The sequence below is a fragment of the Streptomyces sp. NPDC045998 genome, assembly GCF_056430285.1.
Genome location: NZ_JBWKLJ010000002.1, coordinates 847426 through 905096 on the forward strand (window position 1 = coordinate 847426; position 57671 = coordinate 905096).

Sequence of the window (57671 nt, forward strand, 5' to 3'; positions counted from 1 at the left end):
AGCGCGGTCACCACCGCCCCCACCTCGTCGTCGCCGCCCACCGAACGCAGCAGGGTCGCCAGCGACCGGCCCGTCCCCGCGTGTTCGCCCTCGGAGGTGGGATGCAGCAGGCTCCGCAACACGACCTCGACCAACCGCTCCGGCGGCGTGCTGCGCAGCTGCTCGTGCCCGCCCTGCGCGACCACCTCACCGAAGAGGGCCTGCTTCGAGCCGAAATGGCGGAACAGCAGCGCCTGGTTGACCCCCGCGCGGGCGGCGATGTCCCGTACCGTCGCCCGGTCGTAACCCCGCTCGGCGAACAGGGCCGACGCGGCCGCCAGCAACCGTTCCCGGGTCGTCGTGCCCGTCTGCGCGGGCTCCGCGCCCGTCCCGTCGACGGCCGGCCCGGCCTCCGCCGCAGGCTTCGTCCCCATCCCGCCCGCCGGCCCGGCTTCCGCCGCAGGCTCCGCCCCCGCCCCGTCGACGGCCGGCCCGGCCTCCGCCGCAGGCTTACCCACCGCCTCCCCCACGGCCTTCGCAACCGCCATTTTCCGCCACCCCTCCCTCGTCCGGCGCATCGTCCAAGGGCCTTCGCCCCGGCCGCCGTTGACTGTCCACCCGCCCCACCCTAGGTTCGTAAGCAGCTGCTTACACCAGGGAGGTCACCCCCGATGACGACCACTGACGAGCAGGCCCCGCTCGTCTACCCGTTCAACGAGCCCGAAGGGCTCGGCCTGGCCGAGGCGTACACCGAGGCGCTCGAACGCCCCGGCCTGTTACGCGTACGGATGGCCTACGGCGAGCCCGCCTGGCTGGCCACCCGGTACGCCGACGCCCGCCTGGTCCTCGGCGACCGGCGCTTCAGCCGGGCGGACGCACTGCAGCACGACGAGCCCCGCCAGTCCGAGGGGCGGCAGGACGCCGGCATCCTCAGCATGGACCCGCCCGAGCACACCCGGCTGCGCACGCTGGTGGCGAAGGCCTTCACGGTCCACCAGGTGGAGAAGCTGCGCCCGCAGGTACGGGACCTGGCGCACGGCTTCCTCGACGAGATGGAGGCCGCCGGACCGCCCGCCGACCTCGTCGAGTCGTACGCGCTGCCCATCCCGGTCGCCGTGATCTGCCGGATGCTGGGCGTCCCGGAGGAGGACCGGCCCAAGTTCCGGGTGTGGAGCGACGCCGCCCTGTCCACGAGCTCGCTGACCGCCGAGGAGTTCCTGCGCCACCGCGAGGACCTGCGCGCCTACATGGCGGCGTTGATCGAGGACCACCGCGTCAGCCCCCGCCCCGACCTGATGACGGGGCTGATCGAGGCCCGCGACACCGGGGACCGGCTCACCGAGCTGGAACTGGTCGACCTGTGCGTCGGCATCCTGGTGGCCGGCCACGAGACCACGGCCAGCCAGATCCCGAACTTCCTCTACGCGCTCCTCGAACACCCCGACCAGCTCCAGTTGCTCCGCGAGCGGCCGGAGCTCATCGCGGGCGCGGTCGAGGAACTGCTCCGCTTCGTCCCCCTCGGCAGCGCGGCGGCGTTCCCCCGCTACGCCAAGGAGGACATCGAGGTGGGCGGCACCCTGGTACGCGCGGGGGAGCCGGTGCTGGTGGCGGTCGGCGCGGCCAACCGCGACGCGCTCAAGTTCGACGCGCCGGGCCGGCTGGACGTCACCCGCACCGGGGTGCAGCACCTCGGCTTCGGCCACGGCGTCCACCACTGCCTGGGCGCGCCGCTGGCCCGCCTCGAACTCCAGGAGGCGCTCCAGGCGCTGATCACCCGCTTTCCCCGGATCCACCTCGCGGGTGACGTCGCCTGGAAGAACGAGATGCTGGTCCGCGGGCCGCGTGTGATGCCGGTGGGGTGGTGACCGCGGTGACCTGGACCCTGGAGGTGGCCCAGGACCAGTGCATGGGCTCCGGCATGTGCGCGGGCCTGGCCCCGGACCTGTTCCGCCTGGAGGGCGAGTGGGCGGAGCCGGTCCGCGAGGAGCTCGCTCCCGACGAACGCGCCCTGGACGCGGCCGACTCCTGCCCGGCACTGGCCATCGTCGTGCGCGACGGCCACCGCACCGTCGGCCCGCGCCCCTGACACGCGCGCCGCGTCCCGGTCGCCGGCGGGGCGACCGGGGCACGGCGGGGACCCCGTCGGGATCAGTCGAGGTCGGTGCTGCCGTGCACGACCGTGCCGCCGACCATGGTCAGCAGCACCTTCGTCTGGGCGATCTCCTCGTCGGGGACCTTCATGACGTTGCGGTCCAGCACGATCAGGTCGGCGAGCTTGCCGGTCTCCAGCGAGCCGGTGTGCTTCTCCTGCCGGAGCTGGTACGCGCCGTTGACGGTGGCCGCGCGCAGGGCGGCCGCACGGCTCAGGCGCTGGTGCGGCGTCATCGGGCCCTGCTTGGCGTAGGGGCTGTCGGGGGCGGCGGTGCGGGTGATGACCGTCTTGATGGCGGTCCACTCGTCGAGCGGGTCGACCGGCCAGTCGCTGCCCAGCGAGATGCGGCCGCCGCTCTGGAAGATGTCCCCTTCCGGCTCGTACAGCGCCCAGCGTTTGGTCCCGAGGTACGGCTTGACCGACTCGACGGAGTCGGGGGCGGGCTTGGCCCAGTGGAACCCCATGGCGGCGACGACGTCCAGCCTGCCGAACCGCTTGATGTCGGCGGGGTCGACCAGTTCGGCGTGGGCGACGGTGAGCCGGCTCGTGCGGTCGCCCTGCTCGCGGACGCGGGCGAAGGAGTTGAGGGCGGTACGGACCGACCGGTCGCCGATGGCGTGGATGTGCGGGTCGAGCCCGGCTTTCGTCAGCTCGAGGACGATGTCGTCGAGCTGCTCCTGCTTCCAGTACTGGGCGCCGGTCTTCGTCCCGGGGCGGCACGCGCCGTGGCCGCATTCCAGGTAGGGCTCGATCAGCCCGGCGGTCTGGGCCGGGTACTGCAGTACGCCGTCGAGGAACAGCTTCGTGTTGCGTACCGCGACCGCCGGTTTGGCGGCGATCGCGCCCCCGTCGTAGCGGTCGCGCAGCGCGGTGACCTTCTCGACCGGACGCTCGTCGCCCACGTTCACCAGCGGGGCGAAGTGGGCCCGTGCGGTGAGCTCGCCCTCCTTGGCGAGGGAGGAGAAGGAGCCGATGGCCTCCTCGGACGCCATGGCGTCCATGAAGGTGGTCACCCCCTGCTCGGCGAGCGCGGCCAAGGCGGTGCGGGCGATCTTCAGGTTCTCCGCGGCGGTCGGCCGGGGGATCTTCGCCGTGACGAGATCGCCCGCACCGTCCTCCAGGATGCCGGTCGGCTCGCCCTTCGCGTCCCGCGCGATGGTGCCGTTGGACGGGTCCTTGGTCGCGGCGGTGATCCCGGCGATCTCCAGGGCCCGGCTATTCACCAGCACGGTGTGTCCGTCCGTGGACTTGACGACGATGGGCCGTTCGGTGTCCAGCACGTCCAGGTCGACCTTGGTCACCTTGGTCCCCGACGGGCGCATGGCCTGGGCGTACCAGTGCTCCACCTGGACCCAGCTGTCGGGCTTCTCGCCCTTGGTCTTCTCCAGATACGCCCGGATCCGGCCCTGGAACTCCTCGACCGTGAGCGGTGCGTACGCGAGGTCGCAGCCGAGCAGCCCCTGCCCGCCGGACATCGGGTGGAGGTGCCCGTCGTGCAGACCCGGCATGACCATCCTGCCGCGCAGGTCGACCACCTCGGTGCCCTTGCCGATGTGGCGGGAGGCCCCCTTGTCGGTGCCGACGTAGACGATGCGCCCGCCGGAGACCGCCAGCGCCTGGTGCACGCTGTCCTCGGCGTCGACGGTGTAGACGTAACCGCCGGTGAGCACGAGATCGGCACCGCGCTCGGGCTTCTCGTCACCCGGTGCGCAACCGTCGAGAAGGACCGCCGTCGCGGCGACCGCGCCGGTGGCCAGAACCGTCCGGCGTCGTGGAGTACCGCTCATCATCTTCGACCTCGTGCTCTGTGGGTCCTGCGTCACATGGAGGACCGTAGAGCCTGCGGTTTCCGTGCCCGGGTGATCACGGCGAGGGAGTAACTGCCTCTATTTCCAAGGTGCGTAGCCCTATCCCGCCCGGGAAGCGAAGAGGTAGCCGCGGGTGCCACTGCGGAAACGTGCGCCCATGGCGCGCACTTCCGCAAGCTGGAAACCGCAGCTGCGCCCGATTCGTCCCTTTCCAAATTTTCCTTTCCTTCTACAGGTATCCCGGTGGGGGAGCCGTCGACGGCCCTCCCGCCCGCTTCGGGAGACGTCCGGATGTGACACAAGCTCGTCATTGCGGCCGTACCGGCCGCGGACCGACGATGTGGACATGCCCAAGATCAGTCACCGCGTCGTGATCGCGGTCTTCCCCGACGTCGACCTGCTCGACGTCACCGGGCCGGCCGAGGTCTTCACGCTGGCCAACCGGGAGTCGCGCGGCCGCGCTCGCTACCAGGTGCGCCTGGCCGGGCCCGGCCAGGCCGGGGAGGCGGTCGCCACTTCGGCGGGCGTACGCCTCGTCACCGACATCGGCTTCGCCGACGTCGGCGCCGCGGTGGACACGCTCCTCGTCCCCGGCGCGGTGGAGGCGCACGCCGACGGCCCCCGGCCCCGGATCGACCGCCACGTCGTGGACTGGATCAGGGACACCGCTCCCCACGCGCGGCGGATCGCCTCCGTGTGCGTGGGTGCGCACCTGCTGGCGGCGGCCGGTCTGCTGGACGGCAAGGCCGCGACCACCCACTGGTCCACGGCCGACCGGCTCGCCGCCGACCACCCGCGGGTCACCGTCGACCCCGACCCGATCTTCATCCGCTCCGGCCGGGTGTGGACCGGGGCGGGCATCAGCGCCTGCCTGGACCTGGCCCTCGCCCTGGTCGCGGAGGACCACGGCGAGGACCTCGCGCTCGCGGTCGCCCGCCACCTGGTGGTGTACCTCAAACGGCAGGGCGGCCAAAGCCAGTTCAGCGTGCCGATCAGCCGGCCGCCGACGTCCCGCAGGGACATCGACGAACTGCGCCTGTATGTCGCCGACCACCTCACCGCGGACCTGTCGGCGGCCGCGCTGGCGGCCCGCATGTGCCTGAGCGAGCGACACTTCGCCCGCGTCTTCACCCAGGAGACCGGGACGACCCCCGCCGCGTACGTCGAGGCGCTGCGGGTAGAGGCCGCCCGCCGCCTGCTGGAAACCACCGACCAGCCCCTGGAGGAGATCGCCCGGGCCACCGGGCTCCGCTCGGTGGAGACCCTCCACCGCGCCTTCCGGCGGCAGATCGCCACGAGCCCCGCCGCGTACCGGCGCCGGTTCCGTACGACCACGGCCTGACCGGCCGACAGCCCGGCCCGGACCAACACCGGCCCGGCTTCACCCCCCTTCGAGAGGAAGACCACCATGTCCACGCCCATATCCATGTCTGCGTCCACGCCCACGCCCGTGTCCGCGACCCTGCGCGAGGTGATCGGTCTGCACAACGAGCTGCCGAACCTCGCCGACGCCACCCTCGTCATGATCGACTTCCAGAACACCTACCGCACCGGCGTCATGGCCCTGGAGGGAGCCGAGGAAGCTCTGGCCGCCGCCGCGCGGCTGCTGTCCGCCGCCCGGGCGCAGGGCGCGCGCGTGGTGCACGTCGTCAACGACGGCGGCGAGGGCACCCCGTACGACATCCGCGCCGAGATCGGCGCCATCAGCCCCGAAGTCGCCCCGGTCGAGGGGGAGCCGGTGGTGGTCAAGCGGGTTCCGAACGCCTTCCACGACACCGAGCTGCAGAAGACGTTGGGCGAGCTGGGCGCGGGTCCGGAACTGGTGCTGGCCGGATTCATGACCCACATGTGCGTCACCTTCACCGCACAGGGCGCCTTCAACCTCGGCTACCGTCCCACCGTCGTCGCCGAGGCCAGCGCCACCCGCGCGTTGCCCGCCCCCGACGGCACCGCCCTGCCCGCCGAGGTCCTGCACAATGCCGCCCTGGCCACCATCGCCGACTTGTTCGGCCCGATAGCGCGCCGGGTGCGGGACCTCACGGCCTGACGGCTGGGGGAGGGATCGGAGGACGGCTCGGGGGAGGGCTCGGAGAGGGGCGAAGACCTTTCGGGTGAACAACGGCAGGGGGCGCAGGACCCGCCCGCGGCAGACGGGGATACGGACCCTGTGCCTCCGCCCCTCTCGGGCGACGCCGTGACACGAAGGAACCCGCCATGACCGTGCCCTCCACCATCGACCACCACGCCAGGGGCTACAGCGTCCAGCTCGCCTACTGGATGGCCCAGGCGGCCGACCTGGCGTACAAGGACGAGGCGACCATCGCGCGCAAGGCCCGCGAGTGGGGCTTCGACGAGGTACGCCACCACCACACCCGGTTCACGCCGCCGTTCCCCCTCCAGGACACCCAGGCGTACACGATGGCCAGCGACCACATGATCATCACCGGGTTCCGGGGCACCGAGCCCGCGCAGATCCGCGACTGGCTCTCCGACGCCACCACCCCGCCCTGGCCCGGCCCCGCCGGCACCGGCTACATCCACTACGGCTTCGGCGAGGCCCTCGACTCCGTCTTCCCCGCCGTCAGGGACGCCCTCGCCGAACTCCGCGACGGCGACCAGACCGTCTGGTTCACCGGGCACAGCCTCGGCGGCGCCCTCGCGATGCTCGCCGGCTGCCGCATGTACCTGGAGGAGCCACGCCTCCAGGCCGACGGCATCTACACCTACGGCCAGCCCCGCACCTGCGACCGGCTGCTCGCGGCCGCCTGCAACAAGGGCTTCAAGGACCGGCTGCACCGTTTCGTCAACAACAACGACATCGTCCCGCAGCTGCCCCCGGAGCCCGCGTACACCCACGTCGACACGTTGCGCTACATCGACTCCCACGGCAGGATCCGCAGCTCGATGCCGGTGCTCGGCATCCTGACCGACCGCGTCAAGGGCGCGACCGCCGACCTCCTCGCCCCGGCGAGCGACGGAGTGCGGGACCACTTCATGCACCGGTACGTCTCCGCCCTGGAGAAGAACCTGCACTGATCGCCACTTCGCCCCCGGGCCGGCGGGAGACCTCACCGCACGGCCGCCGGCCGCCAGGGCAGGGGCGATGGGAGCCGGCGGCCGTACACGGCGCCTACCCCACCGACCGCGCCGGTCCTCCCGGGCCTCTCGGCCCGCGCCCCTGCCGGCCAGGGACGTGCCGGCCCCCGAACGCCTCCGGCGACATCCCGACCGCCCTCGGCACCGCGGTCCGGCCCCAGGGCCGTTCGGACGCCCGGGTGGCGGCCTCGCGGCCGGCGTCGTAGACCTGAGTGCATGGGCGAGGAGAAGACGTCGTGGCACCCCGGCGAGATCGTGCCGGCCAGCGGGATCTACGAGTGCGACTGCGGCGGCGAGCACCACTGGAGCACGGACGTGAAGGGCCACCGCTTCCCGCCGCTGCCGACCGGCTGCTCGGGCGAGTACTGGACGCTGAAGACCCAGGCGCACCCTGAGGACCAGCTCGGCTGACCCGCACCGGCGGGCCGCCGGCCCGGTCACGAGCGGGGGGCGCCGATCTGGTGATCGACCGCGTCCCGCCAGTACTCGGCGACGGTCGGCGACGAGCCGCCACCCGCTCCCCGCACGGGCGCGCCGAGGTCGGCTGCCGGGGCGGGGCGGGCGTTCGCCAGCACGGCGTGTTCGTCGCTCGCGTCGTGCCACGACGCGGTGGCGAAGACGTACTTCCCGCCGATGGCCAGGCGTGGCTTGTCCGCGGGCTGTGTCAGCGTGATCGTGCCGCGCACTCCGCCCTTGAAGACGTGCCCGACGCGCACCTCGTACAGGTCAGAGGGGATCTCGGCGATGGTACGCCGCCCGGCGTGGCGCATGACGGTGCCGTGGAAGACGTCATCGGCGCTGCCGACGATCCTCCGGGCGCTTTCGGGGGCGTGGACGGTGACGGTCGCGCTCCGCGCGGAGGGAGCGGTGACGTGGCGGTGGGTGAAGTAGCCGGCGACGGCCAGAATCGCGAGGGCGGCTGCGGCGAGGGCGACGGCGACATGCTTCTTCATGGTCTTCCCAACGGGGAGGCGGCGGTGTGCTTCATCACGCCTTCGTAGAAGGGCGGGCTTCCGCACCGCAGCACAACGGCCCGCGTGTCACCCGCTCGCGCGTACAAGTCGTATCGGAGGGACGGCCGCCGACACGCGCGGCGGATACGCGGAGCCCGCGTGGTGACGCGCGACCCTCGGCGCGGGGTGCAGGCCTCGGAAGGCGGCGAACGTACAGACGTACGCGACAGGCAGGCGTACGTGACCGGGGGCCGTCCGCGCTCAAGAGCGGTCAACGGCCGGCCGATGAGGCCGGTATGACGACGCGTGGTCTGTTCGCCGCACACGGCCCCCTGTCCCACCGCCTGCTCGTGGCAGCCGCCGCCCTGTTCGCCGTCTCGTACGGCGCCGCCCCGCCAGCCCCGGCTTCGGCAGCGGACGCGCTTGCCCGGACGGGGCCTCCCCGCCTCGCGGCGGCCGTGGACGACGACGAGGAGGAGGGTCTGCGGTCCTTGTTCGGTTCGGAGAACCGCGTGATCCGCACCTGCGAGAGGGTCGTCGCGGTGACGTTCAACGCGGCGTGGAACGACGCCGGCCTGGGCCGCGTCCTCGACGAGCTGGCCCGCCGCCGGACGCCTGCCGCGTTCTTCCTCACGGGCGAGTTCGCCGACCGCAACCCCCAGGTGGTCCGGAGGATCGCGGCAGCCGGGCACGGCCTGGGCAACCACTCTTACAGCCACCCCCAATTCAAGGACCTGACGCCGGCCGGCAGAGTCCGCGAGGTCCTCGCGGCGGACCGGGCCCTGCGCGCGGCCGGCGCGGGAGCGGCCCGCACGCCGTTCTTCCGCTTCCCCTACAGCGAGACCAGCCCCGCTCACATCGACGAGGTCAACGCACTCGGGCTCGCGGACGTGGAGTTCACCACCGACACCAACGGATGGAAGGGAACCGAGGGCGGCATGACCGTGGACCGCGCGGTGCGCAGAGCGCTGGACGCCCTGCGCCCGGGAGCCATCGTGCAGATGCACGTCGGCGCCCGCGACGGCGGCGGCGAGGTGATCGACGCCCAGGCCCTGCCGCTCATCCTCGACGCGTTCACCGCCCGGGGATACCGCGTCATCGACCTCCGTACCGTTCTCCGTGGAGGCGGCGGCGCACAGCGCGCGCCGGGGGTATGCCGCCACAGCGGCCGGTGAGCAAAGCGGCTGGTCCCGCGGCGGATTCGGCCAGGCAGGGGACGGCATAGCACGCTCGGCGCTGCGCCGGCGCCGTGCATGCCGTGGCCTCCGACTACGACACCGGTCTCCAGCTCCACGCCTTCCCGCTCGGCGGCGCTTCCCCCGTACGCGGCGGCCAGGTCGTGATCTCACCGGAGTCCGCGGCCCCGGCCCGGCTCACCTCGGTGTCCTCGGAGGTACAGGCGGCCGGACGGCTCGTCGTGTCGTACGAGGCGGGGCGTGGCGGCCGGGCCTGACGGGCGCGGCCGATGCGCGGGTCCCGGGTCAGTCCAGGCAGAACTCGTTGCCCTCGGGGTCGGTCATCACGATGAACCCCGCGCTCATCGGGGGAGCGGGCTCGAAGCGACGTACCCGCGTCGCTCCGAGCGCGACGAGCCGGTCGCATTCGGCCTCCAGTGCCGCCATCCGCTCCTCCCCCTGCAGTCCCGGAGCCGCACGGACGTCGAGATGCACGCGGTTCTTGGCGACCTTGCCCTCGGGGACCTGCTGGAAGAACAGTCGCGGGCCGTGCCCGTCCGGGTCCTCGAGGGCCGACCGGGTGCTGCGCTCCTCCTCCGGTACGCCGATCCGCGCGAGGAAGTCGTCCCACGCGGCCAGCGGGTCGGCGCCCTCGGGCAGGTCGACCCCGGGCGGACCCGGGTGGACGTAGCCCAGCGCGTCGCGCCAGAAGGACGACAGTGCCCGCGGGTCGTGGGCGTCGAACGTGATCTGGATGTGGCGGCTCATCGGGGTCGCTCCGTTCGTCATTGCTTCGTCTCGACGGCTTGTCTCGGTACCGAGGGCCACCCTGACACCTGTGGCGGACAGAACCGGTCCGCTTCGCTCAGCTGCCGCTGAAGGGCCAGGAGTCGACGTCGCGGTACTGGATCGGGCCCGGGCCGCGGCCGTAGTTGCTGCCGACCAGGTGCAGCCGCTCGGCCGGCCATGTACGGCCGGTGAACGCGGAAAGTCCCTCGGCGGCCTGCACCACGCTGGAGGTGTCGTCGCGGCGGGCCCGGGCGAGGGTCAGGTGCGGGTTCAGCGGCCGGTCGGCGAAGGCGACACCGTGCTCCTTGACCAGCGTCCGCACCTCGCCGGCGAGCAGCCGCAGACCTTCGAGGTCGCCGCCGATCCCGCTCCACAGCACACGCTCGTCGAAGTGTCCGCTACCGCGCAGGGCCAGGTGCAGGGGCTGGTGCCGGGCCGCCAGTTCCGCGAGGGGCGGCTGCAGGAGCGAGACGGCGGACCTCGGCAGCTCACCGAGGAACGCCAGGGTGATGTGCCAGTCCTCGATGCGGTTCCACCGCAGGCGCGGATAGGCGTCGTAGGCGGGTCGCAGCGCCTGCGCCAGTTCCTCCTTGGCGTCGTCGGGCGGTGCGAGGGCTATGAAGACGCGGATGGTCGCGGCCGGAATCTGTTCGTTCACGAAGGACTTCGTACACCACCGGCGCCCGACGTCGACGGCGGGACAGTCCGACGGCCGGTGCGGCCACCCGGTGAGGAACGGGCGGAGAAGTGGGCGACCGTACGATGACCGGGCCCTCGTCGCCCGTCGGCGCCCCGGGGACTCGCACGCGCGGAGGGTCCTGCACCACCGGAGTGCGGACAGCGTGAATCCTTCCGCGCCCGCCGCGCCTCTCATACGTGTGCGGACAACCGTGTCCGCCGCGCACCCCTACCGGGAGGACCCCATGACCACCGCCGTCATCGCCGCCGCGGCCGCCGTGCTGCTGCTGTGCGCGTGCACCGCCACACTGCTGCGCCGCCGGAGGCGTCAGCGTGGCTGACCCCACCTGGCCCGGCGCGACCCTGGTCGCCGCGGCGCAACGCGGCGACGCCGAGGCGCTCACCGCGCTGGTGTACGGCTCCCACCCGCATGTGCACCGGTTCGCGCACTCACTGTGCGCCACACCCCAAGACGCCGAGGACGCCGCCCAGGAAGCGCTGATCATCCTCTACCGCAAGATCGGCATGCTGCGCGCCTCCGGGGCGCTGGCATCGTGGATGTTCCGGATCGTCCGCAACGAGTGCCTGCGGCGTACCCGTAGCCTGCTCCACCGCAAAGGGACCGACGTGCCGGGCGGGCTCGACACGCCCGGCCGGTCCGATGCGTCCGGCGGCACCGCACGCTCCGCCGAGGAGGACGTCCTGCTGCGTCTGGAGGCCGAACGCGTCGCCGCCGCCGTGGCGGCCCTGCCCGACGACCAGCGGCAGGTGCTGGTCATGCGGGACATCCAGGGGCTGCCCGGCCGCACCGTCGCCGACCGGCTCGGGCTGAGCACCGCCGCGATGAAGTCCCGCCTCCACCGGGCCCGTTCGGCGGTACGGGAAGCACTGCGCGACGAACCGGCCGGAACGAAGGGCACCGACGATGACACCTGAACCGACCACGACGACACCTCACGCCGCCCCCGGCGCCGCCGGCGCGCGTGGCGCACCGGCGCCCCGGGGCTTCGCGAGCGCCACCGTTCCGCGCCATCTAGCCCGCGGCGCACTCGGCTTCGGCGCGCTCGTCGCGTCCCTGGCCCTGCTGCCGGTCACCGGCCCGGCGAGCCTCCTGCTCGCCCCGGCCGGCCTGGTCGCGCTGCGGGGCTGCCCGATGTGCTGGGCGATCGGCCTCGCGGAGACGGTCTCGGCCGGCCGGCTACGCCGGTCCTGCGCGGAGGGGAGGTGCGAACTGACCCGCGCCGGAAGCTAGTGCTGCCGGTCAACAGACCGTGGCGCGGAAGACGACGAGCAGCGGTTCGGCGTCCCCGGCGCCGATGGAATGTGAGGAGGGCGGGCCGGCAGGGCGGGGCCTGTGTATGAGCCCAAGGAACAGGGCGCCCCAGGCCACAGTCGGGGAAGGGGAAGGGGAAGCGTGGCGCCGGCAGCGCGGCAGCGCGGCATCGACGCACCCGACTGGCCCGGCACCACACCACCCAGCCCCCGCCGCCTCCACCCCGACGACCACCGATCCCCTGCCCGACTCCGACTTCCGCTCTGACTCGGCCGCGTCGGCGGATTCCGGACGCAGCCGCGGGGGAGCGGCGTTCGGGCGCGGCGACCCCCTCGGCATCGGCTGGTTGTCCGCCGACAACGCCCTCGGCCCCGGCACGCTGGTTGAGCGGTGAGCCGGGATCGTCGGTGAGTTCGACGGTGGTCGGCACCCACCCGGCATAAACCGCCCGCGCACCGCGAACGGCAGCCCGCTCGGGCGGACCGGCGCGGCTCCGCGATATCAGTTCATGAGCAACAGCCGCGTATTCGGCACAAGCTTCCGATTCACGCTCGTGCTCTGCACGAATATCGTGAAGTCGTCGTTGTGGTCCGGCTTGATGCGCACTTCCATGTCCGGCAGGCCGAGCAGGGCTCGCGCCTCCGGCCCCGTGTACACGCGGTCCGTCTTCTTCTCCAGCACCGCGATCTGCTTCCGGGCCTGGATCTTTTCCGACTTGCTCAGCTGGTAGAAACAACCTCCGGTGCGGTAAGTGTGCCCGTTCTCGGTCACCCACTCCCGAATGGCCGCCGCGCGAGTCACCGGAATGAGCTGGTACTGGGACGGATCCACCGGCGCGAGACCGGCTGCCTTGATGGTGTCCTTGTTGACCGCGTCCGCACCGGTGGAGAACACCGCCCGCGATCCCCGGATGCCCTTGGTGCGGCCCACCATGAACTTCTCGGTGGCCTCCTGGATGACCTGCCCGGCCTCCTCCAGACCCTGTGTGCTCGTGGCGTCCCAGATGGCGATGTTGTCCTTGGGGAACCCGTACTGCATGGCCTCGCGCTTGCCCATCTGGTCCGGCACGAGCACGGCGAGCGTCCAGTTGTCCTCCTGGGTGTCGATCATCTTGGCCACGGCCTGCACCAACTCCCGCTGATCGCGGGAAGGGGCGTCCGGGCACCGATGACTCGCGTTCTCCTGACCGTCGGTCAGGACGAACGTCAGGAAGCTGTGGTCCCCGTACAGCTGAGCCGTCTGCGCGAGTTCACTCTGTGACTTCAGCGTGGCCGCCAGCAGCGCCGTCATTCCACCGACCCGGTACAACTGCTTCAAGGACGGCATCCGCAGCACGTCCTTGTCGTATATGACGCACTCCACCTGTCCCGCGAATACGTACACGGTGACGCGGGTTTCCTGGTCCAGTTCCTCCGACCGGCGGGCCAGATAGGCGATTTGCTGGTCGGCGACCTCGATGACCTTGTGGCTCAGGTGTGACATGGACGAACTGGCATCCAGCACAAGAGCGACGTGATTGATGTAGTTCTGCTGTCCCGACATGAAAGATCCCCCTCTTCCGACGTGATGCTCAGATCCTCTCACCCACCACTGACAATCGATCTTGATCCAGGCCGCGCCGGGGCGCTGACCGCACGGCCGCCCCGCCTCGTCCCGGGCGGCACCGAACAGCCGCCGCCTTCTGCCGCCGCGCTCGCGGTCAGAGCCCGACGGCGCGCACCCGGAGCTTTTGCCGGTCCAGGGGAGAGCGGGCCGTACGCCGACCGGGTGTGACAGGGCCGGTACTCGATCGTTCACCGGGCATGATCAGTCGACGTATCACGACCGCGCTCGCCGCCGCTCTGTGTGCCGCCACGGCCACGGCCGCCCCCGCCGGCGCCGAGGAACGAGCGCCCTCCGCGTTCACCATCGAGGACTCCCGCATCAAGGAGTCCAGCGGTCTCGCCGCCAGCCGGTTGCATCCCGGTGTCTACTGGACGCACAACGACAGCGGTGACGGCGCCCACGTGTACGCCGTCGACAGCCGCACCGGGCGGACGGTCGCCACCCTCACCCTCGCCGGGGTCGATCCGCGCGACGTCGAAGCCGTCTCGCTCGGGCCCGACGGCAACCTCTACCTCGCCGACATCGGGGACAACCGCAGCAGCTGGTCGGAGGTGTGGATCTACCGCTTCCCCGAGCCCACGCAGCTCAAGGACGCCACCCTCCCCGCCACCCGTTACACCGTCCGCTACGAGGACGGGCCCCGCGACGCCGAATCGCTGATGGTCCACCCGAAGACCGGGCGTGTCTACATCGTCAGCAAGAAGAGGTCCGGCAAGGGCGCTCTCTACGAGTCGCCCACCGTCCTTTCGCCCTCCGGCGTCACTACCTTCAAGCGCGTCGCCGACATCAACGTGTGGGCCACCGACGGCGCCTTCTCGCCCGACGGCACCCGGCTCGTCGTACGCGGCTACTTCGAGGCCCGCGCCTACCGGTGGCGCGACGGCCGACCCGCCGAGATCGGCCGGCGGCCTGCCGTACCGCTGCAACGCCAGGGTGAGTCCGTCACGTTCACCCTCGACGGCAGGGCCCTGATGTACGGCTCGGAAGGCGCACGCAGCCGCGTCGAGCCCGTGACGCTGTCCGGGGAGCTGCTGCCGGAGACCGCTGCCACGGGGAACCGGAACCTTGCCCAGGGGAACCCCGATCCGAGGCGGGCGGACGCCGGGGCGGCGTCGTAGGGACCGTCACCTTCGTCGTGGTCCCGGCGTCCCGTGCCGCGCGCAGCCGCGTTGTCACAGCCGCGTGGCGAGCCACGCAGGGCATCACGTCGGCACGGGACAAGTCCGTCAGGCGGTTGGGGCGTTCGGGGGCGGAGGTGGCGGAGGCGGGGGAGGCGGGAAGGGAGGCCGTGGCGGAATCCGGGGCCCCGCTGGTGGCGCGCTGGCAGGGGGCGGCGGGGGCTCCGTGGGTGGCCGGCGCGGCTGCCGGGGAGGCCGTGTGGGTGCCGGAGGCGGCGGGCCCGGCGGCGGTGGCGGGGGCGGCTCGATGTCCGACAACAGCGGTCCACCAGCGCGTAGCCGGGCGATGGTGAGCTCCCTGCGGCGGCGTGCCTGGGGCGCGTCGTCGCGCTCGTAGACGAGCCGGACACCGCTGGGCCAGACGTTGTGGACGCTGAGCAGCCGGTAGCCGAGCGCGTGGGCTATGTCGTCGGCCCGGCGCTGCCTCGCGACGGTGAACTGGCCGGGCAGCAGCTCGACTCGGGCACGGCCGTCGAAGTGCGAGCGAATCTCGTCGTCCTCCACCTGACTCCTCTCGGAAAGATCATCAGCCTCATTGCCACCGCACCCTGTGATCGTCGCATACCCGAACACCCCCGGACCTCGCCGCCGGGCAGGCCCGGGGACCGGCCAGGACGATGACCGAAACCGTCCTGGATCATGACGGCCCGGCACCGTTGAATGGCATCCCGGGACGGGGATATCCACCAGCGGAGTCAGCTCGTGAACGAACGCGCGTTACGCAGGCGATGCCGGAGCATCCTCAGGGAACTGGGCATCACCCCACCCCTCCGGGTCGCCGAGCTGTGCCGGCTCCTCGGTGAGCACCGGGGGCGGCCGATCCGGCTGGTCCCGTACCCCCTGCCTGTCCCCGGCCCATACGGGCTGTGGATCGCGGGCCCCCACGCGGACTACATCTTCCACCAGAAGGAAACCAGCAAGGCGCACCAGGACCACATCATCCTGCACGAGGTCGGGCACATCCTGGCGGACCACCGAGGGGACGAGTCGGACGACGCCGTCTGGCGGGAGCTGCTGCCGGACCTTTCGGCCGAAGTGATCAACCGTGCGCTGAGACGCACCTCCTACACCGAGGACCGGGAGCGGGAGGCCGAACTCGTCGCCACCATCATCCTCGAGTGGGCCTCCGTACTCGACCGGGTCACGCCCCGCGCGCCCGGTGACGTCTCGGCCCGCCGGGTGCACACGGCGCTGGCGGACCGGCAGGGGTGGTTGTGACCGTGCTGTCCCTGGTGCTCGCCGTCGTCCTGTACGGCTCGCTGCTGTGGACGGGACGGCAGGTGCTGCGTGATCCGTCCGACCGTCTGCTACGCGCGGTCTTCCTCTGCCTGCTGTGCGCGGGACTGTCCTTCCCGTTCGGCCTCCCCGCAGGTGTCCGGCTCGTCGACGGTTTCACCGGGGACGGCATCGCCAAGCTGGTGCAGAACCTCTGCCTGCTCGGCACCGTGTACTTCCTGGGGTGCTTCTTCATCCATTCGGCGTCGGACCCGGCGGCCGCTCGGGCGCGGGTGCGAGGGGAAGCGGTGCCGTTCGCGTTGACCGCGGTGACCGTCTGCGTGGCCATGGCCATGACGCCGCACGTCGAACGCAGCCATACGTACGCCACGGCGGACATGCGCGTGCCCGGAGTCGCCGTCTTCTACCTCTCGGCAGGCGCCTATCTCACGTACGCCCTGGCCATGGCGCTGTTCTGGACGGTGCGGTATGCCAGGCTGGCGAGCCGACCGCTGGTGACCGGGTTGTGGATGGTGGCGGCCGCCCTGACCGGCATAGTGCTGGCTTCGGCGGCACGGGAGTGCCTCACGCTCGTACGGCTGCTCGGCGGAGCCGTTCCCCAGCCGGTGATCATGGGGGCGAAGCTCCTACTGGACCTGGCGATCCCGCTGTTCGTGGCCGGCGTGGTGTATCCCGGGCTCGTGACGCGCTGGGCCAGTCTCCGTTTGTGGTGGCACCACGCGCGCGTCTACCGCGAGCTGGCCCCACTATGGACGGCGCTGCACACCGCGTTCCCGCAGGACGCGCTCGAACGCCCGCGGGTCGGTCGCCGCTGGGGCCTGCCGAGTCCGCGGAGCGTCCACCGGCGTTACTACCGGCGTGTCATCGAGTGCCGTGACGGTCTCGTACGGATCAGTCCCTATCTGGCGCTGGAGGCGGCCACGGCCGACGCCGAAGCGCCCCTTTCGCCCGAGGTCGCGGCGCGCCATCTGAGAACCGCGCTGCGGGCGTACGCCTCGGGTGAGGACGCGCCGTCGCAGGCGGTTGCGGTTGCCCTGCCCGAAGGGGGCGGCGGCGGCCTGGAAGACGACGTACGGCAGTTGACCCGGCTCTCCCAAGCCTTGGCCGCACATTCTTGAACGAGGAGTATCGATGGACACCCTGATCTCGGCCGGGCGCGTGGTGACCGGGCCGCACGGCCGCCTGCTGGCGGACGGCGCGGTCCTGGTCCGTGGCGGCGTCATCACGGACGTCGGGCCGCGCGGCGAGGTGGAGACCCGCGCCCCCGCGGGCGTCGCCCGCCACCATCACCCGGACGGCACGCTGCTGCCGGGGCTCGTGGACGCGCATGTCCACCTCGCCCTGGACGCGGGGCCCGACCCGGTCACCGCGCTGTGCGAGGCGGACGACGCGAGCGTGGCCAAAGGCATCGCACAGCGCGCGCTCGGCCTGCTGGACGCGGGCGTCACCACCGTGCGCGACCTGGGGGACCGCAACGGACTGGTGACCGCGTTCCGTGACGCCGTCGCGGCCGGCCGGATGCCAGGTCCCCGCGTCCTGGCGGCCGGCACCCCGCTGACGGGACCGGGCGGACACTGCTGGTTCATGGGCGGAGAGGTCTCCGGCGAGGACGCCATTCGGGAGCTGGTCCGCCGTAACGTCGAGCGGGGCGTCGACCTGGTCAAGGTGATGGCCACCGGCGGCGGGATCACCCGGGGTGGCCCGCCGATCTGGGCACCCCAGTTCACGGCCGCAGAGCTGCGGGTCGTGGTGGAGGAGGCGGCGCGCGCCGGGCTGCCGGTGGCAGCGCACGCGCACGGCACCGAGGGCATCGTCGCGGCGGTGGCGGCCGGGGTGAGCACGATCGAGCACTGCACGTGGATCGATCGGGACGGGTTCCGGCTCCTCGATGACGTCGTCGACGAGATCGCCGCCCGGGGCATCCGCGTCTGCCCGGCGGCGAGCCCCGACTGGCGCGGCTTCGCCGAACGTTTCGGTGCCGAGCGCGCGGAGGAGATGTTCGGCGGGATCCGCCGGATGCGCGAGCGCGGGGTGCGACTGCTCACCGGCACGGACGCGGGCGTGAGCCGGGCCGTCTTCGACGATTTCGTGTCCAGTTTGGAGTTCTTCGCCTACCTGGGATACACGCCGGCGGAAATCGTCGACCTGGCCACCTGCGAGGCGGCGGAGGCACTCGGGCTGCGCGAGGTCACGGGCCGAATCCTCCCCGGCCTGCGTGCCGACATCCTGGTCGTGGAAGGGGATCCGCTGCGCGACCTCCAGGCGCTCCGGCGCGTCCGGCTGGTGATGGCGGATGGCCGCCTGCACGCCTGACGACAGGCGGCCTGACCGACCGCGTGGTCCGGCACGACGGGCACGAGGGAGCGGGCCTCCGCGCACTCCGGGTAGAGCTGAGCGGCCGCGGCGATCTGGGCGTCAGCAGCGCTGAAGGACTCTTCCCGGAGGCGCTACCCGCCTACAGGCGCTCGCCCTCCGCTCGCTCATAGCAGCCTCGCCGTCCGCGCGGAGTCAGGAAGCCGGCAGGATGCCCTCTTCCTGGGCGACGTGAGAGCAGGCCATGGCCGCGGCCGCCATACCGAGCCGGTCGAGTACCTCGATGGACTCCAGCAGGATCCGGGTGTCGGCGTCGGCCATGGCGTTGCCGCAGCGGTTGCGTTCGGCCACGTCCTCGGGGGCCGTGGCGGTGCGTAGCGCGGTCACCCGGGCGGCCAACGCGTCGCGTGAAGCCTCCAGGGCGACGATGCCGCGCACCGCACGGGCGATCTCTTCATCGGTCAGGTCGTTCATGCCCTTCCAGACGGTGCCCAGCTGTCCCCGGTCACACCGTCGTCCCTCCCTGTGAGGGAGAACACGGTAGCCTCCGCCGGGCCCGACCCCGCTCCCCGGGGAGGGAGTCAGAGGCGGACGATGAGGAGGGCGATGTCGTCGCGGGCGCCGTGGGCGACGTCGAGGTGATCGAGCAGGGTGTCGGCGAGGTCGGCTGAGCTGAGTTCGCGGTGGGGGACGAGGGCGTCGGTGAGCCGGGTCAGGCTGGCGTCGATGTCTTCGTCGCGGCGTTCGACGAGCCCGTCGGTGTAGAGCACGAGGGTGTCGCCGGGGCGGTAGGCGGTGCTGGCCTGCGGGCGGGGGACGTGCTCGGGCCGGGCGCCCAGGGGCGGGTCGGTCGCCCGGTCGAGGAATTCGTGGGAGCCGTCGAGGTGGAGGAGCACGGGCGGCAGATGGCCGGCGCTGCTGTAGACGAGCAGGCGGGAGCGGCTGTCGATCAGCACGCTGACGGCGGTGGTGGCCAGGGCTCCTTCCACCGCTCGGGCGTACATGCCCAGCACTTCCAGGGCGTGGGCGGGGGAGGTGACGGTGCGGCTGGCGGCGGACAGGGCGCTGCGGAGCATCCCCATGACGGTGGCGGCGTCCAGGCCGTGGCCGACGACGTCGCCGACGGCGACACTGAAGCGGTCTTCGGGGAGGTCGACGGTGTCGTACCAGTCGCCGCAGATGTTCAGGGAGCCGACCGCGGGCAGGTAGCGGACGGCCACGTTGCTGTGACGGGCCAGGTCGGGGGAGTGCAGCATCGCCTCCTGGAGGGTGAGGGCGACTTTGCGTTCCTTGGCGTGTGCTTCGCGCAGTTCGTCGTTCAACCGCTGGAGTTCCCTGGCGCGGGCGTAGAGCTCCGCTTCCATTTCCTGCTCGAGCGGGCTCATGGAGTCGTGCGCCCGGTGGACGCTGCGGCGTGCGCGTACGAACTCGGTGACGTCTTCGAGGCGGGTGAGGACCCAGGCCACCTCGCCGTCGGGTCCCGTGACGGGGGTGTGGATGGGCGACCACCAGCGGTCGTGGACGTGCCCGGGGCGATCGGGATCGGGGATCTCGTAGTGCAGCACGGCCATGGTCTGGCGTCGGCCGGATTCGACCGCACGCCTCAAGGCGGCGCGGCCACGCTCTGCGCCGTGTCGTCGCCGGGCCGGCCGGGAAAGGCGTCGAAGAACAACCTGCCGATCAGGTCCTGGACCGCGTGGCCGGTGGTCTGGCAGAACGCCTCGTTCACGTCCGCGATCACCAGATCGCGGGTCAGCACCAGGCAGGGACTCGGAGTGACAGAGAACAGTGCCCGGTAGTCGACTTCCGCCGTGCCCGCGCGGATGGCGCCCGTCGCATTGACGTTCACCCCTTAAGTGTAGGAACCGCCCGGTAGCCCCGCAGCCCGCGACGTGCGGAGCTGCCGGGCGCGCCCTGCGGACCCGTACGCGCCCTGTCGCGGGCGACGGTGCGCTCGCCCCTAACGGGGCTTGCCGACGCCGGGAGGAGGTGGTGAGTGGGTGCGTATCGAAACGGCGGTCGGCTTGGCTGCCTGACAGCCCGGAGTCCTTCTGCGCACTCGTGTGTCGGCCGGGCCCTTCGAGTAGGCGCCGAGCCTGCCGGGGCGGATGACCGCCCCGGAGAGGGGCTCGCAAGGCGCCGGGGCGGTGTCAGAGCAGCGAGCGACCGGTGGGCCTGAGCCGCAGGATCCGGGGCGGCGCTGTCTGTTCCCGTTCGATACCCGGCAGGGCTTCGCCCTGGGCGGCAGGATGGGCTTCCACGGCGGCGAGGTGCCGACGGTGCGCACTCTCATCGGCGTACGAGGTGAAGATCGCGGCGACGTTCTCGCCGGTACGGACCGGCAGCCTGGCGAAGGTGTTGTGCGCCGGTTCGGTGGTCAAGAAGGCGAGCGGCGCGGGTCCCGTCTCCTGGAGGACGGGGAGGAGCCGGTCCCGGATCAGCTCGACGCCGTCCCGCCGCCCGGGAGGGAAGGACCACACGGTGGCGGACACGAACCGGTCCGGCGCGGGAGCGCCGACCGGAGGCCGCACGGAGACCGAGCCGGTGAAGCCGCTCCCTGCCGACACCGGGCGCAGGAGGAGGACGTCGCCGGAGTCGATCATGGTGTCGTTCGCCCGCGGACCGTGCTCGGCCCAGACGGGTCCACCGTAGAAGTCCGTGAGCGCGCGATGGCGCGCCGCCATGTCCCGGAAGCCGCGCAACCAGACGAAGCGGTTCGGATCGTCCAGGTCCCGGAACTGGCCGAGCACACTCATCCCCACGTCTTCCTGGGTTTCCAGGAACTCGCGATCGAACAGCTCGATGAGATCGTCGCGCCGGTTGGGACGCAGCGTGTACTGGCGAAGCTCGATTACGGCGGGCGGGTCGACGAGTTCGGTGGGTGGCACAGCAGGGCTCCTGTTCGGCGGGGGCCGGGGTACGGGTCGACGGTAGGGAGGCTGCGTGACAGGTGCTGTCAGGGTTTCCGAGGAGAATGCGGCGCATGTCTGCCAGTCGACTGCTTTCGCTGCTGCTGTTGCTGCAATCGCGGGGCCGTGTGTCCGCGCGGGGCATCGCCGACGAGCTGAACGTGTCCGTGCGCACCGCCTACCGTGACGTGGCGCGCCTGCAGGCCGCAGGGGTCCCGGTCTACGCGGAGCCCGGCCGCGGGGGCGGCTACCGGCTGCTCGACGGCTACCGCACCCGCCTCACCGGGATGAGCGAGGGCGAGGCGCGGGCACTGTTCTTCGCCGGACTGCCCGGGCCGGCCGCCGATCTCGGATTCACGGCCGAGATGTCGGCAGCCCGATTGAAGCTCCTGGCCGCGCTGCCGGCCGGATTGCGCGAGGAGGCGGCACGGGCCGCGACGCTGTTTCACCTGGACGCCCCCGGCTGGTACCGGGAACCCGAACAGACACCCCACCTCCCCTTGTTGGTCGACGCGGTGCTCAACCGGCGCGCGGTGGATGTCCGCTACCGCCGCTGGCGCGCCCCGCAGGAGGTGGACCGCCACCTCCACCCCTACGGCCTGGTACTCAAGTCCGGTACCTGGTACCTCGTGGCTGCTACGGAGAAGGGAGCCGCGACCTACCGCGTCACCCACATCCTCGAGGCGGCACTGGGCGACGAGCGGTTCGACCGGCCGCGGGACTTCGACCTGGGCGCGTACTGGGCCTCGTACCTCGACGACTTCCAGGCCCGCCGCTACACCGGCACAGCCACCGTCCGCCTGTCTCCCCGGGGACGCCGGCGCCTGCCCGACAACGTCCCTCCGGAGGTGGTGCGGGCGGTCGACTCCACCGCGACCGCCGTCGGCGACGACGGATGGGTCGAGGCGGTCATCCCGGTCGAGGGCACCGAGCACGCCTGCGGCGAGTTGCTGAGGCTCGGAGGAGACGTCGAGGTCGTCGCACCGGCCGAACTCCGCCAGGCCATGGCCGCCACCGTAGGGATACTTGCCCGCGCTTACGGCCTCGGTCGGTAGGCGGTCGGAACGTACGGCGACGTCCCTAGTCCACCAGACAGTCGATGCGCCCGACGACATACTCCCCGTACCCGAACCGGGATCCCAGCTCTCCCAGCCGGTCAAACACTTGGGGGGAGATCGACGAGTGGAAGGCCATGAGCCCATGGAGTGCAAAACGGAACGCGAGCTCCGGGCACACCGTGTCGGCACACCGGGCGACAAGACTGCACGGGTGAACACCCTGCCACCACAGCCTGACCCGCTCCTCCTGCCGGTACGTGACCCGCGCGCCCGCGACCTCGTACTGGACTATGCGGACATGCACGCCCTGGTTGCCGACCTGGTCCTGCCCGGCGACGCGTCGATGTACGTCATGAGTGCGATGGAGACCTCCCGCGAGCTCATCCGGCACTCCTTCTACCGGTACGAGTTCGCCACCGTCGCGGTCACGCATTCCCTGTTCGCCTTGGAGCACGTCCTCGCCGAGCGTCTCGGCACGAACGAACCGCTCCACCTCCTAATCGAGCGGGCCACCGACGCAGGGCTCATCACGGCCGGACTCGCTGCCGAACTCGACCGCAGCCGACTGCTGCGCGACAAGCTCGCGCAGGGCGCCGAGTCAAGTGCCGCCCTCCGCCCGCTCCGGGCGGTCGCGATGGTGCGTGCCGTCTTCGACGCCGTCTCCCTGCTCCTTCCCCCAGTGTCCGCGACAGAGGCGACAGCCGCCGAGGTGGGCGGAGCACAGCCCGACGGCGACCTCGCCCGACTGTGGGAGGACCACCTGCGCGCCCCGTTCCCCGACGGCTTCCGCGGCGTGGACTTCGACGGCGTGGATCTGGTCCTCCTGGACGCCGACGTCGCCGGCCTCGTGCAGAGGGAGCTGAAGGGCGGACTCGACGACAGTGGTATCGCCTGCCTTTGGGGCTGTATCGCCGACCTCGACAAGATCGTTGCTCTGATCCACGAGGAGTACTGCGCCTCCTACTTTGCGAAACTCCGGACTATGGCCCAGGTCGCAGCAGCGCCCTACACACCCACCGCGATCTGACCACTGGGCTGCAACAGACTCAGGGTTTCCCGCAACCCTTGTCAGGGTCTGGTTCGGGCCTGTTCGATCAGGCTCTCCAGGCCTTTGTCGCTTTCGACCACTTCGTAGCGGGCGGCGGGTTGCTTGTTCTTCGAGCCGAGTGGCCGGCAGGTCCAGGCCGCGACGGTTTCCGCGTACGAGCCGGACAGGGCCAGCGAACCCGGAGGCTCCGAAACTCCCGCCGGACGCGAGCGGGTGTGAGTCGGCTGGGCTTCGCCGGTCGCTCCCAGGGCCGCCGAAGGTCCTGGGCAAGGGGACGGGCCAGACGAAGTTGGCCGTGCGCGGTGATCATGTGCCGGGCTCGGCTCTTGCGACTCTGGTCGCATGCGATCGCGACTTGGGACCGATGTGGCATCGTCTGCCCTGCCCTGAGGATGGCCGGGTGACCGAGATCATCGCGGGGCTGTCCATGTCCCCTCTGGAACTTCTTGCCCTACTGGGGGCCGTTGCGCTGCTGGTGGCGCGCTGGCTTCGCCCCGCGGCCCGCCCGTACGTCGCGATAGCGGCGGTGGCGGTTCTCGTAGTGTCCACGCTCCTGCTGGGTGCGGTGGGGATCCGCTGGCAGATGCTGCCGGTACTGGCAGGCGCTGCCGTCATGTTGCCGTTCACCCTCTCGCCCCTGCTGCGACGCCGTACCGGCCGGCCGGCGTGGCGGGCCCGATGGTGGGTGGCGTTGCCGGGGTCGGTGGCCTGCCTCGGCCTGATGGCCACGGGTCCGCTGGCCGCCTGGGCCTTTCCCGTACCCGTGTTCCCCGAGCCGTCGGGCCGCTTCGCGGTCGGCACCCGGGTGGTGCAGTGGACCGACCCGCGCCGCCCCGAGACGTTCACCACCGATCCGCATGACCGGCGCACGGTGGTGACCCAGCTCTGGTATCCCGCGCAGAAGAGCCCCGCAGGCGCGCAGCGGGCCCAGTACCTCGGACGCACGGAGCACGAGGCGCGTACCGTTTCCGACGCCCTCGTCCGCCAGGTCGGCCTGCCTGGCTTCCTGGTCGACGGTGTCCCGCGTGCCCGCACCCATGCGGTCTTCAACGCCCTGGTGGCCGACGGGGGCGAACGGTTCCCGGTCGTGTTGTTCTCGCCCGGGTTGGGAGGAGTGCGTACTCAGAACACCGCCTGGGCGGAGGAACTGGCCAGCCATGGCTATGTGGTCGTCGGCCTCGACCACCCGTACGACTCCGCCGCCGTCGTCCTCGCCGACGGCCGAACGATCCACACCACGACCGACTCCACCGGAGACCGGGACAAGGACGACAAGCTAGCGGCTGACTGGACGGCTGTGCGGGCCGCCGACCTTAGCTTCGTCCTCACCCAGCTGGACCAGCTGGACCGAGGTGAGATTGCCGGCCCGCTGACCGGGCGCCTGGACACCAGTCGGGCCGCGGTCACCGGCCACTCCATGGGGGGTGCCGCTGCTCTCCAGGCAGCCCGGCAGGACCGCCGGTTCGACGCCGTCATCGATCTGGACGGCTACCCCCACGGCCCCACCTCCCCCTCCCTCCACCAGCCGACGCTCGCGCTCACCCAGGCCATCACCCCGGGAACCGACCCGCGCTACATACCCCGCCTCACCAAGGCTCTCCAGCTCAACACCGCGACGAGCTACCGGCTCACTATCCCTGGTGCCGCACACCTCACCTTTATGGACGGACCCCTGTACCTGCCGCCTGTGCCCTCGATAGTCGGCTCTCTGGGCCGCACCGACAGCCCGCACGTCGTCGCCGCGACCACGCTCGCCTTTCTGGACACCACCTTGCGGCACAAACCCGGTGACCTGGCCGGCGTTCTGTCGTCCTACGGCAACCTCAGCGTCTACCCGCCGGACAACAGCCGCTGATCAGCTGCGCCACGGCAGCAGCCGACGGGGCACGGCAAGCCGTCCTGCGCCGCGGGGAGAAGCGCGCCCGCGACGGTCGGCGTTCGCTTCACAGGGCACAGGGCACAGGGCACCGGGCACCGGGCGCTACACGCGAACGTGCACCACGCGCCATGGCCGGGCTTACGCGAGTGTCATGGAGTGGTGTTGCCGCCTTGGCCGAGACCCTCGAGGAACTGCCGTTGGTCGTCCAGGAATCCCTCCGCGAACAGCGACCGGGGCAAGAAGAGCGCGGTGAGCGTGGTCTTGAGGTCCGACTGCTCGATGGACCGTTTGAGCAGTGAATGGGCCGCGTCCGGGTATCGCCTGACCGTCAATGCACCGCCTCCGTCCAGCGCCCTGCGGTAGCCGCGCTCCGTGTCGGCGGTGTCCACGTTGATGTCGTGGCCTGCGAGTGTGAGCAATACGGGTATGCCGCGCAGAGCGCGGAGGTCCTGCGTGGCGTCCGCGGTGTAGTTCTTGGAGACGAAGCCCCAGCGATCGGCGGTCATGCCGTCCGCGTCACCGCCCATCGCCCTGACGTACTCCTCGAAGGTCGCGCCGCGTTCCAGCAGTCGGCGGGTCGTCTCGCTCCTGGTGATCTCCGCCTTGGTGCGGGCTGCCGACGCGCCCTCGGCGCGCAACTGGGCGAGAAGGTTGTAGCGGCCCTGCTGGAGCCAGTTGATCGCAGGCGAGACGGCGATGACGAAGCTCACGGGCGTCTTGGCGGCGATCTTCGGTACGACCCAGCCCGCCTGACTGGCGCCCCAGAGCCCGATCCGGTCGCCATCGATGTCCGGGCGGGCGCGCGCCCAGGCGATGGCGGCGGCGGCCTCGTCGGCGCGGTCGTCCATGGACTGGTCGAGCCAGTCGCCGGGTGCGCCCGCGACTCCGGGCTTGTCCCAGGACAGGGAGGCGTACCCGGCCTTGGCATTCGCTTCCCACATGGGCTTGTAACCGTCGTCGTGGGTCGCGCTGACCGGGCCGTCGCCGTGGATGTACACGACCAGGCCATGCTGCCTGCGGCCGTCCCTGGGAGTGGCGAGGACGCCGTTGAGGGTGTGGCCGCCGTGGCGTATCGACACCCGTTCCTCCTCCATGTCGTAGGTGTGCTGCCACAGCACCACACCGATGAGACCGGCGGCCACCATCAGGACCGGGACGAAGGACCACACGGCGATGCGGAGCCCGCGCCGTCGGGGCTGGATCTTTGCGTACATGAGATCTGACCGCCTCTGTTCGGTTCACGCGACATCAAACTATCACTGCTGAAACGATCGTTCTTTGAGTGATAGTTTTGAGGGGAGGTTACAGCCACACGAGGGGGACATCGCATGGGATTCGACGCGACGGATACCGGCATGGGGTCGGTGACAGTCCGGCGAGGGATACCGGAAGGAGACGAGCGGCGGGCGGCCGAGCTGTATTGGGACGCCTTCGGCCGCAAACTCGGCCCTGCTCTGAACCCGCCGGACAAGGCGGTGTCCTTCCTCACCGCCCACCTGAACGCCGACCGCGCGGTGTGCGCGTTCCTCGACGGGCGGCTCGTCGGCCTCGCCGGCTACCAGCTCGACGGGCGGCCCCTCACCGGGGGTTCGGCCGCCGCCGTGCTGCGCGCGTACGGGCACCTGCGGGGACTGCACCGGCTCCTGCTCCTCGCCCTGTTCGAACGCCACCCGGCCCCCGGGCAGCTCGTGATGGACGGCATCGCCGTGGACCCGGGTGTACGTGGCCGCGGCGTCGGGAGCCTGCTCATCGAAGAAGTGGCCGCAGTCGCGGCCGAGCGGGACTGCCGGGAGATCAGACTGGACGTGATCGACACCAACCCGCGCGCCAGGGCCCTGTACGAGCGGCGCGGCTTCACCGCCGTACGGACCGAGCACACGCCCTGGCTTCGAGGCCTCATGGGCTTCGGCGCGGTGACCACCATGCACCGCCCTGTCGGGGCGAACGGACCGAGAAGACTGAGCACACCATGACCGAACACATCGAGATCCCCACCCGCATGCTCGTCCACGCGCTGATCCGCGAGGACGGCACCGTCCGCGCGGACGAGCTCTACACCGTCGCCAACACCCTGGGCATGAGTGACCAGCAGGTGCGGCTGTGCGTCAAACGCCTCGTGGCCGAAGGCCGGTTCACCCACAAGGGCCGAGGCCGCAAGGCTGAGCTGCACGCCACCGCGGACACCATGCGTGCCCTCGCCCCCAACGCGGACTTCCTGCGGCACGCGTTCCAGCAGGACGCCGGACTCGCGCCCTGGGACGGTGTCTGGCACCTCGCCGCCTTCGCGGTGCCCGAATCGGCGCGCTCGGCCCGGGACTCCCTGCGCGAGACGCTCGTCCACCTCGGCGGTGCCCCGCTGCAGGGCGGACTGTACGTCTCCGCCAACACCTGGGAACCGTACGTCGAAGAAGCGGCCCGCCGCCTCGGCGCTCATGACGCGCTCACCCTCCTCACCACGACGGACCTGCGAAGGGGTTCCATCCAGGAGCCCGCCGAACTCGCCCGTCATCTGTGGCCCTTGCAGGAGATCGCCGAGCGCTACCACCGCCTCAGCCGTCTCGCCCTGCCCCGCCTCGCCGCGCTCACCGGCCCCGACCGGCTCTCCCCGTCCGCGCTCCTCACCATCGCGGTCGAACTGGCCGCCGAACTCACTCGCGCCATGGAACCCGACCCACTCCTGCCGCCCCAACTCCTGCCCCAGCCCTGGCCCGGCACCCAGGCCCGGGAGCTCATCGCCCGGTGCTGGGCCGCCCTGCACCACCGACAACACGGCGAAACCCGCCCGGTCCTCTTCCGCCTCTACACCGACATCACCCGAGAGGTGGCAGGCGGCGCCGCGCACTGAAAATGGGTGAGGCGCGAGAGCCCCCTGCCGGGCAGACGGGCAGCTTCAGCGGTGCCGGGCCTCCTGCGCGGTGGTCCGGCAGAGGGTCGCCCTCCGGGTGGACACCGCGCTCGCGGCCGTCGACGCGGTCGTCTCCGCCGCGCGCCGTACCTTCGCTCGCCGCCACGCCGCGGCCGAAGCTCTTCGCGGCCGCGCCTTCGTACCCGGCTCGGACGCCTCCATCGCGAAGGCGGCCGGCACGGCGGCGATGATGCGCTGGCTGGTAGTCCTACGGAAGCGAGATCTCCTCCACGCCCGGTTCGCGGTGCGGGATCAGCATCACCGCCCGGCCGGCCACCTGCCCGGGTACCGGTCCGGCGGAGGCGTGTTCCGCTCAGCCCGCACTTCGATCAGTTGCTTGGCCATGCGCCGGGGCGTAGAAGACCACCCGCCCAAGGGTGGCGAGAACCGGCAATCCAGCCGCTGACGGACGGCGCGTAGGCGAGATGCGGTTCTGCTGACTCAAGCCGCGGCCGCGCGGGCTCACCCCGTCAGGTTGGAGCCGGACCCGGGGAGCGACACGGCCCGCACGTGGTCGGGTGAGAGGTGCAGCTCATACGGCAGGCAGCAGTCAGAGCAGAGGGTCGCGACCAGTGCCCCGCAGGCGCAGACCTGGTTCAGTCCCCCATCGGGAGTCGCCCCGCAGCATGCGGCGGAGGCGTGCCGCGTCGTCAACCCGCGGCAGTCATCCGGGTTCAGGACGATATTGCCTCGTGGCCCCTGCGAGACCAGTGGCTGCCCGTCGATGTCGTAGCGAGTTCCGTGCCGTGGCATCACCGGGCCGGGTGCCTCGGCAACGACGAGAGGCGGGCCGTACGGTTCCGTCTCGATCGCGTAGCAGCCGGACGGCACAGTGGCCGGCGACGGCCCCATTTCCTCCGCATCCCACCAGGCGTAGTCGGGGGCCTCGGGCACCGCCGGCAGACGCTTCAGCGGCCCCGTAAGCGCAGCGCCGCAGGCAGCGCACGCAAACACGGTCATCTCCGGCGGGGTCCGCTCGACCATGGTGGCGTCGGGCACGGCGGTCTGCTCGCTGCCCAGCCGGACACTGGCCTCATCCTGATGACGCTGATCCTCCATGGAGGAACCGTACGGAAACGATTTCCCTACCGGGACGCGCACCCCCACAGCCTCCTACCACAGGTACAAGTCGGTGATCGCCGCGTCCCGGGCCCGGCCGGTGACGCGCATCGACGCCACGGTCGGACCGCGACCGCGACCGCGACCGCGACGGCGACCGCGACCGCGACGGCGACCGCGACAACGGCACCGCGGCTGCGAGGAACCCCGGCCCGCCGCACGGCCGGGGTGCTTCAAAAACGGTGAGTGTCGGCTCGCGGCAGATCAGCGCCGCAGGGTGAGGACGCCCGGCCGCCACGGCAGCTGGTCGTAGGGTCCGCCCGCCTGCGGGGACTTGCCCTGGTAGAGGAACCGCAGGTTGCAGGGGTCGATGGTCATGGTCTGGTCGGGGTTGTCACGGACCAGGTCACCGTGACTGATGTCGTTGGTCCAGGTGGCACCGCTGTTGGCCTTGCCCGCGAAGGGGTTGCTCTCGCTGGCGGCCTGCGGGGTCCACGAGCCGCTCAGGCTGGTGGCCGTGAAAGAGCGGAAGTAGCGCCCGTTCGCGCCCATCGCCTCGACGATCATGAGGTACTGGTTCTGGCCCTTAACCTTATAGACCTGTGGCGCCTCGAACAGGTTGGCCTTCGTGTCGCTCATGATCGTCGTGTACGACGAGCCGAAGTTGCCCGGGAAGTTCCCGATCGGCATGCTCGCCCGGTAGATCTTGCCGTTGTCCCCCGCGAAGAACAGGTACATGTTCTGGCCGTCGGCGATCAGGGTCTGGTCGATCGGGCCGGTGTCGGAGCCGGAGATGCTCCCGGTGAACAGCGGCTGCGGAGCGGACCAGCCGTTGGGGTTGGTGGGGTCGCTCGACGTGCGGTAGATGAACGGCCACGCGCCCCACTGGTACGCCAGCACCCAGATGTTCTTGGGCGCGAAGTAGAACAGCGTGGGCGCCACCGCGGCCTGGCTCATCCCGGTCTGGCCGGCCGACGCCATGTCCGACCAGTTCGTGAAGGGACTGAACATCATCGAGCCGTACGACGACCCCGACACGTTCGACGCGTAGACCAGGTGCTTGCCGTTGTGCGTCACGGTGGTGAAGTCCTTCACCGCGGCCCACCCGTTCGCTGGCTGCGCCAGCACACCCGTCGACGTCCACCGGTACGTCGACGGAAGAGGACACGCGCCGTCCGTCGGCGGGGTTGCGGGCAGGCCGGTCCACTTCTGGTTGCTGCCACCGTTGCACGTCCCGATCTGCACCGCCGTGCCGTTGGCCGTACCGGCGGCCGCGGTCTCCAGGCACAGCCCGGACTGCACGCCGACGATCGTGCCGTCGGCGTTCACCCGCCACTGCTGGTTCGCGCCGCCGGAACAGGCCCATATCTGCACCCGGGTACCCGGCGCCGTGGCGTGGCCCGGGACGTCGAGGCACTTGTCGCCGTACACGGTCAGCTGGTGGGTGTCCGTCGACGTCCACTGCTGGTTGGCCCCGCCCCAGCAGTCGTGGATCTGCAGGTACGTGCCGTTGGTCTGGCTGGCGCCCGGTACGTCGAGACACCGGTTCGAACCCACACCGCGCAAGGCGCCACTGGCGGCCGCCTGAGCCGGGGTGGCGACGAGCATGGCCGCCACCGCGGCCAGAGCCGCGAACACGGCGGCGAGCACCGCGGTGGGATGCCTGCGGCTGAAACGTCCTCTGTACATGGTGACTTTCCCAACCTTGGGTGAGCGGTTCCGGCCGGCCTCGTCGGAGGCTGTCCGGACTGTCATGGAGTGCGGCGCGCGGCGGTCCGCGAACACCACGGCGGTGCGACCTTCTGCAGGACTGGTGGCGCCCGGTGCCTTCGGGCCGCGTGTGCGCCGGGGGCGGTGGGGTGAACGGTGTCGGCGCGGTTCAGGGCGTGGACAGCTCGAACCGCGTGACGTGGACCGAGCCGCCGAGTGCCCGGGTGGCGTGGTTGAAGAGGGCGTACCGGTAGCCCATGAAGAACCGCCAGTCGTTGCCCATGGAGAAGTCGGGGCCGAGCCGGGTGTACGTGACCGGTGCTGTAGGAGAAGGCGACCGGACGTGCCGCGCCGGGGCGGATGTCCGCGCTCGCGCGCAGCCAGACGCGGCTGCCCGGGACGGGCGCGCTCGTGAGTGCGTAACCGGTGCCGGTGGTGTTCCAGTTGCTGTCCATGGTCAGCCCGCCGACCCTCACCACCCGGGTGGTGCCGCCCTCGCGCTTGACACCGATCCACGCGGAGGAGTCACGCAGCAGCGCGAGTCCGGCACGGTCACCGTCCCGCATCGCGGAGTGGTCGAGCTGGACGGTGGCGGTGGAGGTGGGTCCCTGGATGCGGTGTGTGAGGGTGTTCCGGGTCCGTACAGGTCGTTGGTGACCGTCGCGGTGCGCAAGGTCAGGCCGTTGTCGACCGACCACTTGGTGTTGTCCGGATTGTGGTTCCACTCCCATCTCGGTTTGAGGGACCTGCCGTCGAAGGCGTCGACGCCGGTCATGGGGGTGATCTGCCGGGGTGGCGGCGGCACCACCGGGCTGGGGTGGGAGGCGCCCCACGCGCCGTTCACCCGTTGGACGACCGGCCAGCCGTCCCAGGTCCACGTGACCGGTGCCAGCGCCGGCACCTGGCCGCCGGGGTAGGCGTCGACGAACGCCAAGTAGTCCCAGGCGCCGTTGCGCGTCTGCACCAGACCATCCTGGTGCAGGACGCCTCCGCCGGGGGTCGGCCCGCGCAGGCGGAGGAGCACCTGCCGCATCGTGTACGGACCGAAGGGGCCGCCCGACGATTTCAGGATGTACTGCCCGTTGCTCTTGTAGAAGCGCGCCCCCTTGAGGGTGCCGACGCTCGACGGGGTCGTGAACACCTGCTGGGTGCGGACCTGGGTGCGGCCGTCGGGGGAGAGCTGGGCCACACTGCTCGTGGTGTTGCCGTTTACGCCACATACAGGGTGTCGTCGCTGTCGACCAGCAGCCCCGCGTCGTAGTAGGGCGTACTGATGGTCGTCAGCCGGTTCCACGGACCCTCGGCGGCCGTCGCGGTGTAGATGTACGTCCGGGCGAAGTCGACCTGGCCCAGCCAGTAGAACGTCCTGTTGCTCGGCCGGTAGGCCAGCATCGGCGCCCAGATCCCTCGGATGTAGCCGCGGCCCCCCGTTCAGGTCGTACGTGGCACCGAAGTCCAGGACCGTCACCGAGTGGTCGGCGATCTCCCAGTGCACCAGGTCGTCCGAGCGCAGGACGGGCGCGTCCGGCGAGTAGTGCATGGTCGAGGCCGAGGCGTAGTAGGCGTCTCCGGCACGGATGACGTCGATGTCCGCGAAGTCCTGCCAGATCACCGGATTCACGTATTCCCCGGCTGCAGCACGGGAGGCTCCCTCCGGGAGGGCCATGCCGACGGCGAGGCCGGTGACGGCCGCCAGCGCATGACGACGAGGGATCGACTGACGAGGGCATGACATACGTGGACGAACTCCTCGGGCTCGGCGTGCGGAGGGTGTATCGCGGAGATGCCCTACTGGTCGGCGGATCAATTCATATGCGTTCGAAATATCGACCACAGTTCGATGTGCCGGTCCACCTGAATGGTAGGGAACCGGCGAACGACGTCAACCCCTCTCGCACCTATCGCCCCATGCATCGAAATATTTCGGAGGCTCTCGCCGGGGAAAGGCGCATGTCATGCCGTCAAGCACCACTGGCTCGTGACTAGTTAGGGACAGATGGCGCGATTACGCGGATGGCGGTAGCACCCGGTCGGCCGAGTCTTACGCATGCGCGACAACGTCGTTTCCCGAAGGGTGTCGGCACTTTCGAGACCACATCCCGGCGTGCGTCACGCCGATTCAGCTGGCCCGTCATCAGCCAATAGGAGGTCTCGGCCCCTCACGCCGACTGTCCGAGGCCACCATGGTCGGCGTCAGCGGAAGCCCGTGCGTGACTTGATGCGCCCCGTCCATAGCAGAGGCGGCGCCGCGCGTAGGTGCACCCGACGAGACCGGACAGGGCGGAGCCGGCCGTTTGGGGCTGGCTTGGAGTGGGCATGTCAGCGCGCGACCGTCCGGTCCACCGTCCGGCACGCGGTGCGACCCCTCAACCCATCGTCTCGACCCCCCGCAGGGAGCCGGAGTTGAAGACCTCGCGCCGCGTCACGAAGGGGGCCGCCGTCCTCGGCGCCGCCCTCGCGCTCCTCCTCGCGTTCCCAAGAAGCGCGTTCGCCGCACCGCCGCCCCCGCTTCCCGCGAACGCGTCCGCCCTGGAGCAGACCTTCCAGCCCGCGTACGACTACGACACCGACGGCTGCTACCCGACGGCCGCGATCGGCCCGGACGGCACCCTCAACCCCGGACTCAGCCCGTCCGGCACGGTCAGCAGCCAGTGCCGCGACTCCTGGGACCTCACCCAGACCAACGGCTACTCCCGCTCGCTCTGCGACAACGGCTGGTGCGCGGTCCTCTACGGCCTCTACTTCGAGAAGGACCAGGCGGTCTGGGGCAGCGGTCTCGGCGGCCACCGCCACGACTGGGAGCACGTCGTCGTCTGGATCCAGAACGGGCAGGCCCAGTACGTCTCCACCTCGAACCACGGCTCCTTCACTGTCCACGGCCGGGACGCCATCCGCTGGGACGGCACCCACCCGAAGATCGTCTACCACAAGGACGGCATCGGTACCCACTGCTTCCGCGCCGCCAACGGCAACGACGAGCCACCCGAGAACCACCAGCGCATCTGGCAGTTCCCCGCTCTCATCGGCTGGGACGGCTACCCGCCCGGCCTCCGCGAAAAGCTCAGCCGGGCGGACTTCGGCAGCGCCCACTTCGGACTGAAGGACGGCAGTTTCACGGACCACCTGGCCAAGGCCAAGCCGGCCGGCGTCCCCTTCGACCCGTACGCCTAGGACTTGACCGGTCGATCATGTTGCTGCTGCGGCTGGCGCCCAGGGAAGCTGTGACACATCGGCGTGATGCGGCCGTTCGCCCACTGCTTCCGGAGACATCCATGGGTGCGGACGCTGTCCTCGTCCACAGCCGTGACGACCAGGACCACGAACTCGGGCTTGGCGATGTGCCGCTCATCGACCTCCATGCCACGGCTGACGGCTGACGGCTGACGGCTGACGGCTCCGTCCGGTCGGCGGGTCCTCGGCTGTGCGCCAAGCACCGTTACGAGGGAGCCCCCACTGCCGACAGGTCCGGCTCGGCACCGGGGCCGGGCCACCCGCAGGGGCACCTGATAGGTGATTCGCGCCTGAGGTCGCCGAGTCTGCGGCATCGTCGTCTCCGGCGTCCCGTGACCGGGTGCGCGGGAAGACAGACGAAGCGGTTGGAGGAGCGGCATGGGTGAGCGGGAGACGTGGACGACCGACGAGTTCGGCGCCTCGCACGAGGGCGCGGTAGGCGTCCTCCTGGCCGACGGAACCGTACCGGCACCCGTCCTCTTCGACACGGGCTCCGGTGGGGGCGGGGAGTCGATCGCTCAGTGGAGCGTCTACGACGGCCGCATCACGCGCGGGCCCCGCGCGGCCGCGCTGCGCGCGGTGTGCTCGTGCGGCTGGACCGGCACGGAACACACTCTGGCCTGGGACGAAATCGGCGAACAGGAGCTGGCGGAGGCGGGAGCGGACACGTCAGACGCGTGCCAGATGGACTGGGATGCGCACACCACCGCGGTAGAGGCCTCGGCCGTGGCCCTGCCGGAGGCGGTCACCTCCTTGCTGACCCAGCTGGAGGAGGAGATCGAGAAGCTGACGAAGACCTCACCGGTGGCCGCCCTGCGAGCAGCCCGCCGGCTGGAGGTGGCCGCCGTACGGCTGGGGTACTGGCCGGCCCGCGATGCCCGACAGGAGACGACGGCCGAACAGGTCGCCGCTGCCCTCGGGCTGAACGAGGACTCGGCACGGACGCTGCTGGCCCGATTCGGCCGCTTCAGCCCCTACCGCTGAACACCTGCCCGCAGGTCTCACCGGACGAGTTCAACAAGATGCTGGACCTGCTCAACAAGCACAGAGAAAGTAGGCCTGTACTCGCGGGTTGAATTCACCTGGCCTGAGCACTTCCGGCGGAAAGGCGGAGGCCCCCACCATTGCTGGCGAGGGCCGCCGTCGTGTGCGCGGGCACCTGCGTCGACGCGGCATCCGTGCGGTCATCCCCCAGCCCGCCGACCAGATCGGCCACCGTATGCGGCGAGGCCGCGCCGGAGGCCGGCCGGCCGGCTTCGACGCCGAGACATGCAAGGAGCGCAATGCCGTCGAGCGGTGCATCGCCCGACTCAAGCAGCGGCGCGGCCTCGCCATGCGGACGGACAAGCTCGCCATCGCCTACCGGGCCGCACTCCTCCTTGCTGCCAGCTCATCTGGGTCCGGCGCTGAGCAAGGCTCCGAAGGATTCGTCAGGTCAGCCCATGCACGACGAGTCGGTTCTGTTCTCCGTCAAAGATGCCGGCCAAGACATTGGCCTCCGGCCGGTCCCCACCGAAGAGACCCCGCTGGTCGACGTGCACGATCAGAATGTCGTGGCTGTCGATCACCTCAGAGATGCCCCGGGTCTCAATCGTGTCCGACCACGCGTCCAGATTCCGGCCGAACCACTCTGGCAGCCCGCACGGCTCACTCACCGCGTCCCAGAAGTCGTTGAGTGTCTCGATCAGCCGACCACGCAGGTCAACGACCAGCTCGCTACCCGTCATCGCAGCAGACTAACCAGCCCCCACCACCAGGCACTCGCTGGTCAAAGAGACAGGCTCTACCCGCCGTCCCGCCGTCCCGCCGTCCCGCCGTCCCGCCGTCCCGCCGTCCCGGCGGCAACGCAACGAGCCGGTCGGTAGACCCCGGTGGCCGTCTTAAGGCCCTGTTGCTCTACGGCGGGGGATCGGCACAGCGCTCTGCCGGCATCCGAGCGGTACGGAACCCCACCGGGAGCTCCTGGTGATCGCGTGCTTGCCCGTGGAGCCCGTGCTCGCCCAGCGCCGGCAGACTGCCCTGCTTGGCATCCGGCCCGGCATCCCGCCCGGCGCCCCTGTCTTCTGATGGGGAGGAGCGCGTCAGCCGACTACGGCCGCGCGCGTAGGCACGAGCGATCGATCAGTGGTCGGCAGCGGTCACTGCCCACTCGGGACTGTACGGCCCGTACGAGACGCTCACCTGCTCCTCATCCTCGACCTTCGTCCCGGTGTCGTCGGTGAGCCAGTAGTGTTCGGCTTCCGCCTCGCCGCCCCAGAGGCCCTCGAAGCCGTCCGGGCCGGTGATACGGGCACGGGCGTACGGCGCCCAGTCGTCACCCTTCGCCTTCCACAACTGGAACTTCACCGGCCGGCCGAAGTCCGTCGGTACCTCGATGGTGTACGTGTCCGTGCCGCCCGCCTCGAAGTCGTTGTGGTCAGGGGTGTCGAGGACCGTCCACGGCGACGTGCGGCCCTCCTCGTCCGTCAGACGGCCCTGCACGTCGCAGTCCGTACCCGCGCCGTCCGCGTTGGAGGTCCGGATGGTGACGTGGTAGCTGGCACCCCCCGTGGCGGTCCCGCTTGTTGTCGGCGCTTGGCTCGGTGCGGCCTGCACGCTCTCCTCGTTCGCCGCCGCTTCGGGGATGGCTCCCTCCGGGCCGGAGAGGAGGCCGCCGACCGACAGACCGACGCCCGCACACGCCAGCAGCACGGCACCGGCCGCCGCCGCGCGGGCGGGAGTCCGACCAGGCTGGGCGCGGCTGGAGACGGCCGGGCGCGGGGCGTCGATCCGGGGCAGGGGCTTGGTCGACGTCACCTCGTCGGGCAGAGCGGCGGATGCCGGGACCGCTGGCGGGTGCGGGAAGCGCGCGATGACCTCGGTGGCCTCCGGGTCGTTCTCCCGCGGCCACCGCTCCTGGCCCGTGCCGTGCCGAAACCCCATCGCCGCACCCCCGTATCACTGGATCACGTCAAACTCCGGGAGGTTAACCGACGGTCACACCCGCGTGATCCACGTGATCATCCTGTGGACCCGAGCCCGGGTAGTTGGCGCGGCACGGCGGCCTCCGCGCATGTCGTTGAGGCGGCCCTGCGTCCGGGTGCCCCGGTGAAGCCGGACGAGAAACGCGCGCTGGCCGTCGCGAAGGCCCGAGGAAGTCGCCAGGTCATGCCGGTCCTTGTTGAGAGGCCTGTCCTCCGTGACCCCGGAGTTTGGCCGCATGCCACTGGAGTCTGAGCAATCCGACCCGCAGTGAACTGCCCTGTGAGACCTCATTCGCTCCCGCCCCCGCCGCTGTGATCGCCGCCGGAGTGTGTTCCCGTATCCGGGCCGGGGCCGGGGTCCCCGTAGAGGCTGCGCCTCGGGGGCCGCCGGCCGCGACGGACTGGAACCGCCTGCGCGCGGCCAACCGGGCGTCGCACGGTCTCCTCCCGGAGCATGGTGCTTGTCCTCGTCGCCGCCCGACGCTCTGACGTCCCGGCCAGGGAAGCCGCCCTGGGCAACGGGCCGACCTCCGGTAGTGGCGGCCGGACGTTGGCCGGGTGGAGGAGTCGATGCGGGTGGTGGCGCTGAAGACCGCAGCCTGCGGTCGCCAGGTGCCCGCTGCTGCAGGATCGGCTCCTCGCAGACGCGAGCGGTCGAGCGCGCCGACGGGCGGCTGATCGCCCTTGGCGCTGCGCCGCTCCGGGAGAACGGCCGGGACGTGCGCCCCACACCCGCACCGCACGTCCTGCCCGAAAGAACGCGCGAGAGTTGGGGCAACCCCGCCACTGCCTCACGAGTCACACAGGCGTCTGATGTTTCAGGCGATCCGCCTTGGTTCGAAAGGAACCCTTTTCTCTGTGATGACTCGTACCCGGCTGGGCGCGCTGGCCGCGACGGCTGCCCTCGCCGCCGCCGGCGGCCTGATCACCGCCGTCCCGGCCTCCGCGGCCGTGACCTGTGCCTCTCCGGTCTGGACGGCGCAGTACTTCGCCAACACTTCCTTAAGCGGCACCCCGAAGGTGACCGCCTGTGACTCGGCCATCGCCGAGAACATGGGCTCCGGTGACCCGGCCGGCGTCACGCTGCCGAACGACAACTTCTCCATCCGCTGGTCCCTCACCCGTGACTTCGGCTCCGGTGGCCCCTTCCGGCTCGCCGCGGCCACGCAGGACGGCATGCGCGTCTACGTCGACGGCGTACGCAAGATCGACTTGTGGCGGAACGTCTCCACCACCGCGCGCAAGACCGTGGACCTGAACATCCCGGCCGGCCGCCACACGATCCGCGTGGACTACGTCGCCTGGACCGGCTACGCCTACGCCGGGTTCACCTACGCCCCGCGCACCGACGCGAGCGTCGACACGGTCAAGCCGCTCGCCCCGACCGGCCTGACCGCCGCGTACAGCGGGGACACCGCCAAGACCACGCTGCGCTGGACGGCCAACAAGGAGATGGACCTCGCCGGTTACCGCGTCTACCGCCGGCTGAGTACCAACCAGTGGGCGAACGTCAGCGGCGCCTCGCCGCTCACCTTCCCCTCCTTCGTCGACGCGCCGCCCGCCACCGGGCAGACCTTCCTGTATGAGGTCCGCGCCGTCGACAAGGCCGGCCGCGAGTCCACCGGCAGTCTCGACGTCACCACCGCGACGGTGGACCGTACGGGCCCGGCGGCGCCGACGGGGATCACCGTCCAAAGAGAAGACTCCTCCGTCAACACCCTGCGCTGGCAGGACGTTGCGGACGCCGTTCGGTACGAGGTCCACGCGGCCGGCACGGCCACCGGCCCGTTCACGCTGCTCGGCAGTGCCGGCGGGGCGACGTACGAGGACCGGACCGCGCCGGTGCACACCACCCGGTACTACCAGGTCCGCGCGTTCGACGCGGCGGGCAACGCGGGCGCGTTCTCCGCCACGGCCGTTGGCGACGGCGTCGACCGCACTCCGCCGCAGGCCCCGACCCTCACCACCGGGGACGCCCGCCAGGACGGCAACCACATCCAATGGACGATGCCGGGCACGTTCTTCCAGGAGCACGACAACGGCGGGCACTTCCGTGTCCACCGCTCGCCGGGCACCACACTCGACCCAGCCCGGCTCACCCGCGTGACCTGCAGCTACTACATCGTGCAGGGCTCCGATCCCATGGAGGGCCACTGCAGGGACAGCGGCATGACCAAGGGCGCGTACTACACCTACGCCGTCACCGCGGTCGACGCGGCCGGCAACGAGTCCGAGCCGTCCGCCCCGGTCACCCTCCGCACCGCTGACAGCGTCGCGCCCGCCCCGGTCACCGGCGTGAAGGCCACCCCGCGCAAGGACGGCGTGCTGGTGAGCTGGGCCGCCTCGACCGAGGATGACCTCGCGGGCTACAGCGTCTGGGTCGGCGTCCGGCAGGACGACGGCACGGTCCGGTGGATCTCCGCGGACTGCCGGATGGGCACGGCCGACCCGCTCGCGGCCCTCTGCGGCGACCTGCCGGACGGCGAGTGGCACGTGTACGCGGTCGTGGCGAAGGACCGCTGGGGCAACGCGCTGTGGCTGAGCGACCCGAGGATCACGATCGTCGAGGCCACTGAGCTCAACCTGCTCCCGTCCGTACCGGTGATCAAGGACTGGCCGGTGGGCACCGCGGCCCACACCACGGTGATCGGCTCCCCGGAGCCGTCGATCAACTGGAAGTGCGACAACACCGCGCTGTGCGGCACGGTCGCCGGCTACCGGATCAACCGGTGGAACCCGGAGGCCGAGGCGTACGAGCCTCTGCACGGCGGGCTGCTGCCCGCGGAGACGCGCAGCTACACGGACTCCACCGCGACCAGGGGCGAGACGTACTTCTACACGCTGGAGGCCGTGCGGGCCGACGGCGGCCTGGTGGGCGTCTACCCGTGGTACACCGTCGTCCAGGACCGCGTCTGACGGACTGGGACAGTCCCCTGGAGGGGCGTGGACACCCCTCCAGGGCCGCCGGATGACCCAAGCGGCCGGCCTCCCTTACGGAGCCGGCCGCTTGGCACGTCGCGGGTGACGGACGGCGCGGTGCAGCCGGCGCCCGGCCGGGGTCTCGGCCTGGGCCGCGCGGTGCCCGCTTCGCGCATGCCCGGGGCCGTCCGGTCAGCGGCAGCCGCTCGAAACGACAGAGTCAGTACGGAGCGCGGTGGCGCTTCCGGTCCTACTGCCGGTGGAGTAGTCCTGCGCCGGTAAAACCCAGCCGCCGGCCTCCCACGACCGGCGTCGTTACCCCGGCAGTCCACCGCCGGCGCATGAAGGAACGGCGCCGAGGGGGGTGGGTCCGGCTGCGCCAGGCGGCTGAGGTGCTGCTGGGACAGGGTGACCCGGCTGGACGGCGGTTACCACCGGCCCGGGCCTCGGGGACGGCCTCACACGCGAGGGGCGTGCAACCCGGCGCCGCCAGGAGGAGGCGCCGGGGTGTGGGGTGCGGTGCGGATCCGCGCGCCACCGCGTTCTCGTCCGCCCTGGCCCGGCCGCCCCCTTGCTCCCGCTCCTTCAGGTCACGAACGAACAGCGAGGCGCGGCGGGCGCGTCCGGCCGAGCCCGCCGCTCACGTCGTCGTGCAGGCGCGTCCCATCGGCCAGGCCACCGACCTGGGTTGGTCTATGCGTGGGCCGTCTCGACAGGGGCGGCCCGGGCGCGGACCACGAAGGGCCGGGAGAAAACGGTGATGGCGACGGAGACCGCGGCCACAGCACTGATGGCCGTGCCGGGGGAGAAGTGCTGGGCAACGCCGCCCGCGATCGCGGCTCCGATGCCCTGCCACGTCATCCGGCCGGCAGACTCGACTCCCTGAACCTGCCCGCGGACCGAATCGGGGGTCGACTCCAGAAGCTGCTCCTGAAGCGGCAGGGTAGCGGCGAAGCCGGCACTGGCGATGAACACCGCGGCTGTCGCCACCAGCACAGGCGGGTGGACGGCGAACAGCAGGTAAGGAAGGGCAAGCAGCAGCCTCAGGCCGAATGCACAGCGGCGTCGCTGCTCGGCGGTGAGCAGTCGCCCGACCGTCAGGTCGCCGAGGAGCATGCCTGCGGATGCGGCGGCCAGGAAGGCGCCGGCGTGATGCGGTGCGTAGGAGATGAACAGTGCCTCGCAGCCGACGATCAGGCCGTTGGGGAGCCACAGGTTCAGCAGCAGCGCGCGCTGGCCGGAGTGGGAGAAGAGCGCGTTGTTCGTTGTCCAGGTCTGGCGCGGTCCGGGGCGACGGGTCAGACGGATCGAGCGTTCCCGGACAGTCACCGCCACAATGATCAATGCGAGTCCGGTCAGGACTGTCGCGACGACGAAGACCCCTTGCGCGCTCAGGTACCGCAGAAGTACGGCTCCGATGGCATAGCCGAGGATGGCCATGCCGCCCGAGGCGATGTTCATCAGCGAACGTGCCCGTGCGTACGCGGAGGTCGGTACCACCTCGGCGAGCAGCCCCAGACGCGTTCCGGTGCCCAGGGACTGGAAGAACCCCAGCACAAGGAGCAGACCGAACCGGGCAGCGAGCGGCAGCCCCGGAACCGCCTGTGCGGCGACACCCACGAGCGAGACGCACTGGAGCGCGACGAGGGTCCGGCGCGGACGGCTTCCGTCCGCGACCGACATCAGCGTCAGCGCACCGAGCACCGTCGCGAACGTGGCGCCGTACATGCTCACGGCTGTCAGGAACGGGGACTTGGTCTGGTGGTTGACCAGCGTGCCGAGCGCGAAGCCCGACAAGGTGCTCGCGGCGACCGTGAGGGTGAAGCCGGCATACAGCCCGGCGAACTCACGGTTGCGGAGCAGGTCACGGTAGCTTGTGGTGGGAAGCGCACTGGGCGCGGGTGTGTCGGAAGGCATGAAAAAAGCCTCCGGACACACCCGCTCGGGGTGCCGAAGGCCAACGCGTCCATTCTAGCAGCTGGCCCGGCCCTGCCGCGTCCGCCCTCATCAGGTCGCCGGCCTCACGGACGCGGATATCCGCATCCTCGCCGACAAACACGCCAAGGCCCGCAAGGGCGGCTGGAGGCTCACCGCCGAGTGGCTGGGCGACCGGCCCGCCGGCGCACCGTACGTGGCGGACCCGGCGCTGCCGGCCGCGGTGATGTGGGACATCGACGGCACGCTGGCGCTGCGCGGCGACCGCGGCCCGTACGACTTCTCGCGCTGCGGCGAGGACCTGCTGAACGAATCGGTCCGGCATGTGCTGCGGGCGTTCCGCGCCGCCGAGGGCGACCGGATCGTCCTGCTGTCGGGGCGTAGCGAGGACCACCGGGAGATCACGGAGGCGTGGCCGGCGCGACACGGCATCCCGTACGACGAGCTGTGGATGCGCGCGAGCGGCGACGGCCGCAGCGACGACATCGTCAAGGCGGAACTGTTCGACGCGCACGTCAGGCGTCGCTACGCGGTTCGCGTCTCGCTGGACGACCGGAACCGGGTGGTGGCGCTGTGGCGCCGGATGGGCCTGCCGACCTGGCAGGTCGACTACGGCAACTGCTGAGGGGCGCGGAGGACTGCCCGGAGGCCACGGTGACGCGCACCTGCTGGCCCGGCCCCGCACCGCCACGCCCGGCGTGCATCTCCGTCCACGCCGCCGAGCTGTACGCGCTCCCCCCGACCGGCCCTCCCCGGCCGCCGCATCCTGAGCCTGCGGTGAGCAAGGGACTGTCGGGAAGCCGCCGGCCATCCGCAGGAGCGGTGGAGGGGATGAGGGGAAACCCCTTTCGCTAACGCGCCACGCGGTAGCGGAGGTAGACGACTCTCGAGCCGAAGGTGCGGGTGTCGACGAGTTCGAGATCCACCCGGCGCTCGAGCTGGGGAAAGAACGGAATGCCACCGCCCACCAGCACCGGATATACCACGGCCCGGTACTCGTCGATCAGACCCGACGCGGCCGCCTCGGCGGCGAGGGTCGCGCCGCCGATCGCGATGTCGCCCTTCCCCGGCTCGGCCCGCAACCGCTCGATCTCCTCCGCCAGGCCGCCGGAGGCCAGCCGGGCATTGCCCCGCACCGCCGACAGCGTGGTGGAGAACACTACCTTGGGGAGGGGCTTCCATAGCGCGGCCCACTCGAGCATCGAGTCGTCGAGCGATGAATCCTGGTCAGCGGTCTCCCAGTACAGCATCGTCTCGTACAACCGCCGTCCCAGCAGGTGGACGTCGACTTGTCGGATCTCATCGATCCAGAAGCGGAAGACCTCCTCGTCGGGAGCCGTCCAGCCGAAGTCGCCGTCCGGTCCGACGATGTAGCCGTCAAGTGAGAGGCTCATCGAATAGGTCACGCTGTGCATCGGAAGTCCTCCTCGGTGACGGGTTCGACCGTACGACCGCCGGTCGCGTAGGAGTGGTCGCGGCTCGCGGGATCCCCCCGGCCGAGTCACCTCACGTACCGAAAGGACGCGCCTGGCCGTCATGAATCACGGCGGCCGCCATCCCCTCATCGCACTGCTCTTCCGGAGGCACACCCACCGCTCGGTCGGCAGCCGAAGCCGCACAGGACAGGAGAGCTCCTCGAATCCGCCCAGCCTCTTGTCACGGGGAGTCGCATCGAGCGCAGCTAGCACTCCATGGTGCAGTCGCCCCGCCCGTCAAGAAGAACCACGACGGCGACGGCCCCCACCCCGCTCGCTCGTCGTGGATGGTCGTCGTGCAATGCCAGTCCGGCGCATGCCGGTGCGGAACGCGGCACGGCGTCAGTGACGCAAGGCCGCCTCCCGCAGTCCGGCACATGCCGGTGCGGAACGCGGCACGGCGTCAGTGACGCAAGGCCGCCTCCCGGCCCGACCCCCCCCAACGCCGACCTCGGTGTAGACGCGCCGCAGCAGTTCGGGCAGCCGATAGCCGAGGCTGCGTTCAGCGCGCTCCATTTCTGCCGTCGAGAGAGGAGGGAAGGGGCTGGTCCAGGAGACAGCCAGGCGTGGGATGCGCACCCTCCGCACCCCAAGCGAGGGCGTGCAGCCTCGCCGGAAACGCGTCGTCGTCCGCGGCGGTGCGGTGGGCGGCATCGGTCACGAGCCGGGAGTGCAGTACGGGAGCGCGGGCATGCCTCTGCCGGTCGCGGTCCATGGGAGGCGAGAACGCGCGTGTCGGGGTGTTCGGGCCGTCAACCGCCGGTCAGGTCGGAGCAGGGTGGCTCCCCAGGGCGGCTCCCCTTTGGGGTGTATCCCGCCGCCCGGCCCTAAGCAACTGCCTTGTCTGTGGGGGCCATGCCCCGCGTGCCGTCAGCGGGTGGGGCAGGCACCGTGGGTGACTTTGCCGCCCTTGGCGGAGACCGTGGCGGGGTCCAGGGTCAGGCACTTCCCGGTCCACTGGTTGATGAAGTAGTAGCCGTTCGCCTGGCTGCCGCTGTCGACCTTGACGGGCATGACGTTCCACAGCTGGCTACCCGAGAACCAACGCGTCTCACACGGCCACCAGAACATCTGCTGCCCGTCCGGCGGGGGCGTGCCGTTGTTGTAGGGAACGGTGAGGCAGCTGCCGTTGCTCGCCTTGATCCAGAAGTAGCCCTTGTGGTCGTAGGAGGGCTTGGTGGCCGTCCACTGGTGGCTGCTGGGCGCGGGGCTCGCGCAGGCGCGCTGGGTGACGAGGCCGCCGGTGCCGTCGTCGAATTCGTCACCGCGGACCATGCACCGTTGGGGCGCGTAGGCACTGACGTACTGCTTCTGTGCGTTGACCGTCCATACCGCCGGGTGCGAGGCGACGTAGTAGGCGTCACGGTTGAGGTCGGCGACGACGGACAACGGGTTGATGCCGGTGCTGCTGCTGTTCTGGTAGAAGTCGACCGCGACGAAGTTCGGTGCTCGTCCCACGGCGGGCCGGCACTGCTTGTCGATGCGGTTCTTGAGGGCGATCCCGTTGTTGGTCGGAGCGGCGCCTTCGGGGTCCGCCGACTTGGAGTTGAACTGGTTCATGGTGAACAGCGGGGTCAGTTTCGTCCCCGGCATCTGCTTGGTGTTGAGTGGCGTGTCGTTGCGGGACTCACAGCCGGCCGGGCGGCCGCTGACACCGTAGTCGTACGTGTTCTCGACCGTGTGCTTCCAGGTGTACATGAGCGACCCGGAACCGACTTGTACGTTGTCCGCCCAGCTGTCCTGGAAGACCACCAGGCGCTGGCCCGAGGTGATCATGTCCTTCAGCTTGGGCCAGTTCTTCTGGTAGATGTCGTGCGTGCCGGGCGAGAAGAGCAGTCCGCCGGCGTTCTTGGCCTTGAGCATGTCGTCGATCGTCTTGGTGAGCGTCGCCTCGCTGGCGTAGTTCTCCAGGAAGATCGTGACGACCTCGTCCTCGTTCTTCTGGAGGAAGTTCACGACGGTGAGGAGCGCGGACTTGAAGTCCTCGTAACACAGGGCCGTCCCACCGTGACACAGCTTGACGGGCCCGGTCCCCTTGGGGTCGTACGTGTCGAGCATCAACCCCCGCACCCCGTCGTCGAGCTGTTCCTTGATCGAGCGTGACTGGTTGGGCGGCACGGGGAACTGCGACCAGTCGTCGGCGTAGGCGTTGTGCGTGGTCACCCATGACCACTGGTGGTAGCGCGTGTCCCCGTACTTGCCGCCGCCCGCCGCCACCGCAGCGGTCGTGGGCGACACCAGCGTCGCCGCCAGCACCAGGAGCGGAACGAGCGGCAGCGCCAGTCGTCGCAGTCGCGGGACCCGGAACCGGCGGACAGACGTCGGTCGAGGCACGGCGTCACTGTTCCGGGCCGTCGTGGCGCCGGAGTTCAGGCGCCTCGCGCGGCGCACCGCGGAGTTCGGTTGCATGGAAGGTTCCCCCAGGGGTCGGCGCGGAGACTCACGGGTGCGAGCTCCGCGGAAGTCGACGGATGGGCCCGCGGCCGGGTCGGTCCGGTCCGGCCGCGGGCCGTGTCGCCTCGACTCAACCGGTTGGGGGGCCGGCCCACCAGGAAGTTCCGCCGGCAGAAGTAACGCCTTGTCATACTTCTGCCTGATGGGTTCGGTGCTCCGCCGGGGCCACGCGAGTGATGGGATACGCGGTCATGGACACCGGCACAGCGGCCACCGGCGGGTTCGGCGAGCGTCTGCGCGGTCTGCGGAAGGACGCGGGGCTGAGCCAGGAGGAACTCGCGCACGCCGCCGGGGTGAGTGTGCGGGCGCTGTCGGATCTGGAACGTGGCCGGGTCCGGGGGCCGCAACGGCGCACGGTGCAGGTGCTGGCCGCCGCGTTGGGCCTGGACGCCACCGGCGCTCGCGAGCTGGAGCGGGCCGCGAGCCTCGGCCGCCCCCGGCCACGCCCCCGCCCGGTTGCCGCGGGCACCGGCGCACCGGCTGCGGAGCCCGGTCCGAGCCATACGCTGGCGCTGCCCCGCGACCTCGGCGACTTCACCGCCCGGGGCCCCGCACTTGCCCGGTTGCTGGAGCTGGCCGAACAGCTCGACCCCGCCCACCCGCCGGTCGCGCTGATCTGCGGACAGCCGGGCTTGGGCAAGACCGCCTTCGCCGTACACGCGGCCCACAGCCTGGCACCCCACTTCCCGGACGGGCAGTTCGCCGTCGACCTGCACGGCATGGACCCGCGGCCGACCCTTCCCCACGAGGCGCTCGCGCGCTTGCTGTCCGCTCTCGGAGTGCCCCGCAGCGCCGTACCGGCCGGCACGGACGACCGCGCGGGCCTGCTGCGCTCGGTGCTCCGCGAGCGGCGCGTGCTGCTCCTGCTGGACAACGCGGCGGACGAGGAGCAGGTCCGCCCCTTACTGCCCGGCCACAGCGCCTCGCTCACCCTCGTCACCAGCCGCCACGCCCTGGCCGGCCTCGAATCCGTCCACCGCGCCCACCTGGCGCTGCTGCGCCGTGAGGAGGCGGTCGAACTGCTCACCCGCATCATCGGCCCGCGGCGGGTCCAGCAGGAGAGCCAGGCCGCCCGCGACCTCGCGGAGCTGTGCGGGCACCTCCCGCTGGCCCTGCGCATCGCCGGGCAGCGCCTCGCCTCCCGGCCCGGAGAGCGGATCGCCAAGCTCGTCACCCAGCTCGCCGGACACGACAGCCGCCTGGACACCCTGGAGGCGGGCTCACTGCGGATCCGGGCCGCCTTCGCCCTGTCGTACCGGCGACTGAGCCCCCGGGCCCGGACCGTCTTCCGCCGCGCCTCGCTCGCCGACGGCCCCGACTTCAGCCCCGAGACCGCCGCCCTGCTCGCCGATCTGCCGCCACGCCCGGCCGCCCGCTGCGCGGAGGAACTGACCGACGCCGGGCTGCTCCAGCCGCACCCCACCGCCGACCGCTACCGCTTCCACGACCTCCTCGCCCTCTTCGCGGCCGAGCAATTAGCCGAGGACGACGAGGCCGCTGACATCGCGGCCGCCCGGGAGCGGGCCACCTCGTGGATTTTGCGCCGGGCGACCGCCGCCGCGCTCCGCTTCGACGACGACCGGCAGGACACGCCTCACCTCGACCCCGACCCGGCCACCGCACCCGCCGACCGCGAGCGGGCCGGCGTCTGGCTGGAGGCCGAACGGGCCCAGTGGCTCGCGGCCCTGGGCCGCGCCCAGGAGGCCGGCCACCACCAGCAGGTCATCGACACCGCCGAGGCGATGCACTGGTTCTCCGACCGCACCTCGCACTGGGAGCAGTGGGTGGAGGTGTTCCACCGTGCGGTGGAATCCGCCCGCGCGCTCGGCAGCAGGCGCGACGAAGCCGTCCACCTCAACTACCTGTCCTGGGCCCACAACGTGTGCCGGTACGACCACGCCACCGCACTGACCACCGCACGGGCCGCCCTCCAGGCGGCACGCGAGGTCGGAGACGACCTCCAGGTGGGCTGGGCGCTGGGCTACGAAGCCTCGGCACTCCACCGGCTCGGGCGGACCGACCAGTCCATCGCCCGGCTGCGGGAAGCGGCCGACCACCTCAGCGACCGGACCTGCGCGGAGAGCCGCCTCGCCGAACTCACCACCCTCAACCTGCTGGGCCTGCAACTGCGCCAAGCCGGCCGCGCCGAGGAGGCCCTGGCCATTCACCGGCGCAGTGAGGCCCTGTGCCGCGCCGGTGTACCGGGGAAGCCGCGGGAACTCATCGGCCTCTACCTGGCGTCCACCACGCAGCACATCGGCAACGACCTGGCCGCCTTGCGCCGGTGGAACGAGGCGGAGGCGCCCCTGCGCTACGCGCTGACGCACTTCGAGGCGGCGCAGATGCCCGCCTGGAGCGTACCCGCCCGGCTCGACCTCGGTATCGTGCTCCGTCACCTCCGCCGCCACGAAGAGGCCCGCCAGGCGCTGACGGCCGCCCGGGAGGCCCTCGTCCGGCTGAACAACCCCCGCCATGCCGAAGCGGCCGCCGAGCTTGAGGAACTGGACCGGCTGATCGTTTCGGAATGAGACGCGGGGCCGGGCGCCTATCGGGCGCCGAGGCGCCGCATGAGCCAGGCGTGACCACGCGTTACGCGATCTCCCTTCTCGCCGCCACTGCCGCCGCTCTGGAGGCGGGCGTCGCCACCGCCACCCCGGGCCGCCGCCGGGGGTATTGGCGACTTCCTCTCCCCGGCGTTCGGCACCCTGTGCGGCAACCACAAGCGTCACCGAGGCCGGCGGCCCGGCAGCGGTCGGGATCGGAGGTCCAGGAACGCGGAACAGAGAGTTCCCGGTCCACTGCGACGTGCCCGCTGCGGCCGGGCGTAGACCAGGTAGACGGCGACCTCGGTGTTCTCGATCCTTCCCCGCGGTGCCGGGGTACTGCCACTGGACTCCAACGGTGTCGGTGCCTTTCTTCACGTCGCCGATCTCGTCGGCCAGCAGCACCGCCTCGTTGTCGTGCAGATGCTCCATCCCGTAGTCACCCACCTCGTCGCGGACCTGGTCGGCATCCCACTTCGCCCTCCTGAGCAGGTGCTGCATGCCGACCAGGGTCCTGTGCCCGGCCCACTCGGCGATGGTCCAGCAGTTCTTGCGCGGCAGGCGCGGCAGGTCCGACAACAGGCCGAGTACCAACTTCCGGGCCCGGCGTCGGGATTCGAACCGTGTAAAGCGTCCCGCTATCCGGCTCATCAGGCCCTCGAACGCCTCCTGCCAGCAGGCAGGGTCTACGCTGTGCCTGCGGCCACCGCGTGATCGTTTGTCTTCACACACCGATGATCAACGGTGGCCGAACCTGTCTCCACACCGCGTCAGGTCGCGCAGCGTCTGCCTGCCGTCCTGTGTATCGGAGGGCTTGTGCAACGTGGCGAAGTCTGGTGGGTCCAGTTCGACGAGCGGAGGTTGGTCGTACTGCTGTCAGGAGACGACGCGTCCGGGTTCCAGGTGATGCAGGTCGTCGCTCCGGCGGGCCTCGACATCAGCGGTCTGGGCATCGAAGTGACCGTCGGCGCCGGTGAAGGGCTGCCGCTCGAAGGCGTGCTGCGGCTCGCGTTCCCGCGTCCAGGCTTCACCCCGTGCACGTGGCTGACCACCGTGTCCCGGGACGACCTGATAGAGCGGGCGGCCGTTCTGTCCTCCAGGAAGCTCAGTGAGATCGACGATGCCCTCCGCCTCGCTGAACAAGCACAGGAGCGGGCCCCGGCAACGACCGCGAAGCTCAGCGAAATAAAGGAAGCCCTCCGTCGCGGTGAACTCGGGTAGACGGAGAAGGAGCCGACGCCCGCGACGGCATGGGCGATCTCGGGCGAGATGATCCACGCTGGACACCTGCCGCCTCAACGCACCTCACCATCGAGATCACGACCTACGGCTGGATTCCTAGGCCCAGCTGGGGGAGGTGGATGATTTCGGAGACCTTGTCGCGGTTGAGGACCGAATCCCTGGTGGTCTCGACGATACGGGCAGCGGCTCTGGCTAGGGTCGCGGGCAAGCGCACGACGCGCGGGGGGCGTCGGCCGAGAATGGTCGCGACGGCGGCGCCGAGGTGATCCAAGCGGAGTTCCGTACCGTCGCTCACGTGGGAGATGTGGCCTGCGGTGTCGGCGTCGACTGCTGCGCCGGCGCCCCTGAGCCGGCAAGCCGTAGGCGACCCTGGGCAAGCCTCCCCCAATGGTGGCTTGCTCAGGCCGCGCCCTCGGCGCTGGGTATCTGCTCCAGGATCGGCCGCGTGACTGGGGGCGGGCGGCGGCGGAGCCCGCCGGTACCCGTTCGAACTTCAGGCCGTTCCCCCCGTCGCACGGCCGTCGACACTGCCGACTTGGGGTTTCGCGCCCCCAGGGCGATCCGGGTGGTACCACCTGGGAGTGAATGAGGTGCCGATGATCGGGAGTCTCGCACGTGTGCGGCGAGACTGGGTCGATACGTCGGAACTGCTGGTGGAGAAGACAGTTCAGGGGGTCTCGTATGGCACGGCGCGCGTCTTGTTCCTGGTCGCGCCTGCGATACGGATTCGACAACCTCATGGCCCATGGCACGCCCGTGCTCATCGGCTGGCTCACGCTGGTGTGCCTCGTGATCGTGGTCCCGGCGAGCATGGTGCTCGTATGGGCGGACCGTGATGTGCCGCCGACCGTCTCCGGCCGTGTGGCGGCCGTGTGGTCCAACGTCGGTCGCACCCTCAAGCTGGGCGGTGAGGTCGGACCACCGGTCTATGTGCTGGCGTCCGTTCTGCTGGCACTCGTGGCGCTGCTGTTCGTGTCGGCGCTCGTCAGCTTGATCACCACGGGCCTCAGCCAGCGCCTTCTGGCGTTGCGGCTGGGCCGGTCGGTGGTTCTGGAGGAGCGGCACACTGTGCTGCTCGGCTGGTCGGATCAGATCTTCCCCGTCGTCGCGGAGCTGGTGGCGGCCAACGCCAACCAGCGCAGATCGGCCGTCGCCGTCCTCGCCGACAAGGACAAAGTCGAGATGGACGCCGAGATCGCCGGCCATGTGGGCGACACCGGAACGACCCGGATCATCTGCCGCAGTGGTCCGACCACCGACCCGACAGCCCTGGCCCGGCTGAGCCCGAACACGGCGAAGGCCGTGTTGGTGCTGCCGCCCGGTGTGCCGGGCGGTGACTCCCACGTCGTGAAGACGCTCCTCGCCCTCGACGCGGTCGGTCACCCGTCCGGTGATCGCGTCGTGGTCGCGGCCGTACGGGACTCCCGGCATCACTTGGCCGCCACCCTGGCAGCGGGCCGGCACGGGCACGTCCTCAGCATCGACGACGTCGTCGCCCGGCTGCTCGTGCAGACTTCGCGCCAGCCCGGCCTCTCCCTCGTCTACCAAGAGCTCCTGGACTTCGCGGGAGACGAGTTCTACGTCGTACCCGCGCCCGCACTCGCCGACGGCACGTTCGGTGAAGCGCTCGGAGCCTTCGCCACTTCCTCGGTGGTGGGCCTCGTCCGCGCCGATGGGAAAATGGTCCTCAATCCGGATTCCGGCATACGGGTCGGCGAGGGCGACCAACTCATCGTCATCACCGAGGACGACGACACCGCGGTTCCCGCCGACACCATCCCACCCGTCGACGAGGACGCCATCGTCGCGGTGCGGTCCCGCCCCGCTGCGGCCGAACGGTTGTTGCTCCTCGGCTGGAACCGCCGCACGCCTCTGATCATCGAACAGCTCGACCAGTACGTGCGGCCGGGCTCCACCCTCGATGTCGTAGCCCTGGGCGACGCCGCGACGCTCAACGCGGCGCGCGCCACCGGCAGCGAGCCAAGCCGTCTGCTGGTGAGCTTCCGCAGCGGCGACATCACCGAGCCGCGGACACTGGCCCAGCTCGACGTTCCGTCGTACGACAGCGTGATGGTCATCGGGGACGAGAGCCACACCGCGGAGGGAGTCCCGGAGACGGACGACCGGACGCTGGTCACGCTGCTCCACCTGCGTGCCATCGAGGAGTCCACCTCGCGCCAACTGTCCGTCGTCACGGAGATGACCGACGACCGCAACCGGCTGCTCGCGCCGGTGCGGCAGGGCGCCGACTTCATCGTCAGCGGCCGGTTGATCAGCCTGCTGATGACGCAGATCTCCGAGAACCGGCACTTGGCCGATCTCTTCGCCGAGCTCTTCACCGCGGACGGAAGCGAGATCCACCTCAAGCCCGCCACCGACTACGTTCGGCCGGACCGTGAGGTCAGCTTCGCCACCGTGGTCGAATCCGCGCGCCGCCGTCACGAATGCGCCATCGGCTACCGTCTGCGCGCCGAGGCCTCGACCGCCCCCGCTTACGGAGTGAGGATCAATCCCGACAAGCGGCTCAAGCTGCGGTTCTCTGCGGGAGACTGCGTGATCGTCGTGGCGGAAGGCTGAGTGGCCGGCGGAGCCAGCTGGGCGGAGTGCGACATCGACAAGGAGAGGGCTCGTCTTCGGGAGCGGGCGTACGAGGCGTCCGCCGAGCAGGGGTGCGGCCGGTGCCCTGCCGGGTGGGCCGGGGCCTCGGTCGCGATGGCTGTCAAGGGGGATGCCCGGCCGCAGCGCGTGTCCTGAATTCTTCGCCGCCTACGCGGATCATGCGGCGCTCGCCTAAGAAACACGGCTTCCGAGGGTGCGGGCTGCTGAACGCCGCCGCCGAAGTCCCCGTCGGCGACGAGGGCCGGGCAGTAGTGCGCGCTCACAAGGAGCAGGCCGAGCACCTGATCGCCGGACATCTGGAGCACGCCGGGGGGGGCCTGCGCGTGCTGGCCGCCTCCCTGCCGTGGGGCACGACCGGCACGACCGCCACGTTCACCCCGGATGCGGGCCCACTGGCCATCGACGCCGTGCCATGGGCCTGGGCGGGCTCCTCCAGGCCCTCATCACCGCCCCGTAGACCGCTCGCAGCGCCGACGACCTGCGTGGGCAGCGTGGCACGGTCCTGCTCGGCGCCGTCTCGGTGGCGGTCTACCCCCTGGCGTTCTACAGCTCCATGCGCCTGGCCGGAGTCGCCATCGGCACCGTCGTCTCGATCGGCACAGCCCCGCTCGCCTCCGCCCTGGTCGAGCGTGCTGTGGAGGGCCGCCGGCTCACCCGCCGCTGGATGCTCGCGGCCACGCTCGGCCTCCTCGGTACCGTCCTGCTCTGCGCCGCCGGAGCCGCCCACGCCACCGACGACACCGGCCGCACCTCCGCGGCCGCACGTTGCCCGGCATCGGCCTCGGGCTGATCGCCTCTGCCACCTACGCCCTGTCCGGCCGGCCATCGGGCCCGTACGACGCTGTCGTCGTCCGCCGTTCAGCCGTTCCGGCGCCTTGTCGGCTCAGAGTCCTCCCCATTGGGCTGCCGCGTCGGTGAGCCGTTCGCGCACGACGGTGAGTGCCGGGTTGGCCGGTGCGCCGCGGCGTACGGCGAGGTAGAGGGTGTTGAGCGGAGGCGCCTGCGGGCGGTGGAGCAGCACGACGCTGCCCGCGGTCAGGGCCGGTTCGGCGAGGTAGCGCGGCAGAGCGGAGATCCCCGCGCCCGCTTCGACGGCAGCCAGGACCGCGCGGAGGTCGGGGGCGACGAGGGCAACGGGGTTGGCGGGGCGCCGGCCGAACTCGCTGCGCCAGTAACGGCGCAGGATCGGCAGCTCTTGCCCGTAGGCGACGAGCGGCAGTGCGGCCAGCGCGTCAGCCGGCGCGGCCCGCAGCCGGTCGGCGTCCACGGTGCGGGCCATGGACGGCGGGCCGACGAGGAGGAACTCCTCGTCGACGAGCGGGATGGCGAGGAGCGCCTGGTGCTTGGGGCGGATGGCGGAGACGACCAGGTCGAGCCGGTCTGCTGCCAAGTCGGTGAGGAGGTCCTGGGCCAGGCCGAATGTCGCATGGAGGGTCAGCCCACGGCCGGTGAGTGGAGCGACCGCGGGCAGCACCCGTAGGGTCATGACCTCGGCGGCGCCCCCGATCCGTACCGTTCCGCGCAGGGCCGACTCGGCCTCCGTCGACCCCAAGGCGTCACGCAGACCGTCCAGGTGCAGGCTCACGCGGGCCGCGAGAGCTGCAGCGCGCGGTGTGGGGGTGACGCCCTTGCGGGAGCGGACGAACAGTGACTCCCCGATCTGCTCCTCGAGACGGGCGAGTTGACCCGTGACGGCGGGCTGCGTCACACCCAGCCTTTGGGCGGCCGCGGAGAGGGAGCCTGCTCGGTAGATCTCCAGAAATGTAGCCAGCAGGTCCAGGCTCGGCACGCGCTCTTCCTTCTCTCGGATGCCCAGAGTGCCGGTCACCCAGTACGTATGGTGGGGCAGAGCAGTGTAAGGATGAAGCCCCGCTGCCCGGAGAGAATCCGGGCTGGGCTCGACTGTGTTCTTCGGGCCGGCGGATGGCGTCCGGCTAGAGCCGGTGACGCGAGAGCCTGCTGCGGCGGGGCATGATCAGGAAGTCCGGCGCCGGGGCTGCCGCGAGGGGAAGGCCGAAGCACGCGGGGACAGGGGCGTTCTGGTGCTGTCCGGCTCCGGCCCGCGCTGTGGTCTGGGCTCATCCGACAGCCGGGAGCGACCGGCTTGGCGCGGGTGGCTCCCGGCTGTCGGATGAGCCCGCTCGGTGCTCGGTTCAGGCATCGAGGGCCTTGAGAACGGACTCGGCGGTGGCTGTACTCGACTGCGGGTTCTGGCCTGTGATGAGGTTGCCGTCGACGACGACCGTGTTGCTCCAGGCCGCGCCCGTGCGCGGGACCGCTCCCCGGTCCCGCAGCCGGGACTCGACGAAGAACGGCGTGTTCTCGCCGAGGCCGCCCTGGCGCTCCTCCTCGTCCGTGAACGATGTCAGGGCGCGGCCGGCGAAGGTGAAGCGGCCGTCGGCCTTGGACGCGCTCAGCAGACCGGCGACACCGTGGCACAGGGCGGCCACGATCTTGCCCTGCGCGTCGGCTTCGTTCAGCAGCCGGCCGAGGTCGGCGTCCTGAGCGAGGTCTGCCATCGGAGCATGCCCCCCTGGGATGTAGATCGCGTCGTAGTCGCCGGCGGTAGCACCGGACAGCGGCAGCGGGCGCGAAAGCTCATCCGCGATGCCGCCGAGGTACGCCTGGAACTCCTCGGCGTCCGCCGCGGCGACGCCGCCCTGCGCGCTGAGGCTGAGCGCGTCGACGGTGGGCTTCGCACCGCCCGGGGTGGCGATGTCCACTTCCACACCGGCGGCCCTGAGGACGCGGTGGGAGGCGGCGACCTCTTCGGCCCAGTAGCCGGTGGGGTGGGTGGAGCCGTCGGCCAGCTGCAAGGTGGTGGCGGCAGAGATGACCATCAGGATCTTCGACATGGATACGCCTGCTTGTCGGTGAGGGATGGAGGATGTCACGCGGCGAGCCGCGTGCCGCCGGATTTCCGGCGGTTATGGGTACCACCCCAGAATCCATCACCAATCATCCAGCGACCACCGAGCGCCATAAGGATTCTTATGACCCCGTGCGGCGGGCGTGAGCGGCCGCAATCAAAGACGCACCACCGGGGTTGCCGACGACCCACGCCGCGGGGACCGCTACGCCGAGCAGGACCACGCCGATGAAGCGCGCCTGTCGACGACGGCGTGTAGGCGCCGGTCGTCTTCGTGTCACGCAGCCCGGCGTCGTCGCAATTCACCGAGCCAGTCGCGTACCTGCTCGTCGTCATGCAGGTAGCCGCCATCCGGACCGGTGAGGAGATCGACGCCGTGCAAGCGGTCCAGCGCCCACCACGCCAGGTCCTCCCAGACGAGATCGTCGTCGGCCATCCACGACGCAGCCCACCGGTCAACCTCATCGCGGCTCAGCCGACCCTCGACAAGCGCGACGAACCGCTCCTCGATCTCGCCGATCTCCGGCTGTCTCCTCACATCCACCAGCCGACCGTACCGTCAGGGGGAAGACGTCGCCTGAGGCGGCACCAGCAGCATGGGCGCGCAACCGGGGACGTCCGTGATGTTCGTGGAGGAGCATATCGTCGGGTCCAGGTGGCCTCCATGTTCTTCCTCAAGCGCGTGAGTAGCTCCGGCCCGGCGTGCGATCTCCTTCGTGGGGCATGAGACTGTCCGTTCGTGCCAGGCGTGTGTGCCCGCCACGCGCTCGGCTGGTGGGCGGCGCAGGACACTCGTCGGAAGAAGAAGACACGCAAGCCGCTGGAGCGGCTGCTCGCGTGGTGGCGTGCCTCCGCGATCCCGCGTTCCCGGCAAGCAGATGGTCGACGGTCTGCTTCAGCGTTGCCGGGCCGCCGGGTCGGGGCGGTGATCCAGGAGAGGGCCGGCCTCCGGGTGCACACCGCGCTCGACGCCGTCGACGCCGCGGCCGCCCTCACCGCGCTCCGGGGCCGCGCCGACGCCAGCGCGCTGGCCGCCGGGCGGCCGCCGCCCCGTCGTCCTTTGTTTCGCCCGCCGCGAGTGCCGGGTGCCGCTTCGCGCCCCTGTTCCGCGCCCGCTGAGTGGCCGCCGCTCCGCTTCGTCCCCGTGCTGGGGATCGCGCCCCTGTCGCCGCCGCGCTCCGCGCCCTGTGCGGCCGGGGTCGCCGCTCGGCTTCGCCGCCTGCCGCTGCGTTGGAGCCGGGCTGCCGTGCCCGCCGTACGCCTCCGTTCGCCAGGGTCGCCGTGCGGTCGGGCCGCTGCACGCCGCTGCACCCCGCTGTCCGTGGTACCGCGCGGGCGCCGCTCCGTGCCACCGCTGTCCTCGCGCCCGCCGCTGCCGTGCGTCCGTGGCCCGTTGTACGGCGCCGCCTTCATCGCCCGTGTCGGGGGCTCGTCACCGCGCGGCGGCCGCTCCGCCGGCCGTTGGCCTTCGCCCGGCAGCCGCCTGCCCGCGGCGTCTGGGCCGTGCCCCTCACCATCCGGCCGGTATCGGCCCGCAGACAGCCGCATCTGTGCTGCTCCGCCGCCGTCCCGCCGCCGGGCGGCCGTCGCCGGGCTGGCCGTCGCCGGGTCGCCGGGTCGCCGTCCCGACAGCCGCCGTGCGGCGAACAGGGACTCCTGCCCACCACCGCCGTGCCGGTCGTTCCTGTCCGCCCAGTGAGTGTTCCCCAGTGCCGATCCCGGTGGGCAGCCGGAGGATCTCAGGGTGCCCGAACGCTTGGGAGACTCCGCCCTGGGCCGGTGGTCGGGGTACCACGTCCGGGCCCGCCGCGGACCGAGTCATCCACCGTGAGACCATGAACGCGGCATGGCGAAAAGTCCGGAAAGTGCGTTGCGCGCCTGGCTCGTCCCGCCCGAGAATGCTTCGGTCGCCACGGAGGCGGCGACCAGGAGCGACACCGCACCGAAGGTGTCCCACTCCGTGACGGGGGTCTGTGGTGCTGCGCATTCATTTCACCGCGGAGGATCTCGCCCGTACTCGGGTGGCCGCTACGATCGGCGCCGCCGCGGAGACGTATTACAGCCTGGAGATGCTGAGCCGGCGTTCCCTCCCGCTGCCCTTCCAACGGTGGCGGGCCACCGTGGTCAAGCGGCTGGGCGAAGAAGCCCGGCCATTGGTCACACTGCTGCCGGCCCGAGGTCCGGGCCTGGACCTGCTGGCACTGGCCGGCGACTCACCCGACATCGACCACGCCGTGGACGTTCTCCTGCGGGCGCCGCGCACCCAGGTACGCCGCGAGTTGGAACCCGTCACCGTCGACCCCGTTCACCTCTCCTGGGCACGGGCCGTCGCCGACGGGGACGCCGATGCCCGGCGGCTGCTGGCGGCCGGTCTTCTGTCCTGTCACCGGGTGGCCGTCGCACCGTACTGGGCGGCTTCCCGGTCACGGCTGGACGCCGTACGCGCGCAGTACGCCCGCACGTTCCTGGAAGGGGGAGTCGACGCCCTGCTGGCCTCCCTGAGCCCTCCGCTGATGCGCTGGCGCCCGCCCGTGCTGGAAGTACGCTACCCCCGCCCGGTCGAGGTCCACCTGGGCGGCAGAGGGCTGATCCTGGTACCGACGCTGTTCTCCTGGCGC

Annotated in this window: 48 protein-coding genes and 5 pseudogenes (2 of these 53 only partly in view); 30 read left to right on the forward strand and 23 right to left on the reverse strand. The window is 71.0% G+C overall.

Annotated features, from left to right (window positions below; all coding sequences use genetic code 11):
* A protein-coding gene (locus AC07FJ_RS08770; protein WP_479046780.1) for a TetR/AcrR family transcriptional regulator crosses the window boundary here: on the reverse strand, positions 1–527 show its 5' portion. It extends 259 nt beyond the left edge of the window; 527 of the gene's 786 nt are visible here — the first part of the coding sequence; it begins with the start codon at positions 525–527; its stop codon lies off the left edge, out of view.
* Positions 528–650: 123 nt separating this feature from the next.
* Here AC07FJ_RS08770 and AC07FJ_RS08775 point away from each other — a divergent pair, with 123 nt between their 5' ends.
* Both AC07FJ_RS08775 and AC07FJ_RS08780 read left to right on the forward strand, forming a co-directional pair.
* A complete protein-coding gene (locus AC07FJ_RS08775) occupies positions 651–1844 on the forward strand; it encodes a cytochrome P450 (protein WP_361427379.1) in 1194 nt (397 codons plus the stop codon).
* Between the two features lie 5 nt (positions 1845–1849).
* On the forward strand, positions 1850–2065 hold the full coding sequence (locus AC07FJ_RS08780; RefSeq protein WP_479046782.1) for a ferredoxin: 216 nt from the start codon (positions 1850–1852) through the stop codon (positions 2063–2065).
* 62 nt (positions 2066–2127) lie between these two features.
* On the opposite strand, the gene AC07FJ_RS08785 is transcribed toward AC07FJ_RS08780, so the two are convergent.
* Positions 2128–3954 (reverse strand): amidohydrolase, encoded by a 1827-nt coding sequence (locus AC07FJ_RS08785; RefSeq protein ID WP_479046785.1) that lies wholly within the window; start codon positions 3952–3954, stop codon positions 2128–2130.
* A gap of 331 nt (positions 3955–4285) precedes the next feature.
* Between AC07FJ_RS08785 and AC07FJ_RS08790 the strand changes: the two genes are divergently transcribed.
* The 4 genes from AC07FJ_RS08790 (at position 4286) to AC07FJ_RS08805 (ending at position 7446) form a co-directional block, all read left to right on the forward strand.
* Positions 4286–5281 carry a GlxA family transcriptional regulator gene (locus AC07FJ_RS08790; RefSeq protein WP_479046787.1) on the forward strand — a complete coding sequence of 332 codons (996 nt, stop codon included), beginning with the start codon at positions 4286–4288 and terminating at the stop codon, positions 5279–5281.
* Positions 5282–5347: 66 nt separating this feature from the next.
* On the forward strand, positions 5348–5986 hold the full coding sequence (locus AC07FJ_RS08795) for an isochorismatase family protein (RefSeq protein ID WP_479046789.1): 639 nt from the start codon (positions 5348–5350) through the stop codon (positions 5984–5986).
* Positions 5987–6153: 167 nt separating this feature from the next.
* Positions 6154–6975 carry a lipase family protein gene (locus AC07FJ_RS08800; RefSeq protein ID WP_479046791.1) on the forward strand — a complete coding sequence of 274 codons (822 nt, stop codon included), beginning with the start codon at positions 6154–6156 and terminating at the stop codon, positions 6973–6975.
* A 276-nt stretch (positions 6976–7251) separates the two neighbouring features.
* Positions 7252–7446, forward strand: a complete 195-nt coding sequence (locus AC07FJ_RS08805) for a hypothetical protein (protein ID WP_361427394.1) — start codon at positions 7252–7254, stop codon at positions 7444–7446.
* Positions 7447–7472: 26 nt separating this feature from the next.
* On the opposite strand, the gene AC07FJ_RS08810 is transcribed toward AC07FJ_RS08805, so the two are convergent.
* Positions 7473–7988, reverse strand: coding sequence for a hypothetical protein (locus tag AC07FJ_RS08810; RefSeq protein WP_479046793.1), 516 nt, complete (start codon positions 7986–7988; stop codon positions 7473–7475).
* Positions 7989–8284: 296 nt separating this feature from the next.
* Here AC07FJ_RS08810 and AC07FJ_RS08815 point away from each other — a divergent pair, with 296 nt between their 5' ends.
* Positions 8285–9163: a polysaccharide deacetylase family protein gene (locus AC07FJ_RS08815; RefSeq protein ID WP_479046796.1), complete on the forward strand. Its 879-nt coding sequence runs from the start codon at positions 8285–8287 to the stop codon at positions 9161–9163.
* Positions 9164–9246: 83 nt separating this feature from the next.
* The gene (locus tag AC07FJ_RS08820) at positions 9247–9441 is read left to right on the forward strand and encodes a hypothetical protein (RefSeq protein WP_479046798.1); all 195 of its coding nucleotides are present in this window, start codon (positions 9247–9249) and stop codon (positions 9439–9441) included.
* Positions 9442–9469: 28 nt separating this feature from the next.
* Here the strand turns inward: AC07FJ_RS08820 and AC07FJ_RS08825 are convergent, their stop codons facing one another.
* Together AC07FJ_RS08825 and thpR are read right to left on the reverse strand one after the other, a co-directional pair.
* Complete coding sequence (locus AC07FJ_RS08825; RefSeq protein ID WP_479046800.1) at positions 9470–9931, reverse strand: VOC family protein; 462 nt, start codon at positions 9929–9931, stop codon at positions 9470–9472.
* 97 nt (positions 9932–10028) lie between these two features.
* Positions 10029–10610 carry an RNA 2',3'-cyclic phosphodiesterase gene (gene thpR, locus AC07FJ_RS08830; protein WP_479046803.1) on the reverse strand — a complete coding sequence of 194 codons (582 nt, stop codon included), beginning with the start codon at positions 10608–10610 and terminating at the stop codon, positions 10029–10031.
* 353 nt (positions 10611–10963) lie between these two features.
* On the opposite strand from thpR, the gene AC07FJ_RS08835 reads away from it, so the two are divergent.
* Complete coding sequence (locus AC07FJ_RS08835; RefSeq protein ID WP_479046806.1) at positions 10964–11566, forward strand: RNA polymerase sigma factor; 603 nt, start codon at positions 10964–10966, stop codon at positions 11564–11566.
* Complete coding sequence (locus tag AC07FJ_RS08840; protein ID WP_479046807.1) at positions 11556–11882, forward strand: hypothetical protein; 327 nt, start codon at positions 11556–11558, stop codon at positions 11880–11882. The genes AC07FJ_RS08835 and AC07FJ_RS08840 overlap by 11 nt, the downstream gene beginning before the upstream one ends.
* Positions 11883–12404: 522 nt before the next feature.
* Here AC07FJ_RS08840 and AC07FJ_RS08845 read toward each other — a convergent pair.
* On the reverse strand, positions 12405–13445 hold the full coding sequence (locus tag AC07FJ_RS08845) for a vWA domain-containing protein (RefSeq protein WP_479046810.1): 1041 nt from the start codon (positions 13443–13445) through the stop codon (positions 12405–12407).
* Positions 13446–13705: 260 nt separating this feature from the next.
* Between AC07FJ_RS08845 and AC07FJ_RS08850 the strand changes: the two genes are divergently transcribed.
* The 4 genes from AC07FJ_RS08850 to AC07FJ_RS08865 all read left to right on the forward strand — a co-directional run bounded on the left by AC07FJ_RS08850 (position 13706) and on the right by AC07FJ_RS08865 (position 18235).
* Positions 13706–14626, forward strand: a complete 921-nt coding sequence (locus AC07FJ_RS08850; RefSeq protein WP_479046812.1) for a TolB-like translocation protein — start codon at positions 13706–13708, stop codon at positions 14624–14626.
* Between the two features lie 762 nt (positions 14627–15388).
* Positions 15389–15904, forward strand: coding sequence for a hypothetical protein (locus AC07FJ_RS08855; protein ID WP_479046814.1), 516 nt, complete (start codon positions 15389–15391; stop codon positions 15902–15904).
* Positions 15901–17040, forward strand: coding sequence for an MAB_1171c family putative transporter (locus AC07FJ_RS08860; protein WP_479046816.1), 1140 nt, complete (start codon positions 15901–15903; stop codon positions 17038–17040). The genes AC07FJ_RS08855 and AC07FJ_RS08860 overlap by 4 nt, the downstream gene beginning before the upstream one ends.
* A gap of 13 nt (positions 17041–17053) precedes the next feature.
* Positions 17054–18235 carry an amidohydrolase family protein gene (locus AC07FJ_RS08865; protein WP_479046817.1) on the forward strand — a complete coding sequence of 394 codons (1182 nt, stop codon included), beginning with the start codon at positions 17054–17056 and terminating at the stop codon, positions 18233–18235.
* A 195-nt stretch (positions 18236–18430) separates the two neighbouring features.
* On the opposite strand, the gene AC07FJ_RS08870 is transcribed toward AC07FJ_RS08865, so the two are convergent.
* The 3 genes and pseudogenes from AC07FJ_RS08870 to AC07FJ_RS08880 all read right to left on the reverse strand — a co-directional run bounded on the left by AC07FJ_RS08870 (position 18431) and on the right by AC07FJ_RS08880 (position 21123).
* A complete protein-coding gene (locus tag AC07FJ_RS08870; protein WP_479046820.1) occupies positions 18431–18709 on the reverse strand; it encodes a hypothetical protein in 279 nt (92 codons plus the stop codon).
* Between the two features lie 107 nt (positions 18710–18816).
* Positions 18817–20060: pseudogene (locus tag AC07FJ_RS08875) on the reverse strand (PP2C family protein-serine/threonine phosphatase).
* Positions 20061–20385: 325 nt separating this feature from the next.
* Positions 20386–21123 (reverse strand): NIPSNAP family protein, encoded by a 738-nt coding sequence (locus AC07FJ_RS08880; protein WP_479046821.1) that lies wholly within the window; start codon positions 21121–21123, stop codon positions 20386–20388.
* Between the two features lie 95 nt (positions 21124–21218).
* Here AC07FJ_RS08880 and AC07FJ_RS08885 point away from each other — a divergent pair, with 95 nt between their 5' ends.
* A complete protein-coding gene (locus tag AC07FJ_RS08885; RefSeq protein WP_479046822.1) occupies positions 21219–22199 on the forward strand; it encodes a helix-turn-helix transcriptional regulator in 981 nt (326 codons plus the stop codon).
* Positions 22200–22326: 127 nt separating this feature from the next.
* Positions 22327–23229: a hypothetical protein gene (locus tag AC07FJ_RS08890; protein ID WP_479046824.1), complete on the forward strand. Its 903-nt coding sequence runs from the start codon at positions 22327–22329 to the stop codon at positions 23227–23229.
* A 41-nt stretch (positions 23230–23270) separates the two neighbouring features.
* Here AC07FJ_RS08890 and AC07FJ_RS08895 read toward each other — a convergent pair.
* Positions 23271–23560: pseudogene (locus AC07FJ_RS08895) on the reverse strand (NF041680 family putative transposase); the annotation flags it as partial.
* Between the two features lie 54 nt (positions 23561–23614).
* On the opposite strand from AC07FJ_RS08895, the gene AC07FJ_RS08900 reads away from it, so the two are divergent.
* Positions 23615–25105 (forward strand): alpha/beta hydrolase family protein, encoded by a 1491-nt coding sequence (locus tag AC07FJ_RS08900; protein ID WP_479046958.1) that lies wholly within the window; start codon positions 23615–23617, stop codon positions 25103–25105.
* Between the two features lie 173 nt (positions 25106–25278).
* On the opposite strand, the gene AC07FJ_RS08905 is transcribed toward AC07FJ_RS08900, so the two are convergent.
* On the reverse strand, positions 25279–26343 hold the full coding sequence (locus AC07FJ_RS08905) for an alpha/beta hydrolase family protein (RefSeq protein WP_479046826.1): 1065 nt from the start codon (positions 26341–26343) through the stop codon (positions 25279–25281).
* A 141-nt stretch (positions 26344–26484) separates the two neighbouring features.
* Here AC07FJ_RS08905 and AC07FJ_RS08910 point away from each other — a divergent pair, with 141 nt between their 5' ends.
* The 3 genes from AC07FJ_RS08910 (at position 26485) to AC07FJ_RS08920 (ending at position 28440) form a co-directional block, all read left to right on the forward strand.
* Complete coding sequence (locus AC07FJ_RS08910; protein ID WP_479046828.1) at positions 26485–27102, forward strand: GNAT family N-acetyltransferase; 618 nt, start codon at positions 26485–26487, stop codon at positions 27100–27102.
* Entirely contained in the window at positions 27099–27974 is an 876-nt protein-coding gene (locus AC07FJ_RS08915) for a PaaX family transcriptional regulator C-terminal domain-containing protein (RefSeq protein WP_479046830.1), read from the forward strand. Before AC07FJ_RS08910 ends, AC07FJ_RS08915 begins: the two co-directional genes overlap by 4 nt.
* 97 nt (positions 27975–28071) lie before the next feature.
* Positions 28072–28440, forward strand: a complete 369-nt coding sequence (locus AC07FJ_RS08920) for a hypothetical protein (RefSeq protein ID WP_479046832.1) — start codon at positions 28072–28074, stop codon at positions 28438–28440.
* Positions 28441–28496: 56 nt separating this feature from the next.
* On the opposite strand, the gene AC07FJ_RS08925 is transcribed toward AC07FJ_RS08920, so the two are convergent.
* The 3 genes and pseudogenes from AC07FJ_RS08925 to AC07FJ_RS08935 form a co-directional block, all read right to left on the reverse strand.
* Positions 28497–29093 carry a hypothetical protein gene (locus tag AC07FJ_RS08925; RefSeq protein ID WP_479046835.1) on the reverse strand — a complete coding sequence of 199 codons (597 nt, stop codon included), beginning with the start codon at positions 29091–29093 and terminating at the stop codon, positions 28497–28499.
* Between the two features lie 264 nt (positions 29094–29357).
* Complete coding sequence (locus tag AC07FJ_RS08930) at positions 29358–30782, reverse strand: non-reducing end alpha-L-arabinofuranosidase family hydrolase (protein ID WP_479046837.1); 1425 nt, start codon at positions 30780–30782, stop codon at positions 29358–29360.
* 190 nt (positions 30783–30972) lie between these two features.
* A pseudogene (locus AC07FJ_RS08935) lies at positions 30973–32538 on the reverse strand (glycoside hydrolase family 43 protein).
* A 668-nt stretch (positions 32539–33206) separates the two neighbouring features.
* Between AC07FJ_RS08935 and AC07FJ_RS08940 the strand changes: the two are divergent.
* From AC07FJ_RS08940 to AC07FJ_RS08950, 3 genes and pseudogenes are all read left to right on the forward strand, one after another.
* On the forward strand, positions 33207–33974 hold the full coding sequence (locus AC07FJ_RS08940) for an NPP1 family protein (protein ID WP_479046839.1): 768 nt from the start codon (positions 33207–33209) through the stop codon (positions 33972–33974).
* A 438-nt stretch (positions 33975–34412) separates the two neighbouring features.
* Positions 34413–35018 (forward strand): hypothetical protein, encoded by a 606-nt coding sequence (locus tag AC07FJ_RS08945; RefSeq protein WP_479046841.1) that lies wholly within the window; start codon positions 34413–34415, stop codon positions 35016–35018.
* 157 nt (positions 35019–35175) lie between these two features.
* Positions 35176–35444: pseudogene (locus tag AC07FJ_RS08950) on the forward strand (transposase); the annotation flags it as partial.
* A 20-nt stretch (positions 35445–35464) separates the two neighbouring features.
* On the opposite strand, the gene AC07FJ_RS08955 reads toward AC07FJ_RS08950, so the two are convergent.
* Positions 35465–35761, reverse strand: coding sequence for a barstar family protein (locus AC07FJ_RS08955; RefSeq protein WP_479046843.1), 297 nt, complete (start codon positions 35759–35761; stop codon positions 35465–35467).
* Between the two features lie 394 nt (positions 35762–36155).
* The gene (locus tag AC07FJ_RS08960; protein WP_479046845.1) at positions 36156–36956 is read right to left on the reverse strand and encodes a PLAT/LH2 domain-containing protein; all 801 of its coding nucleotides are present in this window, start codon (positions 36954–36956) and stop codon (positions 36156–36158) included.
* A gap of 902 nt (positions 36957–37858) precedes the next feature.
* Between AC07FJ_RS08960 and AC07FJ_RS08965 the strand changes: the two genes are divergently transcribed.
* Positions 37859–39913, forward strand: a complete 2055-nt coding sequence (locus tag AC07FJ_RS08965) for a PA14 domain-containing protein (RefSeq protein WP_479046847.1) — start codon at positions 37859–37861, stop codon at positions 39911–39913.
* A gap of 696 nt (positions 39914–40609) precedes the next feature.
* Here the strand turns inward: AC07FJ_RS08965 and AC07FJ_RS08970 are convergent.
* Positions 40610–41833, reverse strand: coding sequence for an MFS transporter (locus AC07FJ_RS08970; RefSeq protein WP_479046848.1), 1224 nt, complete (start codon positions 41831–41833; stop codon positions 40610–40612).
* A 214-nt stretch (positions 41834–42047) separates the two neighbouring features.
* Here AC07FJ_RS08970 and AC07FJ_RS08975 point away from each other — a divergent pair, with 214 nt between their 5' ends.
* Positions 42048–42476 carry a phosphatase domain-containing protein gene (locus AC07FJ_RS08975; protein ID WP_479046850.1) on the forward strand — a complete coding sequence of 143 codons (429 nt, stop codon included), beginning with the start codon at positions 42048–42050 and terminating at the stop codon, positions 42474–42476.
* A gap of 226 nt (positions 42477–42702) precedes the next feature.
* Here the strand turns inward: AC07FJ_RS08975 and AC07FJ_RS08980 are convergent, their stop codons facing one another.
* Positions 42703–43266, reverse strand: a complete 564-nt coding sequence (locus tag AC07FJ_RS08980) for a dihydrofolate reductase family protein (RefSeq protein WP_479046853.1) — start codon at positions 43264–43266, stop codon at positions 42703–42705.
* A 930-nt stretch (positions 43267–44196) separates the two neighbouring features.
* On the reverse strand, positions 44197–45660 hold the full coding sequence (locus AC07FJ_RS08985; protein ID WP_479046855.1) for a phosphatidylinositol-specific phospholipase C domain-containing protein: 1464 nt from the start codon (positions 45658–45660) through the stop codon (positions 44197–44199).
* Between the two features lie 311 nt (positions 45661–45971).
* On the opposite strand from AC07FJ_RS08985, the gene AC07FJ_RS08990 reads away from it, so the two are divergent.
* A complete protein-coding gene (locus AC07FJ_RS08990) occupies positions 45972–48308 on the forward strand; it encodes an ATP-binding protein (RefSeq protein ID WP_479046858.1) in 2337 nt (778 codons plus the stop codon).
* Between the two features lie 196 nt (positions 48309–48504).
* On the opposite strand, the pseudogene AC07FJ_RS08995 reads toward AC07FJ_RS08990, so the two are convergent.
* Positions 48505–48974: pseudogene (locus AC07FJ_RS08995) on the reverse strand (IS701 family transposase); the annotation flags it as partial.
* 165 nt (positions 48975–49139) lie between these two features.
* Between AC07FJ_RS08995 and AC07FJ_RS09000 the strand changes: the two are divergent.
* From AC07FJ_RS09000 to AC07FJ_RS09010, 3 genes are all read left to right on the forward strand, one after another.
* A complete protein-coding gene (locus AC07FJ_RS09000) occupies positions 49140–49544 on the forward strand; it encodes a type II toxin-antitoxin system PemK/MazF family toxin (protein ID WP_479046959.1) in 405 nt (134 codons plus the stop codon).
* 702 nt (positions 49545–50246) lie between these two features.
* Positions 50247–52142, forward strand: coding sequence for a CASTOR/POLLUX-related putative ion channel (locus tag AC07FJ_RS09005; protein ID WP_479046860.1), 1896 nt, complete (start codon positions 50247–50249; stop codon positions 52140–52142).
* 562 nt (positions 52143–52704) lie between these two features.
* Complete coding sequence (locus AC07FJ_RS09010; RefSeq protein ID WP_479046862.1) at positions 52705–52974, forward strand: hypothetical protein; 270 nt, start codon at positions 52705–52707, stop codon at positions 52972–52974.
* Positions 52975–53067: 93 nt separating this feature from the next.
* Here the strand turns inward: AC07FJ_RS09010 and AC07FJ_RS09015 are convergent, their stop codons facing one another.
* The 3 genes from AC07FJ_RS09015 to AC07FJ_RS09025 form a co-directional block, all read right to left on the reverse strand.
* Entirely contained in the window at positions 53068–53973 is a 906-nt protein-coding gene (locus tag AC07FJ_RS09015) for a LysR family transcriptional regulator (protein WP_479046865.1), read from the reverse strand.
* A 364-nt stretch (positions 53974–54337) separates the two neighbouring features.
* A complete protein-coding gene (locus AC07FJ_RS09020; protein WP_479046868.1) occupies positions 54338–55039 on the reverse strand; it encodes a type 1 glutamine amidotransferase domain-containing protein in 702 nt (233 codons plus the stop codon).
* 291 nt (positions 55040–55330) lie between these two features.
* The gene (locus AC07FJ_RS09025) at positions 55331–55597 is read right to left on the reverse strand and encodes a hypothetical protein (RefSeq protein ID WP_479046871.1); all 267 of its coding nucleotides are present in this window, start codon (positions 55595–55597) and stop codon (positions 55331–55333) included.
* A gap of 1477 nt (positions 55598–57074) precedes the next feature.
* On the opposite strand from AC07FJ_RS09025, the gene AC07FJ_RS09030 reads away from it, so the two are divergent.
* Positions 57075–57671: the 5' portion of an ArsR/SmtB family transcription factor gene (locus AC07FJ_RS09030; RefSeq protein ID WP_479046874.1), read on the forward strand. The gene runs 351 nt beyond the window's last position; the window shows 597 of its 948 coding nt (coding positions 1–597); it begins with the start codon at positions 57075–57077; its stop codon lies beyond the right edge, outside the window.

Coding starts and splice junctions, on each gene's coding strand:
- AC07FJ_RS08840 (WP_479046807.1), top strand. CDS start 11,556: ATGACACCTGAACCGACCACGACGACACCTCACGCCGCCCCCGGCGCC.
- AC07FJ_RS08930 (WP_479046837.1), bottom strand. CDS start 30,782: ATGTACAGAGGACGTTTCAGCCGCAGGCATCCCACCGCGGTGCTCGCC.
- AC07FJ_RS08980 (WP_479046853.1), bottom strand. CDS start 43,266: ATGCACAGCGTGACCTATTCGATGAGCCTCTCACTTGACGGCTACATC.
- AC07FJ_RS08900 (WP_479046958.1), top strand. CDS start 23,615: ATGTGGCATCGTCTGCCCTGCCCTGAGGATGGCCGGGTGACCGAGATC.
- AC07FJ_RS08965 (WP_479046847.1), top strand. CDS start 37,859: ATGACTCGTACCCGGCTGGGCGCGCTGGCCGCGACGGCTGCCCTCGCC.
- AC07FJ_RS08790 (WP_479046787.1), top strand. CDS start 4,286: ATGCCCAAGATCAGTCACCGCGTCGTGATCGCGGTCTTCCCCGACGTC.
- AC07FJ_RS08990 (WP_479046858.1), top strand. CDS start 45,972: ATGGACACCGGCACAGCGGCCACCGGCGGGTTCGGCGAGCGTCTGCGC.
- AC07FJ_RS08925 (WP_479046835.1), bottom strand. CDS start 29,093: ATGGAGGATCAGCGTCATCAGGATGAGGCCAGTGTCCGGCTGGGCAGC.
- AC07FJ_RS08825 (WP_479046800.1), bottom strand. CDS start 9,931: ATGAGCCGCCACATCCAGATCACGTTCGACGCCCACGACCCGCGGGCA.
- AC07FJ_RS08960 (WP_479046845.1), bottom strand. CDS start 36,956: ATGGGGTTTCGGCACGGCACGGGCCAGGAGCGGTGGCCGCGGGAGAAC.
- AC07FJ_RS08970 (WP_479046848.1), bottom strand. CDS start 41,833: ATGCCTTCCGACACACCCGCGCCCAGTGCGCTTCCCACCACAAGCTAC.
- AC07FJ_RS08945 (WP_479046841.1), top strand. CDS start 34,413: ATGGGTGAGCGGGAGACGTGGACGACCGACGAGTTCGGCGCCTCGCAC.
- AC07FJ_RS08905 (WP_479046826.1), bottom strand. CDS start 26,343: ATGTACGCAAAGATCCAGCCCCGACGGCGCGGGCTCCGCATCGCCGTG.
- AC07FJ_RS08870 (WP_479046820.1), bottom strand. CDS start 18,709: ATGAACGACCTGACCGATGAAGAGATCGCCCGTGCGGTGCGCGGCATC.
- AC07FJ_RS08800 (WP_479046791.1), top strand. CDS start 6,154: ATGACCGTGCCCTCCACCATCGACCACCACGCCAGGGGCTACAGCGTC.
- AC07FJ_RS08910 (WP_479046828.1), top strand. CDS start 26,485: ATGGGGTCGGTGACAGTCCGGCGAGGGATACCGGAAGGAGACGAGCGG.
- AC07FJ_RS09020 (WP_479046868.1), bottom strand. CDS start 55,039: ATGTCGAAGATCCTGATGGTCATCTCTGCCGCCACCACCTTGCAGCTG.
- AC07FJ_RS09005 (WP_479046860.1), top strand. CDS start 50,247: ATGGCACGGCGCGCGTCTTGTTCCTGGTCGCGCCTGCGATACGGATTC.
- AC07FJ_RS08850 (WP_479046812.1), top strand. CDS start 13,706: ATGATCAGTCGACGTATCACGACCGCGCTCGCCGCCGCTCTGTGTGCC.
- AC07FJ_RS08845 (WP_479046810.1), bottom strand. CDS start 13,445: ATGTCGGGACAGCAGAACTACATCAATCACGTCGCTCTTGTGCTGGAT.
- AC07FJ_RS08810 (WP_479046793.1), bottom strand. CDS start 7,988: ATGAAGAAGCATGTCGCCGTCGCCCTCGCCGCAGCCGCCCTCGCGATT.
- AC07FJ_RS08865 (WP_479046817.1), top strand. CDS start 17,054: ATGGACACCCTGATCTCGGCCGGGCGCGTGGTGACCGGGCCGCACGGC.
- AC07FJ_RS08815 (WP_479046796.1), top strand. CDS start 8,285: ATGACGACGCGTGGTCTGTTCGCCGCACACGGCCCCCTGTCCCACCGC.
- AC07FJ_RS08915 (WP_479046830.1), top strand. CDS start 27,099: ATGACCGAACACATCGAGATCCCCACCCGCATGCTCGTCCACGCGCTG.
- AC07FJ_RS08885 (WP_479046822.1), top strand. CDS start 21,219: ATGTCTGCCAGTCGACTGCTTTCGCTGCTGCTGTTGCTGCAATCGCGG.
- AC07FJ_RS08805 (WP_361427394.1), top strand. CDS start 7,252: ATGGGCGAGGAGAAGACGTCGTGGCACCCCGGCGAGATCGTGCCGGCC.
- AC07FJ_RS08795 (WP_479046789.1), top strand. CDS start 5,348: ATGTCCACGCCCATATCCATGTCTGCGTCCACGCCCACGCCCGTGTCC.
- AC07FJ_RS08775 (WP_361427379.1), top strand. CDS start 651: ATGACGACCACTGACGAGCAGGCCCCGCTCGTCTACCCGTTCAACGAG.
- AC07FJ_RS08955 (WP_479046843.1), bottom strand. CDS start 35,761: ATGACGGGTAGCGAGCTGGTCGTTGACCTGCGTGGTCGGCTGATCGAG.